Source organism: Sporosarcina sp. BP05 (assembly GCF_014282005.1).
In the GTDB taxonomy this organism is placed as follows: domain Bacteria; phylum Bacillota; class Bacilli; order Bacillales_A; family Planococcaceae; genus Sporosarcina.
This window is the reverse complement of the sequence record NZ_JACFTD010000002.1, coordinates 519,044-576,714: the sequence shown is the minus strand read 5'-3', so window position 1 is coordinate 576,714 and position 57,671 is coordinate 519,044. Positions and strand designations below refer to the sequence as shown.

Sequence of the window (57,671 nt, the reverse complement as noted above, 5' to 3'; positions counted from 1 at the left end):
GGACCGTCACTGCCTGGGATTACTGGAATTCCGGCTTTAACAGCTTGCTCACGTGCTTTCACCTTGTCTCCAAACATATCCAATTGCTTTGAACTTGGACCAATGAAAATGATTCCTTCTTCTTCTAAACGCTTTGCAAATTCTCTGTTTTCAGCAAGAAATCCATAACCAGGATGAATCGCATTCGCGCCAGAGTCTTTCGCTATCGCGATAATCCCCTCAATATCGAGATAAGCATCAATCGGCTTTTTACCTTCTCCGACAAGATAAGACTCATCTGCCTTGTAACGATGGAATGACCCACTATCTTCTGTTGAATAAATACCCACCGTTGGAATATTCAATTCGGTACAAGCGCGAAAAACTCGTATTGCTATTTCTCCACGATTGGCTACAAGGATTTTCTTAATCTGTTCCATCACAAGGCACTTCCTTTTCTAATTGTTTTTTTCATATTTTACGAACATTGAGACATTCGTTAATATTCCTAAAGCTAAAGATAACAGAATAACAGAAGTACCGCCATAGCTAATAAACGGCAACGTAACCCCTGTAAGCGGTATTAACCCAGTCAGGCCGCCCAAATTAACAAATGTTTGAATTCCTATCATACTCCCAATTCCTGCAGCCAGCATGCGCGCATGGGGATCTTTTGCCTGCAATGCAATAGATAAAGCCCTTAAGACGATAAAACCAAGTCCCCCGATTACGATAATAGCACCAAGAAGGCCTAATTCTTCCGAAATTACCGCCATAATGACATCTGTTTGCGGTTCCGGCAAATAGCCCCTTTTTTGAATAGAATTGCCGAGCCCTCGCCCTTGTAAACCACCAGAACCGATGGCAATATAGCCGTTCGCAATCTGATAGCCAGACCCTTGGATATAATCGAATGGATTCAGGAATGACAGTATACGACCCGCCCTACTTGCATTCATAATCGAGTCCCATTTGAAATAAAGGATAAGGGCAGCAAAGACAAGACCCACAGAAATTATTCCGCTAATTTTCATGAAGGTTCTTTTTTTAATACCGCTTGCTGCAAGGACGGATAGGGCAGTAATGATAATAATGAACGAACCTCCGATGTCCGTCTCGAGCATGATAGAACCGACTGCTAATACTAAAATGACCACGGGTGGTAATATTGATTGGTTAATATTGTCAATTGTGCCTGACTCGTATTTTTTTGCAAAAACACCAGAAAAATAGACAATTAGAACCAATTTCGCAACTTCTGAAGGTTGCAGATTCCCAAAAGGTGTTTTTATCCAACTAGTTGCTCCGACATGACCACCTGAACCAATGAAATGAACCAAAAACAATAGAAATAACATACCTATTACTGCAAATATCATCAAATTTTTTCGTTTATAATTTTTGTACGGAAAAAAAGCCGCCAAAAAGAAAGCGGGGATGGCAAGTTTTAAATTTAACAGCTGTTTTTGCAAATAATAATCAGCCGGATAATCATAGCGACCCACCGCTACAACCATACTTGAACTGTAAATCATGACCAACCCGAACAGACAAAGTAACAGGTAAACAAAAAACAGTGGGAAATCAAAGTAGCGAAATAGTTTTCTAGCATAAGTTTTCATAGGGTTACCTCTTTTTCATTAAACAAAAAACTCAAACCATTATGTCAGTTTGAGTCTTTGGCTTATTTTCTCGTATATACTTCGTGTAACACTGTCATTTCTTTCTCAAGTAATGAAAGGATTTCATTGCCTTTCGGACGATCAATCAAACCTAGCTTTACAGCAAAGTCAATTTCACGAGACAAGCCATACATTTGTGTATCCAGCACTTCTTCATAGAGTGGGCACTGAGGCATCGTCAAATGGTCCATCTGTACTTTTATTAGTTGACCAATCTTATCAGCATCGGCTTGAAGCTGCTTCATTGCCTTTTGCTGATATGTTTCCTGCAATTCTATATCCATGAGGACGCCCCCATCAAACTTTTATTTCTTTATGGTTATTATCAATAAATTGTATCTTTCAAAACGAGAAAAAGCAAGCGTTTTCCCTTTGACCTTGTAAGTCAGAAAGCAAAAGCTTTTCCTGAAGACATCAAAGCGTTATACTAGAATCAAAAGATAATTTAATTCAGTAGGGGGATATTCATTTGGAATCAATAATTCCGATTAAAGGAAATGTACGTCATGTCATCACACTAGACCCGACCGTGTGGATTTTCGATGATCGTCGCGTTGATTTGAAAACGTACTTTACAGAAAGCCACATCGAAAAAGATGAACTAGAAGAATATAAAAGAGATATGGGGAAACATTGGTCACGTGAAATAATGGAAGGCGCAACGTTCCCACCTACCCTGGAAACAGAAAAAAAGTTTGAAAAACGAAAAGTACTTACTGGAACATATGGTATTCAATTACGTCATTTTTTAAAAATCGCGGAGCCTGCGGAAAATGCACAAACGCTAGCATTTGAAACGTCAGACGGCGAAAGTCACTCATTCCCACTTACGAAAGTCGATGATATCATTTTCAAATTCAGCGACGAAGGTAAGCCGCTACTTGAGGGTGGTCCGGTTCACGTTGTCTTCAAAGACGGTTCGAACAACGATAATCCGATTCGCAACGTCATTGCGATCCGAGTTGACTGAAGGAGGATTTCCAATGCGTGTAAAATGTGTCATCTGTGACAATGTCGGGCAACTCCCTGACGATTTGCCACTAGCCAAAACACTACGAAATCGCCCTATCCATACCTATATGTGCCAAGAATGCAATGATCGGATTGCCGAAAAAACGATTGCACGGATTGCGACTGGAAACTTTACTTTTCATCGCAGTTCCCACTCCATCGAGAAAGAATTCTGAGAAAAGCGTAAGGTGCCTGAAGCCTAAACACTGTCCCGAGTCTAAAAACTTATACTTCATTTTGGGATGAAAAACTAGGCACTATGTAGATGTTCTTTTGGATTGCTTTGGACTTAACGACTACTACACCATTATCGGGATTTCTAAATGGGTAGGGATGCGACTTTGTCGCATCCCTACCCATTTTTTTCGTTAATCGTATAGCGGCCGTTAGTCCGTCGCCCTCCAAAGATACATGTACACTACTAAATGCTAAAGCTTTTGGGTACGAGTGAATATCCACTCTCCTATCCATAAAGGAGCAGCCAAATATGCAATTTTGGCTACTTAATCCTTCTTTATCGCATTTCCTGTTCGATTTTAAGGAAGTGTCACATTCTATATGGCGTCACACTATTACTTGTATGATCTTTGCAAAATTAACTAGGAAGGCTTCATTAAATGCGATAGGGTGCCCGAAATTTCATCTTCGGGCACTTGCACCCTCTATAGAAAGGTATCTATTCTTGCTTCTTCCAAAGCAGTTGCATTTTCCACTTGAACATCGTAGGTACGCGACGGACAGATAGTCGCAACAGGATTACCGAAAAGCTGTATTGATTATTTTGTCCAAAGCAAGCCGGAAATGTACAAGTACAAATGCAGATTTTCACGCTTTTCTTACAGGTGCACCATTAATTAAAACGGTTAAGAAACAGACGTTTATTTCTTATATTCGCCAAAAAGAAGACCCCATCATATGATGGGGTCTTCTTTTTTTTCTTTATACTCATTCATCCTGCGCACTCGGTAGATGATTAAAATAAGAGCCGCCACGACGAGAGCCTCCACAATCGGGAGGAAAAAGCCAAGAAACGTCAAAATTAGACAGCCGATAAACAGGAATGCATAGATGAAAAAAGTCTGTAAAGGCCTAAGTTTTCTAGCAAATCCCAGTTTATAAACAATTGCCGACATGAGGAAGACGAGGGCAAAAAGTACATAACCGGCAGCCGTATAGGAAGGCATCACTTCGTAAATAAAGCGTGCAATACCCGACATCTTTCCGAATACGAACTCTGTATCGCCAACACTAGCACTCATTCAACACATTCCCTTCTGTAAAGCATTTCTAATAAGTCGCAATAGTAATGATTCCATCACTGTCAAAGGACCTCAGAAAGCCGTGCTGACCTATCAGTCGACAAGACCTGTATGGGTAAGCACTCAATATGCTTTCCTTTATTAAGATCACTTAAGTCTAAACAGTGATTATTTCTTTTTCTGAACACGTTCGCGTTCGTTTTTATCAAGTATCTTCTTGCGGAGCCTGATCGATACTGGCGTCACTTCGCAATACTCGTCATCGTCCAGGTATTGTAACGCTTCTTCAAGCGACATAATACGTGGTTTTTTAGTTGTGACTGTTTGGTCTTTAGAAGCTGAACGAACGTTTGTCGCTTGTTTAGCCTTCGTTAGGTTGATTGTCAAATCGCTTTCGCGCGTATTTTCACCAACAACCATTCCTGCGTAGATATCAGTTCCGGCACCAACAAACATAATACCGCGATCTTCTAGCTGCATGATGCTGTAAGGCGTAGCTGTTCCGTTCTCCATTGAAACGAGAACACCGTTTCTGCGACCTCCGACTTTACCTTTTGCCATAGGCTGGTAAGAATCGAACGTATGATTCATAATTCCATAACCTCTTGTCAATGTTAGGAATTCTGTTGAATAGCCGATTAAGCCACGTGCAGGCACATTGAATATTAGACGAACTTGTCCGTTACCATTGTTGATCATATCAATCATTTCGCCTTTACGTTCACCAATTGACTCGATAATAGAGCCTGTATGCTCTTCAGGAATATCAATTTGTAAACGTTCGATAGGCTCACAACGAACGCCATCTATTTCTCTTACAATTACTGTTGGTTTCGAAACTTGCAATTCAAATCCTTCACGGCGCATGTTTTCAATAAGAATAGACAGGTGAAGCTCACCGCGTCCTGAAACAGTCCATGCATCAGGCGAATCAGTTGGATCTACACGAAGGGATACGTCTGTTTGCAATTGCGATTGAAGGCGTTCGTCGATTTTCCTTGACGTTACCCATTTACCTTCTTTACCTGCAAACGGACTATTGTTTACAAGGAATGTCATTTGTAACGTTGGTTCGTCAATGAACAACTCCGGAAGTGCCTCCAGATGATCTGCCGGACAAATTGTTTCACTAACGTCAATGTTCTCCATTCCAGATACTGCAACAAGATCCCCAGAGAAAGCCTCTTGGATATCAACGCGTTTCAAACCGAGGAATCCGGACAATTTTGTAACACGGTAGTTTTTCACAGTACCATCACGTTTCATAACGGCAACCGACTGCCCGACTTGCATCGTTCCACGGAAAATCCGTCCGATACCGATCCGACCAACATAATCGCTATAGTCAAGAAGGGATACTTGGAACTGTAAAGGCTCGTCGCGATTATCGACTGGAGCAGGAATATGTTCTAGAATCGCGTCATAAAGAACACGCAACGTTTCTTCTTGTGTTGAAACGTCTGGTGATAAGCTTGCAGTACCGTTGAATCCTGATGCATAAATAACTGGGAATTCAAGTTGTTCGTCGTTCGCATCTAGTTCTATGAATAATTCAAGAACTTCATCAACTACTTCTTCAGGGCGTGCAAATTCACGGTCAATTTTATTAACGACAACGATTGGTTTCAAGTTCTGCTCAAGCGCTTTTTTCAGTACGAAACGCGTTTGTGGCATACACCCTTCGTATGAGTCAACAACAAGAATTACACCATCTACCATTTTCAAGATACGTTCCACTTCTCCGCCGAAATCTGCGTGACCTGGTGTATCCAAAATGTTGATTTTTGTATCTTTATATTCAATTGCGGTATTCTTTGCAAGAATCGTAATTCCGCGTTCACGTTCAATTTCATTTGAGTCCATTGCACGGTCATCTACTTGTTCGTTAGAACGGAAGATCCCCGATTGTTTCAAAAGTTGATCGACAAGCGTCGTTTTTCCGTGGTCGACGTGGGCGATAATAGCTATGTTACGTAAGTCATTTCTAAGTTTAGTCATGATTTCACTCCATTATTCTTTTTTCGGTTGATTAACTGTGTTATTATAGCACATGTATTGATAATTCGAAAACATTTAATTGTAGATGGAGGTATTTTTTTGAAAAACATCAAGTGGATTTTCGTTTTTTATGCCATTGCTGCTATCGCTTCTATGTGTGCAATCGGCGTTGCAGTCGGAATGAGCAGCCCCACGATTGCGATTGTAGCAATCGTTGCATTGATTCTAATTATGGGTAACGGATTTAAAACGAAAAAGAAATATAGAGAACAAGGACTACTTTAATAAAATATTTTTCAAATGTGACGTTTCAAGGTAATCGGAGTATCCGGTGCTTGTAACGTCCTTTTTTTATTGTTTTAGGTCGATATAGTTTGTCACTATATCTTGATGCAATCCTGGCCTTGCGACTATAAATGTATCTTGCCCAAGAAGGTGCGGAAAATCCCCTTTCATGTTTGTTGCGACAGCACCGACCTCCTGCGCAATAACAATACCTCCAGCAACATCCCACGGCGACAACCTCATAGACATATATGCATCCAGCCTGCCAGACGAGACATACGCAAGCTCGAGCGCTGCTGAGCCATACGATCTTGTCCCCCTGCATTTTTTAATCAGCTCAATAATTTTTTCGTTATCAACGAAGCGATTCGGAGCCACCCAACTGGCATTAATACCAATAACGGCTTCTGCTAATGGCGTAATCTCTAATTGCGGTAGCCGTTCATCATTGAAATAAGCCCCTTCATCTTTAGCAGCATGATAAAAATCATCGCGCATCACATCATAAATATAACCAAGCATACCGACGCCTTCTGCATATATTCCAAGAGAAATGGCAAAGTTCCGCTTTTGGTGGATGAAATTCATCGTTCCATCAATTGGGTCAAGCATCCAAACAACCCCATCAAGCGTCTGAACAATATCGCCAAACCCTTCTTCACCTAAAATCTTATGGTCAGGGAAATCTCTTTTAATTCTACTGATGAAAAATTGTTCGATTTCTTTATCAATATTCGTCACAAGATCATTCGCACTTGATTTTGAATCGATATCGATTTGATTGAAAAAAGACACACGAATTTTATGACCCGCTTCTTTTATCAACGACTTTGCATATCGATCAATAATTCCCCACTTCATAAAGCCACCCCTTTCATTACCACTACCTATATACACTATATCGAAAAAGGCATCTCATTACACTATCCCTGTTTCTACAGGAAGTGTATGGATGCCTTTCTGGTGCGCCAATCGGAATCATGCGAAGCCATTTAGTATCTCCAGCTCACGGCGAATCTCCATAAGCCTATGTTTGCTTTTCATTTTCTGTTTTGCATCATCTTCTTGTACAGCATCGAAAAGCGTTGCAAGTTCATAATCGAGTTCTAGGTTAAGTAGCTTTACATATTCTTTCTCTACATCGGCTTTGCGGATTACATGGACGACTTGTTTCATAGTTGACACCCCTTTTTCTTCATATAGTCTAAATTTTCTGCTAGTTATAATTAAAATATGCTGCGACTGATGTTTGCTCTAGTTATAAGCCTTGTTACTAAAGATTGTTCCCCGTTTTCTGCTATGATAAACGTGTAAATGTAATCGGGGGTAGTGAATATGCTTGGTCGTTTTTGGGAAAATGATGATTTTGATGTATTTTCAATTGAAGGGCTAGAAAATCGGATGGAAGCATTGCAAAATCGGATCCAGCCAAAGTTCGGAACTTTAGGTACACATTTTGCGGACCGCCTTTCTGCACATGGGACTGATGAATTTTTCCCGCATGTGGCTAAACACGCAAGACGGACAGTAAATCCGCCAAATGACAGTTGGGTCGCATTCGCACCTGCAAAACGAGGCTACAAAGCGTTGCCTCATTTTCAGATTGGCTTATGGGGAACACATTTATTCATTATTTTAGCGGTAATTTATGAGAATCCAGATAAAAAGGGAATTGCCGAGCGTTTAGAACTGAACTTGAGGATTTTAACATCTCTTCCCGGCACTTATATCGTTTCTGGAGATCACATGAAACCCGAAGCCACAACTATAGTACAAGCAGGAGACGATGGCCTCGAACAACTTTTAGAACGGCTACAAACTGTCAAAAAAGCGGAGTTCCTTGTCGGTCGTCATTTGCCACGTGAAGACGCGGTTAAATTTTCTAATGCAGAATTCATGGCATTTGCAGAAGAGACTTTTGACCAACTGCTACCTGTTTATGATGTAGTCATTAATAAAAAATAAAAGGAATGCTCCCGCTTAGCGCGAGGGCATTCCTTTTATTATTTCTTCGCCATTTGAACCTTTTGCCATTTGAACTACACGGTAACAGACGTAACCGCTCGCTTCCTCAAATTCCTTGCACAATGTTTTCTCTTCCGCCATGGAAGGGACCACTTTTTTAAATCCCCGATATGTCTCCATCAGTTTTTCTCCTGCAATACCAGATTCATATGCCTTTTCAACTGCCTCATAAAATGCCGCGACTGCGATAATTTCTACGGTCGACCAGTCATGCCTAATAGGATAATTATAATCCATGCTAATTCGCTCCCTTTACTCTCTTTAGTTCCATCTTTTACGGATTGTTTCCGCTTCATTCACCATACGCTCAACTAATTCTGCAACGGATGGTACATCGTTGATAAGCCCAGCAACCTGACCAGCCCATCCATAACCATTATCAGCATCTCCATCATGAATAAAACGGCGGTTCGCTTCACCGCTGATTAAATCTTTCATCGCTTCATAATCAGCATCTTCGGCTTCCATGTCAATTATTTTCTTCGTCCAACTCCCAGTCAACGCTCGGGCAGGTGCTCCTAGTGTTCTTTTAATGACAGTCGTATCGGTTTCACTACTTGCTAGTAGAAGATTTTTATAAGCTTGAGATGCATGGACACACTCTTTCGTCGCAATAAATCTAGTTCCCATCTCGATTCCCTCGGCGCCTAGTGCCTGAGCAGCCATCCAACCTCGACCATCCCCGATGCCACCGGATGCAATAACTGGGATTGAAACAGCATCGACAACTTGCGGCACAAGCACCATTGTTCCGACATCGTCACGCCCAAGATGTCCCCCACCTTCTTGCCCAACAACCATAACTGCATCAGCTCCAAGTGATTCTGCTTTCTGAGCCTGTCTTTTAGCAGCAACTAGCACGAGCTTTTTAACGTTTGTATTTTCAAGTTGAGCAAAAAACGGCGCGGGATTTCCACCCGTTACAGACATTACTGTAACACCTTCTTCCAAAGCAGCTTCCACCATATGGGCATATGGACGTCCATGTTGTCCAATCGCAAAGTTCACGCCGAACGGTTTATCAGTCAGTGCTTTCACTTTCGTTATCTCTGCGCGTAGTGCATCTGCGGAATCCAAACTCATCGCAGTAATTTGCCCAAGTCCCCCTGCTTCCGAAACGGCTGCTGCCAGTTGCGCATAAGCCAAGTACGCGAGCCCGCCCTGGATGATTGGATAATTGATATCAAGCAGTTCTGTTACTTTTGTTTTCCATTCCATTTGAATTCCCCCCGTTAGTCCCCTGACTCTCTTCTTCATCTGCATCTACTAAACCTGCAACAAAAGGCAAAAGAAGTTGGGTCACACTAACCTAAATACCAGTTTCATAGCCCGATTTAAACTAAAAAACCGTCGATGAGGATAACTTGCTGCCTCATCGACGGTTTTAATCTCGTACTCTAGATACTTATTTCGAAATCATATGAATTGGCTTACCCAAAGCAACTTCCGCCGCTTCCATTGAGATTTCACTCAATGTTGGATGAGCATGAATTGTCATTGCGATATCTTCAAGCGTCATTCCCGCTTCGATTGCAAGAGCAAGTTCAGATATCATATCTGATGCACTTTCACCCACAATTTGCGCCCCAAGTAGAAGTCCGTCTTCTTTACGTGATACAAGTTTGACGAAACCTTCTGAAGCATCAAGCGCAAGCGCCCGTCCATTAGCTGCAAATGGGAATTTCCCTACTACCGTTTCATAACCTTCTTCTTTTGCCTGTTGCTCATTCAAGCCAACAGCTGCAAGTTCAGGATCAGTGAAACAAACGGCAGGAATTGCCAAGTAGTCAACTTCAGACTTCTCACCTGAAATTGCTTCTGCCGCAATTTTAGCTTCATAAGAAGCTTTATGTGCAAGCTGAAGTCCTGGAACAATATCACCAATTGCATAGATATTTGGAATGCTTGTACGGCATTGTTTGTCGACTTGGATAAGACCGCGTTCAAGGAACTTGATACCTATCTCTTCTAATCCGATTTCATCCGTATTCGGACGACGGCCTACTGTAACAAGTACGTAATCAGCTTCGACTTTCTTCTCTTCTCCGCCTACTTCGTATGTTACTGTAACGCCAGTAGCTGTCTCTTCAACACCTTTTGCAGAAGCTTTAACGACAACCTCGACGCCTTTTTTCTTCAAGCCTTTTTTAACGATTTGTGTCATTTGTTTTTCAAAACCTGCAAGAATGTCATTGCCGCCTTCAATAATCGTTACTTCTGATCCAAGGTTTGCATATGAAGATCCTAGCTCAGTACCGATATAACCGCCACCGATAACAACAAGTTTACCCGGTAATTCTGTAAGAGCCAAAGCACCTGTAGAATTAATAACGCGTTTTGTAAACTTGAACGTCGGAATTTCAATCGGACGTGAACCCGTTGCAATGATTGCATTTTTGAATTTATATGTTTGTGCAGAAGTTTCGTCCATCACACGTACTGTGTTGCTATCGACGAAATAAGCTTCACCTTGCACATAATCAATCTTGTTTCCTTTAAGAAGTCCTGCAACTCCACCAGTCAACTTGTTGACTACGCCATCTTTGAACGCTTGCGCTTTAGTGAAATCTAGTTTCACTTCTGTCGCTGTAATCCCCATTGAATCAGAATTTTTAGCATTAGCAAAACGATGTCCAACAGCAATTAGTGCTTTTGAAGGAATACATCCTACGTTCAAGCACACGCCACCAATATCGCCTTTTTCAACAACGATTACTTTTTGGCCCAATTGTGCCGCACGAATTGCTGCGACATATCCTCCTGGTCCAGAACCTACGACAAGTGTATCTACTTCGATTGGAAAGTCTCCTACTACCATTGTTTACGCCTCCATTAATAAAAGTTCCGGATTTGCGAGCAATCTCTTAAGGTGATTCAACGCATGTTGTGCAGTAGCGCCGTCGATCATCCGGTGATCGAATACCAATGACAATGCTAACATAGGTGCCGCTACGATTTCACCATTTTTTACAACTGGCTTTTCTGCGATGCGGCCAATTCCGAGAATTGCAACCTCAGGATGATTAATGATTGGTGTAAACCATTGTCCTCCTGCAGACCCAATATTCGTGATTGAACAAGATGCACCCTTCATTTCAGCAGGTGCTAATTTACCATCGCGTGCTTTTACAGCAAGGCTGTTGATTTCATCAGAAATCGCGAAAATCGATTTGCGGTCCGCATGCTTGATAACAGGGACAAGAAGTCCACGGTCAGTGTCTGCAGCGATACCAATATTATAATAATGCTTCTGAACAATTTCTTGCGTAGCATCATCGAGTGAGCTGTTAAACGCTGGGAATTCACGCAATGTCGAAACGAGTGCTTTTACGACATAAGGCAAGTACGTAAGTTTGATGTCTTTTTCTGCAGCAATGTCTTTGAATTTTTTGCGATGTGCAACGAGTTCTGTAACATCCACTTCGTCAAGCAACGTAACATGCGGAGCAGTATGCTTTGAATTGACCATTGCTTTGGCAATTGCTTTTCGAATTCCAGACATTTTTTCGCGTGTTTCGGGGAAATCGCCTTCAAGATGAACTGGAGCCGGAGCTGAAGTTTCTTGCGCAACATCAATTTCAATTTGAACGTCTTGGTCAACTACTGCTGAAGCTACAGCCTGAGTTTGACCACCATTTTTGAATGATTCAATGTCTTCTTTTAAAACGCGGCCGTTTTTGCCTGATCCTGAAACTTGCTGAATTTCGACACCTTGCTCACGCGCAAATTTACGTACTGAAGGCATTGCAATAATTCGACGATTCGGATCGACATCTGTTTGTGCTTGTACACTTGCAGATGAGGCAGCTACCGTTGCCGCCGGTTGGTCCTTAGGCGCCTCTTCTTTTTCAATCGGTTGACCTGCTTCAGCAGTTGCTTGAACTTGCGCTTCAGTTTCAGCGTTGTCATCCTCTTCAGTTTTCACATTTTCATAACCAGGTGCATCGAAGCGAATTAATACATCCCCCACGATTGCAACTGTGCCTTCGGAAACGACTATTTCTTCTACAGTACCCGTAACCGGTGATGGAATTTCTACAACTGCTTTATCGTTCTGGATTTCAAGAAGTATGTCATCTTCATTGATTTTATCGCCTTTAGCGACGAACCATTTTACGACTTCACCTTCATGGATTCCTTCTCCGATATCTGGTAAACGGAATTCATATGCCACGCGATTCACCCTTTCTTAGTTCAGACTTTAGTTAGAACGTCAATACTTTTTTAGCTGTTTCGATAATATCTTTTGCATTTGGAAGCCAAGCATTTTCGCCTTGTGCAAATGGATAGATAGTATCCGGTGCCGTTACACGAAGAACAGGTGCTTCAAGGCTAAGTATTGCACGTTCTGTAATTTCAGCTACGATGTTCGCAGCAATTCCTGCTTGTTTCTGCGCTTCTTGTACAACCATTGCACGGTTTGTTTTTTCAACAGATGCAATGATTGTTTCGATATCCATCGGTTGAATTGTACGCAAGTCGATAACTTCTACTGAGAAGCCTTCTTTTTCAAGCTCTTCAGCCGCTTTCAAGCTTTCGTGAACCATTGCGCCGTACGTGATAATTGAAAGATCTTTCCCTTCACGTTTCACATCCGCTTTGCCAAGTGGAATCGTGTACTCTTCTTCAGGAACTTCTTGTCTAAATGAACGGTACAGTTTCATATGTTCAAGGAAAATGACCGGATTGTCGTCGCGGATTGCAGATATCAAAAGCCCTTTAGCATCATAAGGCGTTGAAGGAATAACAACTTTCAACCCTGGTTGTGAAGCTACTAGACCTTCAAGGCTGTCAGCGTGCATCTCAGGTGTTGCTACGCCGCCACCGAATGGTGAGCGGATTGTAACAGGTGCATTGAAACGTCCTGCGCTACGGAAACTCATGCGTGCAAGTTGACCGCTAACTGAGTCAATTACTTCATAAAGGAAACCAAAGAACTGGATTTCCATAACTGGACGGAAGCCTGTGAATGCTAAACCAATTGCTAGTCCACCAATACCAGATTCCGCAAGCGGCGTATCGAATACACGCACTTCGCCAAATTCTTTTTGCAAGCCTTCAGTTGCACGGAAGACACCACCGTTATTTCCAACGTCTTCGCCGAAGACGAGGACGTTTTCATCATTTTTCAGCTCCGTACGTAGAGCATCAGTTATTGCTTGAATCATCGTCATTTGTGCCATCGGTTACTTCGACTCCTTCTCTGTGTAAATGGCTAGCTGCTCTTGCAAGTTGTAAGGTAGCTCGCCTTTGTACATGATGTTGATAAAATCGCTCACTTTTTGTTTTGGAGCTGCATCTGCTATTTTGATTGCTTCTTTAATTTCTTCTTTAGCACGTTCAATTACGGCGTTTTCTTTTTCTTCATTCCAAATACCTTTTGCTTCAAGGTATGTACGGAAACGGATTAGCGGATCGCGTTTTTCCCATTCGCTGTCTGTTTCTGAAGTACGGTAACGTGTAGGATCGTCTCCTGCCATCGTATGTGGTCCGTAGCGGTAGCAAAGTGCCTCAATCAATGTTGGTCCATCGCCATTGATTGCGCGCTCGCGTGCGTCGCGTGTAACCGCATACACCGCAAGTGGATCCATACCGTCAACAAGAATACTCGGGATACCTGCTGCAATACCTTTTTGTGCAAGTGTTTTTGCAGCTGTTTGCATTTCACGTGGAGTTGAAATCGCGAATTGGTTGTTTTGAATGATAAAGATTGCTGGAGAACGATATGCTCCCGCAAAGTTAATCCCTTCATAGAAATCACCCTGCGATGTTCCGCCGTCACCTGTGTATGTCATTGCAACTGCTTTCGTTCCGCGTTTTTGGAAGCCAAGTGCAATACCTGCCGCTTGAATATATTGTGCACCGATAATAATTTGTGGTGGGAATACATTGACAGATTCAGGAATAGCGCCACCTTGGAAGTGCCCGCGTGACCATAAAAATGCCGTCGATAAAGGTAATCCGTGGAATAACATTTGTGGAACGTCACGGTAACCTGGAAGGATGAAGTCCTCTTTTTCTAGTGCAAACTGTGAAGCAAGTTGTGATGCTTCTTGTCCTGCTGTCGGTGCGTAGAATCCTAGACGTCCTTGACGGTTCAACGATATTGAACGTTGATCCAAAATACGTGTATATACCATACGTGTCATTAACTCAATGAGTTCTTCATCGGATAAATTCGGATCTGCATCCTTATTAACGATTTCGCCTTCTTCGTTCAAGATCTGGAACATTTCAAACTTTTCTTCAATCGCGTGAAGTGTTTCCACCGGATCGAACTGCTTGTCTTTTTTGGCAGCCATTTCGGCAACTCTCCTTTTTAACTGTATTATGAACCATTACTTTATTGATTGGTACAATCTATTCCATTCACAGTATATCTAATCAGAACTGAATGGTCAAACATAGTAATTACATGTCCCCTTGGAGTTAATAGCTAGTAGAATTGATAGTTAATACCAAACTGTATTAGCACAATAAGCCGTCTGTATTATAATAGAATGTCTTTTTCATAACTTTTAAAATCATAAAAAAAGGCGAAGATTTTACTCCTTCACCTTGTTATTCCTCATTTCCCTATTTGTAAACTAGAAAAAACATCTTCCTTCAATACATTCACTTTGACCGTCGCGTCATTAAAGGAGTTAACCGCTAATTGGACTAACTCATTCTGCTCATTCACTTCCCCAACTTTATCCTTCAGTCCTTTCAGTTCAACTTCTTTAGCAATAAGCATTTCGTATAACTCCTTTTGCAAGCTGGTGAGTTTTTTATACTCAACAACAAAAGCTGAATGGAGCTCATATCGGTTTGTAACCGCTCTTTTTAGTTCTTCTAACCCTTTTCCAATATTTCCATCTACTTGTTCTATGATTGCATCGAGCTCATCCGCGGATTTGCTTGCTTTACTTATGGACTTTTCTTCTCTTTCTATAAGAGTAAGTCGTTGTCCCAGCAATTCTTCAAGTTCAGCTACCTTTATTTCCAGCTCACCCAGTTGTTGTTGCGTCAATTCCATCGCCTGATTAAATAATTCCTGTTCCGATTTTTCAAGCTCCGCCAATTCACCTTGCGCATCTAGATACACTTGTTCAGCATTATTCAATTTTGTTATGGTAGCTGACAGCTTCTTTTCAATCGACGAGTCAGAATTACATCCGGACAGCATCAAAGTTATCGCTAATATGAACCCCATAATCGTTTTTTTCAAATTTGCCAACCTCCAATTCCCCTATCAAATACGCTGACCTACAGGACGTAGGTCATGCAAGCGTTGCCGCAGGACGCGGCGCACTTAGGTTGCCTTCATTCAGCAGGGTTTTGGTCCCCTGCTGAATGAAGTTAAACTATAACGTTTTACATTTCACTAATCAACTTCGCGTTCAATTTCTTTCACCCCTATTCACATTCGTTTATACTATTGAATAGAGTAAATTCGAAAGGAAGATTCAACAATGATTTTAATGGAACATATTGTCAGGGACGGACACCCCGCTCTCCGCACACAAGCTGAAGAATTAAGTTTCCCATTGTCCAACGTTGACCGAGAACTTTGCGACGATTTAATTGGGTACGTTATTAACAGTCAAGATCCCGAACTTAGTGAAAAGTTCGACCTCCGCCCCGGAATCGGCCTGGCCGCACCACAATTAGACAAATCGAAAAGAATATTTGCGCTCCACATTACAGATGATGTTCAACAAACAGTTAGTTTTATTGCTATTAACCCCAAAATCGTCAGTCACTCAATCGAAAAAACCTATCTTCCTTCAGGCGAAGGCTGCCTTTCAGTAGATCGCGATATAGAAGGTTTTGTACCTCGTTATGCACGGATTACGATTAAAGCATACGATCCTGATGGAAACGAATTCAAAAAAAGATTGAAAGGACTTGCCGCTATCGCTTTTCAACATGAACTTGACCATTTGAACGGCGTAATGTTCTATGATCATATTGATAAAGAATCACCTTTTAAGGATATTCCCGGTGCTACTCCACTTGTACGAGATTAAATCCGGCTATCACTAGAATGCGGCAAAGCTAGTTGAATGGAATCTGTATTTTCATGGATGGATCTTTCCGCTATACAGAAATCCCCTCTTGACAAAATGTTCTGACAACGGTATAATGATTTCGAGGAGTGATGTCGCCATGTACAAACGCCTAAAACGTAAATGGTTGAAACGGCTAAATGGCATACTCGGAAAAAAAACTATCGCTTAATTATGTTAAGCCTGCCATCAAATTGGTGGGCTTTTCTTTATTTTAAAGAAGTGTCATGCTAATATAAAGAGAATCAGTTCAATCGAACGTAAAAAGGAGAGCAAACGATGATTTATAAAATTTATTATCAAGAGAACTTGCTTCAAATTCCAGTCCGTGAAAATACAAAAAGCATGTACATCGAAGCGGATTCGGAAAGGTCAGTCCGTGCGAAGTTAAAAGACCGTTCTTTTAATATCGAATATGTCCAACTTCTTGAAGGTGTTCATCTTGAATACGAACAGGCTGCACCCTATTTCGAGCTTGAAGAGGTTTAAACATGAAATCTATTAAAAACAATGAAACTGCTGTTTTCGCTTTAGGCGGACTAGGTGAAATCGGTAAAAACACATATGGTGTACAATTCCAAGATGAAATTATTCTAATTGATGCGGGTATTAAATTCCCCGATGACGCATTACTCGGTATCGACTACGTCATTCCGGATTACACGTATCTTGAACGTAATGTGGACAAGATTAAAGGCCTATTTATTACACATGGTCACGAAGATCACATTGGTGGTATTCCTTATCTTCTTCGTAAAATTAATGTTCCAGTATATGGCGGAAAACTCGCACTTGGACTTTTGCGTAACAAACTGGAAGAGCATGGCCTGTTACGGACTACTAAGTTAATTCCTTTTGGTGAGGATGATGTATTTAAGTTCCGTAAGACAGCAGTATCATTTTTCAGGACAACACACAGTATTCCAGATGCATTCGGTGTTGTAGTTAAAACACCTTCCGGTAATATTGTTCACACGGGTGATTTCAAATTCGACTTCACACCAGTTGGGGAACCAGCAAACTTGACTAAGATGGCGAAAATCGGTAGCGAAGGCGTACTTTGTCTGTTGTCAGATAGTACAAATGCTGAAATCCCTAACTTCACAATGTCTGAACGAAAAGTCGGCGACAGCTTGAATGAAATCTTCAGAAAAGTTGACGGCCGTATTATATTCGCGACATTCGCATCTAATATTCATAGACTACAACAAGTGATTGAGTCTGCTCAGGTATTGGGTCGTAAAATTGCAGTGTTCGGCCGTAGCATGGACAACGCCATTACAATTGGGCGTGAACTTGGTTACATCGATGCACCAAAAGAATTATTTGTTGATACCCAATCATTGAATAAGCTGCCAGCAAACAAAGTATTAATTCTTTGTACAGGTAGTCAAGGTGAACCGATGGCTGCACTATCTCGTATCGCGAACGGTACGCATAGACAAGTTCAAATCCATCCTGGCGATACGGTAATTTTCTCGTCTTCACCGATTCCAGGCAATACACTTAGCATCAATAAAGCTATTAATGCACTATTTCGTGCGGGTGCTGATGTGCTCCATGGTTCTTTAAATAATATCCATACTTCCGGTCATGGTTCGCAGGAAGAACAGAAATTGATGATCAGATTGATTAAACCAAAATTCTTCATGCCTATTCACGGTGAGTATAGAATGTTGAAAATCCATACAGACCTTGCAGTCTCTTGTGATGTTCCTCGAGAGAACACATTCATCATGGGGAATGGCGATGTACTCGCTCTTACACAAGATGAAGCGCACCTTGCAGGCCGGATTCCTTCTGGTGACGTCTATATTGACGGAAGCGGAATCGGAGATATCGGTAGCGTCGTTCTGCGTGATCGTAGAATCTTATCTGAAGATGGTCTTGTAATTGTTGTGGCAACAGTGGACCTAAAACGCAATCGTGTCGTTTCGGGACCAGATATCATTTCCCGTGGATTCGTTTATATGCGTGAATCTGGTGCAATGATTCACGAAGCACAACAGATGTTATCCAAACAGATGCAACGCAAGCTTGCAAGCTCGCCCGCAGATTTCGATGCTCTGAAAAGTGAAATCATTGATGTTCTCGGACCGTATTTATACGATAAGACGAAACGTAAGCCAATGGTGCTTCCTGTGATTATGGAAGTTTAATAAAATAAGAATAGCGGAAGGCGCCTTCTAGACGCGACAGGCATAAGTCGATCCAAGGGAAGGCAGTCTAGGATCGCGACGTCCTGTCGCAACGACCGCATACCTGCATCCTTGCAGGCACGACGTGGCGCTCTTTGCCACATAGCTGGATTGCTTTCAAGGAACCTAGCCTAAGTACGCCGCGTCCTGCGGCAATGGCTACGTGACCCACATCCTGTGTGCCTCCGAGCGCCTGGAGCTAGACACTATTCCAAGTCAAAAAACTTATACTTTCTTACCTTTTTAAAAAACCGTAAACGCTTATATGCGTTTACGGTTTTTTTATTATTCATCAATGCAGTGCTTTCTTTTCAAACTTATGAATCTCCTCGTCCGATCCAATCACAATCAAGATATCTTCAAGTCGGATTTTCTCTATCGCTTGAGGCGATACAAGAATATGTTTACCACGTTTAATTGCAACAATATTGACACCATATTTGGCCCTAATGTCTAAATCTATTAATGTAAATCCTACGAGTTTTTCATTCGCCTTTATCTCCGCAATGGAATACTCATCAGACAACTCAAGATAATCGAGTATATTATTCGATACCATATTATTAGCAATTCTGATGCCCATATCGCGTTCAGGATGTACGACCTGGTCAGCCCCGATTTTACGCAACACTTTTTCATGGGAATCATTTTGCGCTTTCACTGTTATTTTTTTTACACCGATTTCTTTCAACATGAGTGTCGTCAAAATACTTGCTTGGATATTTTCACCAATCGCAACGACTACATGCTCAAAGTTGCGGATGCCAAGTGATCTGAGAACAGACTCATCAGTCGTGTCAGCTGCGACCGCCTGGGTTGCAATATGAGCAAACTCATCCACTCTTTCTGGTGAAATATCAATTGCCATAACATCAGCATCGAGTTCTATTAGCTCTCTTACGATACTCCCCCCGAAACGCCCCAAACCAATCACCGCAAATTCCTTTTTCATAGAGCACCCTCCCCTATCCACTTACTGGATTCGATTAGTGTATCATATTGAATTCGCACTCACAAATTTCCATCGGGGTACTTAATAGACCACGCTTGTTGATTAACCAAATGTAACCCGTGAATAACTTAATGACCTACTGCCCGCTACGTGTATAGTTGACTTTGGATTGCTGTGGATTGAATGACTTCTATACGATTACCGGGATGTCTGGATGTGTAGGGATGCGACTTTGTCGCATCCCTACACCGTTTTCTTGGTAATCTTATGGTGGTTATTCATCCGTCGCGTTCCTAATGCATAAGTAGACGGAGTGCTGAAGTTTTTTGGGACGAAAGAATTGCAAGCTTCTTACCTGGAGTAAAGCCGCCAAAGATGCAATTTTGGCGGCTAAAACTTTCTATATGGTTTTTTATTAAAGAAGCTTTACTTTCTATTAGGTATCACATGATTAGATGCATACTCTTTGTTAAAAATAAGCAAGCAGCACATTGTACAACGTGTAAGAGTGCCCGAAATTGCATCTTCGGGCACTTACACTTTCTTTAGAAAGTCATCTACTCTTTTCTTCCCAAATAACTGCATTTTCCACTTAAATATTGTAGGTACCCAACAGGCGACTATTCACAACAACACACTTGCCCCCGGTAAAACTGTCCTGAATAGTTCGTCGAAAGCGGGCCGGAAATATACCTGTGAAAATGGAGTATCCCAAGCCCATCTCACCAGTAGTTTATACAAATAAATCATTAATTTACAGATGTTTTAATAAACATTAAAAATACCCGACATCGCAAATGCGCAATCGGGCTGATCTTTTACTCTTTTTTCATTTCATCTAGCACGCGGTTAACGCGCTTTTCAAGCATTTTCATGCCTCCGCCGCCTGCTTGGAAGTGACGTAACTGTCCGTCTTTATCAAAGACATAATAAGCCGGAACGTATTGGTTGTCAAATTTATCCGTTAATGTCGCCTCACTATCGACAAAAATCGGTTGAGTAATGTCGTGTTCAGCTGCTACTGATTTAATTTGAACTAGATCTAAATCGTCCTCAGAACGTGGCATATGGACTGCGATAACATTTAAATCTTCTTTGTATTTGTCTCTAAATTCATTGACCTCAGGCATCGCTTCCTTACATAGGTGACAGCTGATAGACCAAAAATGAACCAGTGTGGGTTTTACACCAACCAATTCTTCTTTTGTTCGTTCCCCATTCAACCATGCTGTTGCACCTTCAAGTTCAGGTAATTGATCACGTAATTTCATGCTTTTTCCTCCTTCATTTTCAAAAAAATCCCCACTGCTAATATATGCACGGGGATTTCATTTGGTAAAATTTCAACTGTTACTTATAGTGTCTTCTGACCAGGTCTCCAGTTAGCCGGGCAAAGTCCGCCAGTTTGAAGAGCTTGAAGCACACGCAATGTTTCGTCTACATCACGGCCAATATTGTTGTGGAATACTGTTTGGTATTGAAGTTCACCTTCAGGGTTGATGATGAATAGGCCGCGTAGTGCGATACCTTCTTCTTCAATTAGCACACCATAGTCGCGTGAAACTTGGTGATTTGTATCTGCTGCAAGTGGATATTTCAACTGCTCAAGGCCGTTATCTTTACGGTCTGTGTTAATCCAAGCAAGGTGCGTGTGGATTGTATCCGTAGATAGACCGATAATTTCTGTATCCAAATCTTCGAATTCATCATAACGATCAGACATTGCTGTAATTTCCGTTGGACATACAAATGTGAAGTCCATTGGATAAAAGAATAATACTGTCCATTTATCGTTTTTCATATTTTCTTGAAGGCTTACTTTACCAAAAGACTTATCTGCTAGTACCGCATCCAATGTGAAATCTGGTGCTTGCTTACCTACCATACGGTTAATCATTAAATAACCCCTCCACTAATTCTTTTGTGCCAGGACATTCGCCTGCACAATCCTTTTCAAGACTAACAAAAAAATGGCCCCATTTCAAACGGAGTGCCTTGTCGAAACAGCGCTCCATTTAATATGTGGCAATTTCATGACGTATATACAGTCATTATAATTATCCTTCTCCCACTTGAGGTAAAAAGATTGTAATTGTTAATTACAATTAGACGGTTTCGCAGGTCGCGCTAGGCAATATTCGCAGGTTGGATCACCACAAGAACCCTCACGCCATTCATCGCACGATTGGCAAAATACGGAATCGTGTTCATCATTATAATCTAATTGATCAAGACAGATTTTACAGTGATTGGGCAGTTCTAGTAAATTACGGATTTTTCCGTCTTTCATAAGAAATATGCCTTCTACTTCTTTTTTATCTCCCATTAAACTACCAATTGATTCCCAACTAAGTCCGAGGTCTTCCATTGTCCTTTTACGGTTATCCGGGTCCATATAAAAAACTTTCTTTTTCCCCAATCAAAGCCCCCCTTTATTCGCTATATTATACCACGAATAGCCTAGATTTCCATCACTAAAGCATGAATGAAAATGCAAAATACAATTTTGAATACTGCCCATTCACATATTTCATCCATCGTTCAATTAGATTATGTCAAAAGATGAAATGATGATCACATGAAAAGCTGGTATCCTATTTTACCTGTTTCATAAATAGTTCTTGATTTTCGGGTGAAATTTCGTATAATTAAAAAGGGTTTTCAGTAAACTTGAAGTATACTATAAATAAACTTCATTACGAATGGGGCGGAATGTCCGTGGAGATTGGAAGTAAGATTAAAAGCCTGCGTTTAAAAAAAGGGCTGACACAGGAAGAACTTGGCGAACGGACTGATTTAACAAAAGGCCATATATCGCAGTTAGAACGCAACCTGAACTCTCCTTCTATTGAAACGCTTTTCGCATTATTAGAAGTGCTGGGAACGACACCCAAAGACTTTTTCGATGAACCGAAAAAAAATGTTCAAGTTGTCTACTCAACTGATAATCAGACAATCTATACGGATGATGAGATGAAATATAGCATCCGCTGGTTAGTGCCCAGATCAAATGAGAATGAAATGGAACCTGTCCACATCACATTTCACGCACAGGGCGAATTCAAAAAGTTCGAGCCATCTCTTGCCGAAACGTTTATATACGTCTTAAAAGGAAAAGTCGCTGTGATCATTGGCAATACACAGCACATTGCTTCAAAAGGAGATGCAGTCTACTATGACGCATCCGAGCATCACTGTTTATCAAATGCATTCAACGGAACGAGCGAAATACTGCTCGTCGCGACGGAATCTTACTTATAAAGAAAAGGAGTGTCAGCATGACGACTCAGCCAATTATTCGATTTGAAAATGTTACAAAAAAATATAACCATGATACAACCGTATTGAACAGTGTTTCCTTTGAAATGGAACGTGGGAAGTTTTACACATTACTGGGTCCATCAGGTTGCGGGAAAACGACAATCCTTCGTCTAATCGCAGGTTTTATCGAACCAACAGAAGGCACAATTTTCTTCAACGGAAATAAAATCAATGACGTACCCGCCAATGAACGACAAGTAAACACCGTTTTTCAAGACTATGCGCTGTTTCCACATTTGAATGTTTTTGAAAATGTTGCATTCGGGCTGCGTATTAAGAAAGTAAAACAAGACGAAGTCAAACGCCGTGTTATTGAAGCACTGAAATTCGTCAATCTTGAAGGCTATGAAAATCGGGAAATTGCAGAAATGTCCGGCGGGCAACGTCAACGCGTCGCTATTGCAAGGGCAATCATAAATGATCCAGAAGTTATTTTACTCGATGAACCGCTATCAGCACTCGATTTGAAACTGCGTTCTGAAATGCAATATGAACTCCGGGAATTACAGCAACGTTTAGGTAAAACCTTCGTATTCGTTACACATGACCAGGAAGAGGCACTTGCAATGTCCGATGAAATTTTTGTTTTGGATGCAGGAGAAATCCAGCAATCAGGAACTCCGCTCGATATTTACGATGAACCTATCAACCGTTTTGTGGCTGATTTCATTGGCGAGTCTAATATCGTTCCAGGCAAAATGATTGAAGACTTTGTCGTTCAATTTACCGGGAAAACATTTGAATGTGTAGACAAAGGCCTAAATCCAAATGAGAAAGTAGACATTGTTATCCGCCCGGAAGATTTGGAACTCACTACTGTCGATAAAGGGAAACTAAACGTGACAGTTGATACGCAATTATTCCGTGGTGTTCACTACGAGCTATCCACTTACGATGCTGACGGTAATGAATGGCTTGTGCATTCAACTAAAAAAGCGGAAGTCGGTGTGAAAGTTGGACTCGATTTTGATCCAGAAGACATTCATGTTATGCGCCTAAACGAATCTGAAGAGGAATTTGACGCTAGACTTGAGGCATATGGGGTATCGGATAATGAACAATAAACCGCTACGCCCGCTGTACACAATTCCGTATACAGCTTGGATTCTTCTCTTTGTTATCACGCCGATTGCACTTATCATTTACTATTCGTTTTTTGATTTAGCAGGTCATTTCACTTTTGACAACTATAAAAACTTTTTCTCTTCTGTCTATTTGAAACTGACTATCAGTTCATTCTGGTATGCGTTTCTAATTACATTATTCACGTTACTGTTTGCCTATCCAACCGCTTATTTCCTGACGAAGACGAAGCATAAGCAACTTTGGCTATTGCTCATTATTATTCCGTCTTGGATTAATCTTCTTCTAAAAACATACGCTTTCATTGGACTTTTCGGACTTTATGGTCCAATAAACGCATTGTTAGAAACAGTTGGTATCGGCAATCAGCAAATTTTATTCACCGATTTCAGTTTCGTATTCGTATCCGTTTATATTTTCATCCCGTTCATGATTTTACCGATTTTCAATTCACTTGATAAATTGAATCCTGCGCTTATCGACGCTTCACGTGATCTAGGTGCTAATTCATGGACGACATTCAGGCGCGTCATTTGGCCCCTAACGTTAAATGGTGTTAAATCAGGAATTCAAGTTGTTTTCATCCCCGCCCTGTCGCTGTTCATGATTACTCGACTGATTGCCGGGAACAAAGTCATCACACTTGGAACCGCGATTGAACAACAATTCCTCGTTACACAAAACTGGGGGATGGGTTCAACAATTGCCGTATTCCTAATTTTATTTATGTTTATCATCATGTTGATTACGAGCAGTAGCGATAGGGGGACGACAATCAATGGAAAAATTAAGTAAGCTTCCTAAACTCTATTTGGTAGTCGTGTTCATTATTCTATATACTCCAATTTTTTACTTGATTTTTTACTCGTTCAATTCGGGCGGCGGCATGTCCAATTTCGAATCATTTACGTTTGAACACTACGCAGCAGTATTTGAAGATACACGACTAATTATCATTTTAATCAATACAATTGTCGTTGCCTTGCTGTCTGCGCTCGTCTCGACTGCAATCGGTGTGCTCGGTGCATTGTCTATTGTTTTCATGCGCAATAAAGCGATGCGCAATGCCGTATTGTCACTCAATAACATTTTGATTGTCAGCCCAGACGTTATCATCGGTGCATCTTTCCTTATTTTATTCACCATGATTGGTGTCAAGCTTGGATTTGCTTCCGTACTTATTTCGCATATCGCCTTCAGTATCCCTATTGTTGTCATTATGGTACTCCCTAAACTACAGGAAATGAGTCCAACGCTAATCGATGCTGCACTCGATCTTGGGGCTTCAAAACGCGACGTTTTAACACGGGTTATTATTCCCTTTATTAAACCGGGAATACTTGCGGGTTTCTTCCTCGCATTGACATATTCTCTAGATGATTTTGCCGTAACATTTTTCGTGACTGGAAACGGGTTCTCCACGTTGTCCGTTGAAATCTATTCAATGGCACGCGCTGGAATTACGTTGACAATTAACGCATTATCGGGACTTATCTTCTTAGTGACGGTTGTACTAGTTCTAGGTTATTACGCCGTTAGCCGCAAAACCAAAACACCGCTTTCGGGGGTGAAGAAATGAAAGGTATTTTGCGTGGTGCGGTAGTGATCATTGTTATTTCCGCTATTTTACTGCTCATTAACGGAAAGTTAAATGAAGGCGGAGGAAATGCCAATAAGAATTCAATCACCATCTATAACTGGGGTGAATACATCGACACTGATTTACTCAAACAATTCGAGAAAGAAACTGGCATTAAAGTCACGTACGAAACGTTTGACTCAAATGAAGGTATGATGGGTAAAGTTGAACAAGGTGGCACATCCTATGACATTACGATGCCTTCTGAATACATGATTGAAATGATGAAGGAAAAAGATTTACTGTTGCCACTCGACTACAGTAAAATTCCAAACATCAAAAATATCGATCCCTATTTTCTCGATTTACCTTTTGATCCTGGCAATGAATATTCACTACCCTACTTTTGGGGAACAGTCGGGATTGCATACAATTCTTCACTTTTAGAGGGACAGACGTTTGAAGAGTGGGATGATTTATGGAACCCGACCCTTACGCAACAAGTTATTCTTGTCGATAGCGCACGCGAAACAATCGGAATGGGGCTAAACTCATTAGGCTATTCATTGAACTCCACCAATATGGACGAATTGCGTGAAGCGACAGATAAATTGAAAACACTTAGCCCTAATATCAAAGCTGTCATCGGGGATGAAGTGACGCAACTGATGATTAACGGAGAGGCTGCCATCTCACTTACATGGTCTGGTCAAGCTGCAGATATGATGTATGAGAACGAGGATATCAATTATATTGTTCCTGAAGAAGGTTCAAATCTGTGGTTCGATAATATGGTTATTCCTCGCACATCAAAAAATATCGAAGGTGCGCATGCTTTTATCAACTTCATGCTCGACGCTGAAGTTGCGGCACAAAATGCCGATTACGTCGGCTATTCTACACCTAATTTGGCGGCTCTCGATCTGATGGATCCTGAAGTGACAGAAGATGAACGTTTCTATCCCGATGAAGAAACGCGCAGTCACCTTGAAGTATATAGAAATCTTGGTCTTGAGATGCTGGGCCATTATAATGAATTGTTCCTGGAATTCAAAATGGATATGAAATAAGAATGTGATCTATATAATCAGCACTTAACAAATAGACTGCTCTTCCAACACCGCTTTGTCGCTTGGTGATGGCCTTACGCAATAAGAACGTCAGAAAATCACTGGGGAGGGATTGAACTACATCCCTCCTAGGTCTTATTGCTCCGGCGCCTGCAGGATGCGGGTGTGCAGCCTTTGCCGCAGGACGCGGCGATATTGGGCTGCCTTTCATTAGTGTCGCTCCTTCGCTAGATTTGTTCGTTATACTAGTGAGGTATACCACCTAGTTAATTCTAAATAAATAGTGCCGAATATAAAGACGACTTTCGCACATGCGGAAGTCGTCTTTACTTTTTGTACACAAGTCGCAAACAAGGTAACCACATACAGATTGTGGTACTATACTTTAGTGACACGAAACAGTTTGGAAAGTTGGGATACTTATGGCAGTCAAATCTAACAATTTCGCCTTATACGTTTTAATGTTCAATATGTTCATCGCCATGGCTGGCATCGGTCTTATCATTCCAATTATGCCTGAATACCTGGGCACGTTTGGCGTTGCTGGTCAGGCTCTCGGCTTTCTAATTGCCATGTTCTCATTTGCACAATTTATCTTTTCTCCGATTGCCGGCGATTTATCCGATAAACATGGTCGTAAAAAGTTAATTATTATAGGATTAATCATTTTTGGTCTATCACAACTTGCATTCGGACTATCCACCGAATTATGGATGCTTTATGCCTCACGTTTCTTTTCTGGTCTTGGCTCTGCATTTATCGTACCGCCTATGATGGCATTCGTTGCCGATATTACAACTTATGAAAACAGAGGAAGAGGCATGGGTCTGCTAGGTGCTTCCATGTCCCTAGGATTCATGATTGGACCTGCAATCGGCGGATTCCTTTCAAAAGTTAGCCTACAGTTCCCTTTTTACATTGCAACAATTGCAGCCCTAACGGCAGCGCTTATTTCCATTTTTGCATTACCGAATCCGACACCGCGAAGCACAGGCGAACCTGGGAGTAAGAATAAAAGGGAAAATCTTTTCAAGCAGATGAAACGCTCAGCGACAACTCCTTACTTTGTCATGCTAATTGTTATGTTTGTCTTTTCATTCGGTTTGGCTAATTTCCAATCTACAATTTCTCTTTACGTAGACCATAAATATGGCTATACACCCGCTCAAATCGCTGTCATTATTACAGTTGGAGGATTTGTTGGAGTTATTGCTCAGACATTTGTCATCAACAAATTGTTCAAGCGTTTTGGAGAAATGCGCGTTATTCAGGTGAATCTTGTCATCGCAGCTTTTGCAATGATTGGTATTATATTCGTTAACTCCTTCTTTATGATTCTTTTCGTGGCAACAATCTTCTTCACTGCAACATCCCTTCTGCGACCAGCCGTCAACACACTCGTTTCGAAACTTGCCGGTGAAGAACAAGGTTTTGCAGCAGGCATGATGACTGCCTACATGAGTCTTGGAAATATGATTGGACCGGCACTTGCCGGCATCTTGTTCGATATCAATATCATCTATCCATATATTATTGGTACTGTTATCCTACTCATCTGTTTCACCATTGCATCTTATTGGGCAAAACGGAACGGGGATTTGCTATCAAGTTTATGATGATAATAAAAGCGCTATCACACGGGAAAACTTCCAGTGTGATAGCGCTTTTTCGGATGAAATCTATTAAATCATCGCCTCTTCTTCGCCTTCAATAATTCAGAAATACTTTCCCCCGCTGTCGATGTCTCCTTGACAGCTTGTTCACGTACCAGACGTTTCTTCGTAAGCCCTTTAAACATACCAAAACGGCGCAATGTGATATCGATAAAGAACAAAATCATCGATGCTAAAATTAGCCATTCTGCAATTCGGATCTTTTCGCCACTTTTAAAAGGATGATCGCGGAATGCTTCTGTCGGTGCTTCCAACACTTTTCCACCTGTTCGTTCGGCAATTTTAGTCATCAGTGCTAGGTTCGGAGCTGTCGGTTTATATTCATCGCTATACGGCACCGACAGACCGGCTTCGAACAATCCGCCTTTATCATCCGATACACCGAAAAATACAAGACCCGGTTTGGCATCAACAGTTACACGTACTTTACCGGGAGCAAGTGGCTCTGAGGTAAATGGCACTTCTTTCCCCGCTTCATCGACGACGGCTATGTCGAGGAATGCTGCCTTACGAGAACTGTCTGTCACCGTATAGGTGCCGCCTCTATCGTGCGTGATAATATAAGGGACTTCCTCATAAGACGGCAGTAATCGTGCCACCGCGGTATTCCAAAACGCTGGGTAGCCGCCCCATCTTGCTAAGTCCCCCGTCCATTTCCCTGTTGAATCAGATGTGAATGCAACTGTCCTGCCAAGACCATACATCCATTCAGCAATGACAGGGTCATCTTTATGACTAAGCCCCGCAATCGTTGCTGTAGTCTTCGCAGTCGTCGCAATATAGGCATTCATTTGCGGAACCCCTTCACTAAACAAAGACGTCCATTCAGGAATACCACCCAGCGTCATATAAAACGGATTATCCTCGATATATGTCCGCGTCATCATCGACGTTTCTCTAGCCAGTATTGCAGGTACTGTCGACTCATCGACTACGTCGTAAAACCTTCCGCCACCATTTTCCGCAAGATCTTCTAATAGCGACCAGTCCGCATCTGAACCGATAGCAACCGTCGACATCGTAATATTATTTTTTCGACCTTCCGCAATCACATCTTCATAATCCGAAGGCATCGGTGATTGGCCATCTGTCATCAAAATAATATGCTTCCTTTGCAGTTTCAAATCCGCAAGATCATCATATGCTTTTTGCATGCCTGGAAAAATATCCGTCCCCCCGCCAGCTGGTACAGAGAGGATTTGTTCGACTGCTTCCTTCTTATCTCCAAGCTTACCGATTGGAATGACTTCCCATACTTGATCGTCAAATGCAGTGAAACCAAATGTGTCATCATCACGTAGAAGCTCAACCGAACGGGCAGCCGCTTCTCTTGCCAAGATGATTTTCGAACCAGACATACTTCCCGATCTGTCCATAACAATCATTAGACCGAGCGAAGGGAGCGATTCTTTTCCTTTCACTTCCATCTCGACTGGTAGAAGCCGTTCGATTGGAGACTTGAAATAACCGCCAAGCCCGAAACTTTCATCTCCTCCGACCATCATGAAGCCTGTACCAAAGTTCTTTACTGCCTGTTCAATGATCGTCATCTTATCTTCACCAACCACATGCCCTGGCACATTATCAAAAATGATTGCGCCGTAGCCTAGATAACCCGACAGCGTTTCCGGTAATTGTTCCGCATCGACAACATCTACAGTCATCGCATTTTTATCCAGCAGTGCTGGGATGATTGATGGATTTCGGCTCGTCTGTACAATAAGAACACGTGGGGAACGCTCCATCATCGTGACGGACAGCATTCGGTTGTTTTCTAAAAAGCTATCATCCGATACAAGGAGTTTGGCTTCGTATTTCAGCAGTCCGCTTCCGGTTGCCGATGTACGGAATGAAAAAGTGTTTTTACCAGGCTCAAGTGTCACCGGTTCTTTGATGATTTCCTTATCATTTTGATAAATGAGCAGTTCACCAGTAGTTCGAGTAGATGATTCCACTTCAACTTGTAGCAGCTGCTTCTCTCCTTCATAAGCAGTTAGTGGCGTATCAAAAATCGTAATTGAGGCGTCTGCACTGCCTGGTCGTTCTAGTAAAACAGTGTCAATGATCACACGGTCTTCATTATATTTAGGCAATAACTCTTCGACCTTGCCCACCGTTTCCAAACCATCAGACAGTAACACAATCCGTGTCGCACTATCATTTTTAGCCACTGCAGCAGCAAGGTCAATCGCTTTCGCAATGTCGGTTGCATCTTTCGGTTCCATCTGTCCTATTACCGGAAGTGCTACGTCTGCATCCGTCAGCTGTAAATCTGTTCGGAACGTCTCTGCGAATGAATACAGTCCAACTGACTGATTCTCTTGACGGCCTTTCAAACTTTCTGTAATCCATTTATCCGCCATGTTCCCGGCACTTTCAATAGATACAGAGCGGTCCACGACAAACAATATTTGTTCTTTATCTGCACGCAGCGTCACAAAAGGATTTGCCAGTGCAAAAATGAGAGCAGCAATTGCAGTACATCTCAAGATAAAGAGAATGGTCCCTTTTCCAACAAGCCGCATGCCCGATGATTTCCATGTATACGCCATATAGAGAGCGATTGGGATGAATAATAATAGCCATAATGGCTGATCAATTCGGATATCCACGTCTTCTTTGCACCTCCCATTCAATTAGTAGAAGAAGCAAAAGTGGCACAAGGAATAACCAGCCAATCCTATTTTTCCCCTCTTCATTCCCTTTCCCATTTTCCGTGCGCCCGATTTTATATGATGAACCCTGATCTAGCTCTTTTTCTGACCGCTCAAGCTGAACAGCAAACATCTTTTCGACTCCTCCGTCCAGCGCTTTGTAAATACCCGGACGTGCTGGCGCGATGAAACTCGAACCATCCGCAATTGTCGTTACATATTCATCATCTATCGTATAGATTTCCAGTCCATTCTCTGTTCCACCTGAAAGAACTGCTTTGCGTTCATTAGGCACAAATAACCCTAAAGAATCTGTTTCAGAACGCAATAATTCAGCGGAACTCCAAACAAATAACGGGAAAGACGGATGAAGTGGCCAGTCGGTCAGTTCAATATCAGCAAGTATGACAATGTCGCCACGCTTGGATTTTTGAATGAACGGTTTATCGCCCACAGTCGCGATTGTCGTATACGATTTAAACGGCGGATACAAGGCACTTACGTAGACCTCACTTATATCTGCAATCGTAAACAGTGGATCTGAGGTATTTCTAACAGCGCCTGCAACTGGTTCAGTGGATTTATCATCCCTTCCAATAATCACCACCGGCTTCGTTCCCTTTTTAAGGAATGACACATCGTTTGTCACAATAATGGATCCGTCCTGTGCGGCTAGCATTTCATTCGTGGAACCAGTTGTAACGGTTAATCCCACAGCTTCAAATGCTCTCTTTACCAACTCATGCAATTGCCCGTCGACAACGGCCTCCCCCGTCTCATTACCTAATAAAACGTAGGCCGTATTATCGGCTTCATAGTCGTCCTCTACAACGATTTCGGCACGTAATAATTTACTTTCAGGTAACTCCTTGAACGATAAAAGTACTTCTTCCTTGCCTTCAATAGAAAAGGTTTCGACTTTCAATGAGTTACCGGTTTGTAGATCCTTAATATGTACGGCTCCGATTTTAGCATCAGTGGAATCATTGGTAATCCTGATAATGGCTTCCGTTCCTTCAGGCGTTTTGACAGCACCGAATTGATCGATGGATACATTGACTTTAGGTAATTCATCACCATGAATCGTCCATGCGATGGCGCTTTCTCCTTCAGAAAAAGTTGCTTGGTCTAGTGAATCCGTATAAATATGAATAGCAGCACCATCTGTTGCAGTGATTGACTTTGCGAACTCAATTGCCCGTTCCATATATTCATGTTCATATGTAACGGCTAATTTGTCGATAGCGGCCGTGATTGCATCACCGTCTGTTTCTTCCCGTATAACTATAATGGGCTCTTTCCCAGTTGTCATAATTGTGATTGGTTCTCCCAGGCGACTCGCGACAAGTTCCTTCATCGCTTCCTGATTGCGCGCAAATAATGTAGTTCCTTCATTGCTAGCAAGCATAGTCGCAGACGTGTCCACTATAAGAATAGTATGACCACCGACCGCCTCTTCTTTAGTAAGATAAGGCCCTACTAAAATAAATACAAGTAGCAGAAGTGCCGCCATTTGCAGATAAAACAGGGCATTCCGCTGCAAGTTTTTCAAGTAAGGAGACACCCGTGTTTCCCGCATCGATTGTTCCCAAAATAATGTTGATGATATTGTTGTCGTTTCGTAGCGTTTTCGGAAAAAGTAATAGAGAAGGACGGCCATAGGAAAAACCACCGTCCATCCATTCACTAACTTATCAAATCCCACTTAGCCGCCTCCATCTATCGCACCCATCCTGCGTGCCGCATTTTTTTTGTTACGGTTTCCATGACACCTTCAGCAACTTCTGCACGAATGAGTTGAATACCAAATTTGCGGGCTAGCGCTGTCATTTGTGCTTCATGTATTGATTTCTTTTCCAGGTAATCTTGGACCGCACGCCTCGTCATAGTCACTTCAATTCCGTCACCGCTTTCGATGTCGACAAATCGGATATCTCCCTCGTAATTAGGTTCTTCCTCCGCTTTTGAGTGAATCGTTACAACACGTACGTCACCGCAAATCCCAGGCAGACGGCGAAATAGATGTTCCCACTTTCCGACCTCTTCAAGTCCATCTGTCAGGATGAACAACACCGTTACTGCTTTTGGAATAGACGCAAGTGCTCGGTCAGTGAAATTTTCTGTTGACCCTGGAGCGTCAATCGCCGTGATGAATTTCGTCACAGAAGCACGATGCGCGGTGCCTTTCTTTCTAAAAAAGTAATCCTGCCCATCAGTCCAAGTGGAAAACGACAGGGTATCTCCGCTCTTAAGTGCTAATTGCCCAAGCGCTATTGCCAGTTGACGGGCATAATTCCATTTTCCGTCTGCCCCCATGGACTTCGTCGGGTCCAGTAAAATATGAATGCGCATCTCTTGTTCATCTAGGAACTGCTTAATATAAGGTTTATCTGTTCGGGCATAAACATTCCAATCGATATGGCGCAAATCATCACCCGGATGGTATTCTCTGAAATCGGAGAAATCAAGGGAGGAACCCGTCTTTCTTGAACGATGTGTCCCTTTATGATGCCCGAGACGGCCTGACCGAGATAGAATCGATAATGCGCCAAGCCTCTTCGCTAACCCGTTAGGAAACAGTTCACCGTTCATTGCACCGATGCTCCTTGCCGTACTTCTTCAAGCAACTTAACAATCAAACCATCAACGTCAACGCCCTCTGCTTCCCCTTCATAGTTGATGAGAATGCGATGACGCAGTGCAGGTTTAGCAACTGTTTTAATATCCGCAATGGATACATGATAGCGCCCCGACACAAGCGCACGCGCTTTAGCGAGTCTGATAATAGACTGAAGTCCCCGTGGTCCGCTTCCGTACTGGACATATTTTGTCCAGTCATCCGAAGAACCGCTGTGGTTGTGGGTTGCTGAAACAAGATCGACCGCGTAATTAATCATTTCATCCGCAATAACAACTTCTTTGGCCATTTCTTGCGCCATGACGATTTCTTCTGCATCCATTACTTTTTGAATATCGATATGTTGTGGTCCCGTTGTGCGCAGAATTATTTCCTTCAGTTCAGATTTCGATGGATACGGCAAAATTATTTTACAAAGAAAACGGTCCATCTGCGCTTCTGGCAATGGATAAGTACCTTCCATTTCAATCGGGTTCTGCGTTGCAAGAACGAAAAACGGACGTGCCATTTGTCGTGTCTCCCCTAGTACTGTTACTGTTTTCTCACCCATCGCTTCAAGCAAGGCACTTTGCGTTTTCGGCGTAGCTCGGTTAATTTCATCCGCTAATACCATCTGGCTAAAAATCGGTCCTTCTTTAAAAGTGAAGCGCTGCATCCCTTCTTCATTGCGTTCCAAGATGCTTGTCCCCGTTATGTCAGCAGGCATTAAATCAGGCGTAAATTGAATCCTTGAAAATGACAAATCGAGCACTTCTGAAATCGTTCGAATGAGCATTGTCTTTCCAAGACCGGGCAGCCCTTCCAACAGTGCGTGCCCATCTGCCAATATCGAATAGAGAGAAAACTCGACCGCTTCCTGTTGGCCAACGATAAATTTTCCGATTTCCTCCTTAACTAACCCTAGTTTTCCACTCATTTCTTCAAACTGCTCTGGTGTAAATGGCATATATACACTCCCATTCTGTCTTCATTCGATTGAGGAAAAGTAATCTGAGAGGATGTGCTGCAAATCTGGCGGCAACTTCATCTTATCCGTACTTTTCAAGTAAGAATCTTTATAATCTCCAACAACTTCTTTGTAAGGCCGGATGGTCCCTTTGTCAACGGGACCATTTGTTTCGCGTTCCTCGATGAAATCCCCTTCACCAAGTTCACCACCAACAATCGATGGGGCGTTTTTTTCACCTACACGATTATTCGGGATTGAAAGAAGGCTCCTTCCTCCTTGGCCTTGACCTTGACCTTGGCCTTGGCCTTGACCTTGACCTTGACCTTGGCCTTGGCCTTGGCCTTGGCCTTGACCTAGACCTTGACCTTGACCTTGACCTTGACCTTGACCTTGACCTTGACCTTGACCTTGACCTTGACCTTGACCTTGACCTTGACCTTGGCCTTGACCTTCTCCTTCTCCTTCTCCTTCTCCTTCTCCTTCTCCTTCTCCTTCTCCTTCTCCTTCTCCTTCTCCTTGGTCTTCTCCATTACCGCTGCCTTCACCATTTCCTTCTGATGCACCTGGTTTAGTGTCACTCGATGTTGAAGATGAATTATTCCCTGAACTTGCAAGCGCAGGTAATGCTGGCGCTTTACCAATTTCATTCAACGCGCTATGTGCTTCTCCTGCATTTTGTGCAAGTTTATCCGTAAGTTCCTTAAGCTCGCTAAGTTCCTTTTCTTCCTCATCACTTAACGAATCCGCAGGATCACCAGATGTCTTAGCTATCTCTTTTTTGTCTGCTAGACGTTGTTCTTTCAATCGTAATTCCTTCTGTTTCTTAACAAGTTCCCTCAACGCCTCTTCCGACGTTTCCGCCTTCAAAAGCTTTTCAGCGAGTTCCTGTAATTCCTTTTTCACTTCAGGAAGTTCAGCATTTCCAATCAAATCCTGCACTTCTTTTTTCATCTCTTCAATAATTTCTTTTTCCTTTTCAATCGCTCCCGCTTCCAACTGTGCTTCAGATGGAAACGTGACTAATAGGGCGAGACAAGCAGAGACAATAATAAATCCACCTAGCATTTTTGAATTTACATACCGTTTCTTCCTTTTTTTAAACCGCTCAAATGCATCCGCCACTTTTGACTCGGCTGCAACGATGATAGCAGGAGCAAGATGTGTTTCATTGACCTTGATATCCATCGCTGTAATAAGAAGATTATCTGGCATAAATTCGTCAAGCTGCCTTACCGCATCGTCGTTCTTGTATCTTTTATAGACAATGAAAACGATTGTCGCAACAAGTATCAATACGGTCCCGACAAGCGCGATACGTCCATAATAAGGAAGGACAAATAGTCTAGAAGCAACAACAATAAGTACCGCGAAAAGGGTGGCAGCAAACATTCCCGTTTGCACCGTATAGATCATTTTTTCAAAACGCAGCCGGTACAAAGTAGCCCGTATATATTTTCCCAATAATGATTTCCTTTCCATTTGCCCATCTCCCTATTATTTTGAACGTTTCATATTAACACGCAGCTTCTTTACTGCTATAAATAGTGAAATAACCGTAAGTGACAAATAGAAAATAAGATAGCCAATCCAAATCGGGAATTTCACTTGTGTCATTTCCGAAATACTATCCCCCATTCCCTGCGAAAGTAATGATGCGAAGAGGATTGCTGGATTAATTGAGGCAATAATATGCCCAAGCATTGAAGGTGACGGTGTACCTGTTCCCATGTGATTGAACGCTGTCATTTGCAGTACAATCAAGAATATAAACCCGGTGACAACCGATAGGAACAGCATTGTTCCATACGTGGCTATCATCGAAACAATCGTCCGGCGAATGAGTGTAGAGAACATAACACCCACACTGCCTATTGCAAGAAGCGTAACAAATAAGAAGAAGAACACTTTAACAAAGTCCAGGGGAGAAATACCGCCGAATAAGAATACTAGGCTATAGATCGGTAGTCCCGCCACAATAAGCAGCAACAGGAATGCAATTGATGACGACAACTTTCCTGTAATGATTTGAAATGAACTTTGTGATGTCGTCAATAAAATTGACAGCGTTTGTTTTTCTCTTTCCGAGCTAATTGCTCCAGCCGTCAAACCCGGTGTAATGAATAACACAAGTCCTAATTGGATAAATGCTAACAGTCCGAACAAGATGAAACTTTCACTAGGTCTGAAATAAGACGTCCCTGACATCGTCATTGTCGCAAAGATAAAACCAAAAACAAAAATACACATCGCTATCAAGTAGAATAGGATACCTATGAAACTTTTTGGTGAGCGGAACCTTAATTTTAATTCTTTAAAGAGGACCGGATTATTGAAATTCATCTTCATATTAATCGGCTCCTTTCGTTATTTCCATGAACACATCCTCCAGATTGGTCACATGTTCCATGAATGAGAGGATTGGAATATTATTCATGATAGCTCGCTTCAACAAAATGATTTGGTCTTCTTCTGTTCCTTTATATGAAAATCTGATGCCATCATCAGCATCCAACTTTTCGATATTCAACACGTACGGATCTTCTTCGAAAAATGCGATTGCGCTGTCAAGCTGTCCAACCAATCGGACCGTAATAACCCTTTCTCCTCGCAGTTTATCCTGAATTTCAGCAACAGAGCCATGCGCGATGAGACGACCATTATCTATTACCCCGATTTCATCACACATTTCCGCTAGTTCAGGCAAAATATGCGACGAAATTAAAATTGTCTTGCCCATGTTTTTTAACGTTTTTAGGATGTCTCTCATTTCAACACGTGCACGAGGATCAAGTCCAGATGCAGGTTCGTCAAGAATAAGTACTTTAGGATCATGGATAAGACTGCGCGCCAAGCAAAGTCGCTGCTTCATTCCCCGCGATAAAAGGTCTACGTACGCATGACGCTTATGTGACAGATTCACGAGTTCCAGCAATTGCGGAATAAGCTTTTGCCGCTCTGCTTCTGGAATGCCATAGCTCGCACCGTAAAAGTCTAGATACTCATCCGCCTTCAGCTGATCATAGACGCCAAAAAAGTCTGGCATATAACCAATCATTTTTCGCACGGCTTCCGGATTCTTCCGGATATTCACTCCGTCGATCAAGACATCACCCGCCGTCGGTTGCAATAAGGTCGCAAGAATGAGGAATGTCGTCGATTTCCCAGCTCCGTTCGCACCAACAAATCCGAAAACTGTTCCTTCACTTAACGTCAAATTCAAATTATCAAGCGCTTTGAATTGACCATACTTTTTTGTAAGTCCTTTTATCTCTATCATTGCGACACCTCCCCATTCAGCTTGAGCATAGGAACACGGCCTTGATTGCCATTCTTTTCATCATGAAATTTGATTCGGACAACAACTTTTCCATCAGGTGTTATATAGTCGTTTATATTTTCCGTCTTAACCAATTTCCCTGACTCTGACTGCTCGAATTGGCCAGACCGCACATTTAATAAGCTGACATCATAAAGCTGTTTTTGTATTTTCGAAAGTTCTAGCGAAGTCCATTTCATGTTCCTCCCTATTAATCCCTCTGGTAATTGCCAAGTTTGATTGTACACTGGCTCATTAAAGTAATATTCGTCTGTACCATAACCCTGTGAATCTGGCTGAAACTGTCCGTCCTCTGACAGCATCGACATCTCCATCATCTCAGGTTCAACTGTAAACGCATCGGTCAACGTTACATCTACCACTGCCGGTTGGACGAGTATCGTTAATGCTGACACAGAAGGTTTTACCTTAAGAAGTTCAATAGGAACAATCTGTGTATCCGTATAACCGATTATGGCTGGACTCGAAGTCTTGTTCATATATTCACCGGAAAACGACAGAATGCTATCTTTCCTCATCTTCGTCAGGTCATCCATATTGACTGGTGCAGGATTCATATAGGAATTGAACATCGATTTTCTTGGAAGCAACGTAGAGGTTTTCAACGTTTCATCCACTTGGGCCGTTTCCCCCGGTCCAAGATCTCCGATTGGAATCAGTTTTGTTCCTGACCAAATAGCTACATCCCTCAATGCAAACGGAAATTCATTCGTCACTGAACCCGTCAATTTTTTATCCGTGACATTCAATTGGATGGCGTAATTCCCTTGCTTTTCAATCCTTGTTTCTCCATAAACTGTCCCTACATTCCAATAGCCAATGTTACGAAGATGCATTGTCGTACCTGCTGCATCCTTTTCAACAATCGCCTTTTTATGGATGGTCCCTTGATTGGACGTGAAAGGGTCATTATTCGGCAACGAAGCACCAAGCTTTGTTTCAGCAGGTGCGGAAAATGTAAAGTTCCCAGATTTATTGGTTAGAATTGACTCCGCATAAAACCCTACCAAACTACCATCCTGTTCAACATTTAATATTGCGGAATGTTGAATTTGTGCTCTTCCAATTCGATCTTTCGCTCCGTATGCAAATATAGCAATAGACGCCAGTATCGCTATGGAAGGAATAATCCACCATGCATATTCTCGTTTGTCTTTCCGTTTAAGGATAAAGTAAAGCACTGGTATAATAAGAATAATATAGAAAATAATTATTCCGAAAATTAATGGCGCAGACACTTTGAATGAAGGAAACAATTCGTTGGTACTACCTACCGTCTGGACAATCGCATTACTCGGATTGTCATGAGGATTGTGCCCCCATTGATTTGAATGTCCCGTCTTATCAAATAATGTACCCCAGAATGCAGGCATTCCAACCATTTTAGCTATTGGGTCATCGCCGAACGAGAAAGCCGTCTGGACAATCTTTCCCTGGCCCAAATTGGAATAGGCAACGAGGACATTACCTTCATCTTCAAGTAGGGACAATGCACCCGGATTTAATTCTGATAAATAGGTAGGGATAGTACCTTCGAATCCTTTTGTTCCCGCCCACTTATTGAAAACCTCAGGATTCGCATCGGAACTCCCATTCAACGTCAGGGGTAACCGGTCTGAAAAGACACCCGTCTCCGCTTTCACGTTGTCAGAACCCCCGATTACTAAGATGCCCCCTGAACGAACCCACCCTAACAACGCATTCTGTTTCCTTTCAGATAAATCGGCGAGTGGATATTCATCGATAATGATAAAATCTGCCGCTCCCCATCCTGCCGCTTCTTCAGGAAAATTTGGTTCACCCATTTTCGATGCGCTAATGATTTGGCTAGTCGCAGCATTCAAAACCCGGCTATTTTTCAAAGCGCCTAGACGATCCGGATTATCCGTAAACGTTACGATAAATTTAGAATCGTCATAATACATCGTCGTCGTTAACTTTTGTGAACCTTTATGTACAATTTCCTTCCCTTTTTCCCATCCACCTTCGTATAGGAATATCGTTTTCGTGTTCGCCATTCCCCCATACATATTATTCATATCGGTCATATTCGGGATAACAAGCGAAATCGTTTTGGTCTCCCCAGCACCGACATCTAGGGGGATTGCTTCCCCACTTCCTATCGTGAAATAACTCGGTACATCAATTACAAGATCACCGCTAAATGCAGTTCCACTGTTTTCGATCACAATTATTATAGGTGCACCTTTTCCTTCCTTCGCTTTACCATCGATGCCTGCCGAAACACTTACTTTTAAATCTGGAGCTGCAAGAGCATTGATTTCCGGAATGAAGACAATCAATCCAATTAGCAAAACCAAAAACAGCGCAAACTTTCTCCACATACCATTCTCCTCCTGTCATGTAGACTTATAGTTCTCATCTTATTAGTACGAACGAGACAACCTAAAGTTCCTTTATTTCTCAATAATTGTAATCTTTTTGTAATCTTTCGGCATGACTTTGGACAATTTGTGTGAAGGCATCCACTTGTTTTAGTGCAAATGAAGATTCATATCCGATTAACCAAGTATCTCGTGTCAATTCAAATTCCTCTTCATTGTTTAACAGCGGCATTTTATTGACATCTTCATCACCGGTCAATGTAATTGACGGTAATATCGCATAACCAATCCCATTTAACGCCAATTGCTTACAAGTCTCAATCTGATCGACTGTAATTTGACGGCCCGGATTTTGGTCAAAATGACGCTGCCACCAACGCTGAATTTCCATATGATAATTCGAGTCACTCTTGAACTGAATAAATGGCCGTGTCGTATCTTTCAATTCTTCGATCGACGTAATTTCACGGTCTACTAAATAGAGGTGGTCTCGGAATAGATACGTTTTTTTACTCTTCCAATCTACCTGGCCACGCACAATTCCAACATGAGCTTCTCCTTCATATAATGCTTTTACAATTTCTGAACTCCATCCCGTTATCAGCGAGATTTTGGCATCTGGATACATTTCAACGTACTCTTTCAATACTTGCGGCAACCACGTCTGCCCTACGATGGACGCACATGCAATTTTCAATGTGCCGTGCACTTTATCCGCCATTGATGCAATCATTTCAAACGTTTCTTCACGTTTCAAGATCGCTTCACGTGCATAAGCGATGACTAGTTCTCCCGCCGGCGTTGGCTCAAGCCCTTTCTGCGAGCGGATGAACAATAACGTTCCCCACTCCTTTTCAATTGATTGTAATCGCTGGGAAAGTGCTGGTTGCGATAAAAAAAGGCGCTCTGCAGCTTTTCGCATATTCCCTTCTTCCGCTAACGCTTTAATGATTTCAAGTTCTGTCGTTGTCATTCAAATACCCCTTTCCACGTGGAATTTTTAATATAAGGAGCAAGCTGATAACAGCAAAAATAGCTACAGTAATATATACCCATTGCAACGAGCCATCAAGCGCATTTTGTAACAGCTGTACTTTTGTTACAGGTATCGTTTGTCTCATTTCATCCGTCAGCAGTAAATTGACATCATCTAAACTATAATTCAAATCTTCCTGCCTAAAACGAGTCATTAACATGCCATTTAAAATCGAGCCGAATAATGCCGCCCCTACCGTGTTTCCAAAATTCCGCATGAACATATTGGCAGCCGTCGCGGATCCCCGCGTCTCTCTTGGAACCTCCCCTTGAATTGTAACGGTGAACGAGGTACTTGTCAGCCCCATCCCGATGCCCACAAAAAAGCTTGCCATCGCAGCCCACCACGGATCTGATCCAGCATCCATCATGACAAATAAAGAGGTTCCAAAAACGAGTGAAACCCCACCCGCAAAGGATACAAGAAACGTTCCATGGCGGATTAACAAATGTCCTGCAACAGATGAAGCAATCGGCCAACCAATTGACATTGCAGTCAGTGTGAATCCCGCAATAATCGCTGGCTGTTCCATCACGCCTGTTACGAATGTCGGCAAATATGAGGAAACGCCAATTAATATGACGCCTGTCGTTAACGACACAAGATTCGCATACAAAATAACCGGGTTTTTCCACAGTGCAAACGGCATCACTGGATCTATAGCTTGTCGTTCGACCCTAACAAATAGCGCTATCAATCCAAGCCCTACAATGATAAGGGTGATACCGTAAAACGACATACGACCGAATGCCTGGCCACCCTCGACAAGCCAATATATAATAGTGGATAACGATAGCGTAAGTAAGAAAGCACCTTTATAATCAATCGAAACTTTTTTCTCCCGCTTTGGTTCATGAAGAAACAGATAGATACCAACCATCGCGAGTATTCCAAGCGGCACATTCACCCAGAAAACAAATTTCCAATTCATATAGTGGACAATAAGCCCACCAATAACTGGACCAGATACAGCCGAAATTCCCCAAACACTGGATAAATACCCTTGGACTTTCGCTCGTTCTTCCCTCGTATAGATATCGCCAATAATTGTCGTAGCAATCGGCATTACGGCACCTGCACCTAAGCCTTGAAGTAACCTGAATCCGATTAACTGCTCCATTGAAACGGCAAAACCACATAATATAGATCCAATTAGAAATATCGTCAACCCAATAAATAAAATTGGTTTGCGGCCAAATAAGTCCGCCAATTTACCATAAATGAGTACAGTGACCGTACTCATCAGTAAATACGAAGAAAAAATCCAACTATATCTTGAAAAACCACCAAGGTCCGAAGCTATCGAAGGCATTGCTGTCGTCACAATTGTAGCTTCCACCGCACCGACAAACATTGCCAGCATGACAGAAATAAGCACAAGGGGGCGATTCGTTATTTTATTATTTTTCACTGTCTTCATTCTCCTTTTAAACGAACAAAAGCGAAAGCGCCTGTTCTAAATGAACGCAGCCTCTAGGCGCTTGAGTCTGGACGTGGATTATCGTCTTTCGTAGGTTATCCAAAGGCCGAGAACTTTATAGTTTCCTAAATACAGAAAAAGGCCCCATTTAGGAGCCCATAATTTTACCGTAACAATTATTCAACCGAGTAAATATATCTTTTAAATTGTTTCATTATTACTCTTCGCGTTAATATGCCTGCAAATGTGCCGTCTTCTTCCGTCACACAAAGAAATGTATGGTCAATTAATAAATCGAGCCCTTTTTGGAATCTATCCGTTATTTTTATCGACGGCAAATTGGTTTGCATAATTTCATCAACTTTTAAATCAGCAAGACGTTCATATTCAATACGTTCAAGACCCAAAATAGAATCAGTAATCATCCCCATACTGAGCAACCCTTTTAAACGGTATTTCGCATCAAGGATCGGTATAGCTGAATAACCAGTTTTTGTTAGAACAAGGAGGGCGTGCTCTGCATTATTTCCAACCTGAACATGCGCAACTTTTTCAGACGAAATGATAAAATCCGCTATCGGTGTGAAAAGAAAATCCCTATTGTTTATAGAAATCATGTAAATCTTCTCCTTCTGTAGCTATGCTGTTCACCTTAAAACTACATATCTATCATATCATAAGAAGGACTTTCTATCCGTGAAAACAAAAAAGAAAACCCCTTCTGTTAAGAAGAGGCTGCGTAATAGAAAATAACAATTCCAATGAATAATACAGCAACGAGGACGATCCAAATAATTGGATTCAAGTTAAATGGATGCTCTTCAATTGGACCAGAAATATGATTATCCGGTCCTTCAGCAAGAACACTCGCCTTTCTCCATTTCATCACTGCGATAAAGCCAATTATACTAATGATCAAGGCTACTGTAATTAATGGAACTGTCCATACATCCAAAAATATCCCTCCTTTTGAGGGTAGGATGTGCAAATAGCTCTATTTTATCCTCAAAAAGGAGATTTGTTCAACCATTGCCCGCCGTCTAATGTCACAATTTCTCCATTCATGTAGGACGCCTTATCTGACATAATAAATGCCGCTAGTTCTGCAATCTCTTCCGGCTTTCCAAGACGGCCCAAAGGTATGGATTCAAGTGTGCGCTTAGCCACTTCATCTGACTGCCATAACTTCTCTGCACCGCCTGTACGTTCAATCGGGCCCGGCGCAATACCATTCACACGGATTCCATATTGACTTCCCCACTCAACCGCCAATGTCCGAGTTAACGACATGACACCTGCTTTGGCTGCCGCGGAATGAATGACGCCCGCGCCCGCATCCCATGCATACGTTGCAAGCATATTCAAAATCGATCCTTTTTGTCCTTTTTCAATCCAGTACTTTCCAACAGCACTTGAACAATAAAATGTGCCATTTAGTACAATATCTATAACAGACTTCCAGCCGTTAGGTGATAGATCTTCTGCTTTGACGATGAAGTTTCCTGCCGCATTATTTACCAATCCATCGATTCGGCCAAACTTTTCATCCGTGAAAGCGACAAGCGCTGCAACTGATTCAACATTCCGTACATCCATCTGGAATGGATGTGCGCGATCCCCAATTTCTTCTTGAGCCGCTTTCAATCTATCTATATCTCTACCCGTAATAACTACTTGTGCACCTTCATCAGCAAATTTCTTCGCCATGTATTTCCCCATTCCATTCGATCCACCTGTTACAATTATCACTCTTCCATCAAACACAGCAATTCCCCCTTGTATTATGAATGAATACTCACTCATAATTGTAACATGTTATTTAGTTCATGACGAGAACAAAAGCGCAAGCGCCTGTTCAGGGGCGACAGGCATAAGACGGGCTGGCGAAGCGGCGTTCTTTGCCGCACAGTCGGACCGACAAGTTAAGGAACACAGCCAAAGTACGCCGCGTCCTGCGGCAATGTCTGCGTGACCCACATCTTGTGGGCCTCCGAGCCACTAGGCGTTAGAGTCTAGACGGAAATCTCTATTTTGCAGCTTATCCACAGTACGAGATTTCATAATTTCCTTGAGAACAAAAAACGGACAACGAATTTTCTCCATTGTCCGTTTATACAATTACGCATTGCCTCCTAAATACTTTTCTACAATCTCCTCTACGGGAACTGCCTTACTGTACAAAAAGCCTTGCGCCTTCTGACAATTGGCTTCAAGTAGAATCATTGCTTGTAAATCCTTCTCCACGCCTTCTGCGATGACTTCCATCCCAAGACTATGAGCCAGATTAATAATTGTCTTCGCTATTGCTTTATTTTTCACATCAATTTCAATATCTTTTATAAATGAGCGATCAATTTTAATGATGTCAATTGGATATTGCTTCAAATAACTTAGTGATGAGTAACCCGTTCCAAAATCATCTACAGAGATGAAAATACCGATTTTCTTTAGTTCATTTAACGTTGCTAACGTCTCATCTATTATCGTCAATGCCCCTTCTGTGATTTCCACTTCAAGGGAAGACGGTACGATGCCATAGTAAGAAATTTTCCCTTTCAATTTATTAACAAAGTTCTCCATTCTAAATTGCCTTGGGGATATATTTACAGCTATCCTGACGGCTTTGAACTGCTTATCCTGCCACTCTTTCAACTGTTTACATACTTGGTCTAATACCCAATCACCAATTCCATGTATAAGACCTGACTCCTCAGCAATGGGGATGAATTGCACCGGTGATACAAACCCAAATTTGCCGTTGTTCCATCTAAGTAGCGCTTCGAAACTGCTAATATACCCCGTTTTCAAATCGACTTGCGGTTGATAGTGGATCGTCAATTCATTTAACTCAATCGCCCTGCGTAAATGTGATTCCATCAGTGCTTCATCCGGGAAAGTAGAATTCATCGCTTCTTGATAGAATCGATAATGGGAGCGGCCACGATCTTTTACAAAGGCTAGTGCTTGCTCGGACTTCCTTAGTAAGTCCTCAAGTGTTTTGCCATCTTCAGGATAAACGGCAATTCCGATGGATGCAGAAATGAAATACTCCTGATGATTATGATAAAATGGTTTTCCGAAATCATTCAGTAATTGTTGTGCAAACTTCTCTGTCTTCAGCACAGAATGATTTTGCAATGAGACGATAAATTCATCGCTGCCATTACGATATAATCTGGTGGATGCAGGACAGATTACTTTTAATCGTTCGGCAACCATTTTTAATATTTCGTCCGCGCCATTATGTCCAAGTGATTCATTTATTAATTTGAATCGATCAAGTCCTAAGTGAACGAAAGACAGTCTTTTTTCGCTTTTTAAGGCATAAAGAGAATCCTCTGCAAAGTGTTCTATCATCGCCTGACGATTCCACACACCTGTCAAATGATCATGATAGCTCAGGTAAAGAAGTTTCTCATTATTTTTCTGATGAATTGATGTATCCCGTACAATCAATTGAACTTCTTTCACATTTCCATCAACAAAGACAGGAATTGCCTTCAAGTACGCGGGCAATAAGTGACCCCTTTTATGGAAAAAAGTCGAATCTTCCATATCAATTGATTCCCCTGCAAGAGCGCGGGTTAGGAAGAGCTTGAACTCTTTCATTTTATCTTCCCGGGTAAGATTCAAGATTGAACGACCGGATAGTTCTTTGAATCGATAGCCGAATCCTAAATGAACTGCTCGATTCGAGTAGATCATTTTAAAGTTTTGATCGATGGTTATGATTGGATCCAGATTATGTTCGATGACAGAATTATATTTATGTTGTAACTCCGTCTGAGACTTCCTTTCAGTTTTGGTATCTAGCCGTTCACGCATTTCAATGACGATAATATCTCTTTCATGCTCTTCTGTATGACGTTGAAAATCCAGTTCGAATAATACGCTTGTCGCACCCCGCATCGATTGAATTTCAGTCGTAAAGTTTGATTGATTTTGTAATTTCCGCATCCTGCGTTTGATTGGTATCCACAAATCACAAAAAAAACTAGCAGCTGTTTGTTCGATATCAGCTGAAAAGTATTGCTTAGCCAATGAGTTGGCGTACAGCACATCAAATTTACCTTGCTTATTTTCCTCTACAAATATGGTCATTTTAAACGAATGGTTAAATATATACGATTCTATAACTTTTTCTAAACGTTCTTCAATCTTAACGTTTTCCATGTGTGCCTCCGTCTGTTGTGCATTTATCTAAACTTTCATCGAGTAATCCAGGCCAATGTGTAACAGTCGCCCGATCACTTATAGTCGAATATAAATAGATTGCACTGATATCGAAAAAGTATGTATCAACTAATTAGATGCGTAATTCTTCTATTAGTAGCAAAATGCGCCTTCAGAAAACCCAGTGTTTTCACCAACATTTAAGTCTGAAGTTGTACAATTCTTTCATTCTTGGTATTATATGAAACATATATAATCATTCAATCTTCCAACGAAGGAGGCCTATTTTGAAAAACAAGCATTCCATCCGTCAACTGGCAATTGCCATCTATACTGTAAATCGACATGCAAAAACAGCGCCTGACAATAGACAACTTTACGCTTTAAAAAAGATGGCAATAGACAAACTTCTTAGTTCGGGTACTGCCGAAAAAATCGGATTGCATTTTGTCGACAATCCCAAATTCAGCAAGCAGCATTCCACAGTTCTCGTCCGATGTGACGAATTCCTCTTTCATACAATCCCGGAAAAAGAAGACTTCAATACACTTCCACACCTCGGACAACAAGATCCAACTTCTCGCAACCCACAAGAACGAATGAGCTTGAAAACTGCGCGTGAGCTTCTCTCCAAATATGTGGGACCCATCCATCAGGTCGTACCCGAGAAGAAAAAAACGGTACCAAAAAGGTCTATCCACAGCATTCAGGGTACACAAAGTTTTCGTTCATCTTATTTGGATGGTAAATAGGAAAAGCGCAAGCGCCTTGGTAGACCCGAAAAGCGCTGGAGGGCCTAAAGATAAAGGCGCTCTTTGCCTTTAACTTTAGGACTGAAGCGACTCGAGGGGCTAGGCGCTGGAGTCTAGACAATAAGAAAAGCGCAAGCGTCTTGGTAGACCCGAAAAGCGCTGGCCGACTAAATTCGCCACGTCCTGTGGCAACGTCGGCACTAGTACGTCCTGTACGTCGGATGGCCATAAGATAAAGGCGCTCTTTGCCTTTAACTTATGGACTGAAGCGACTGAGGAAGGCAGCCTAAGATCGCGACATCCTGTCACAACAGCTGCATGACCCACGTCGTGTGGGCCCAGGGGCTAGGCGCTGTAGCTAGACACTATTCCATGTTGAAAAACGTATACTTTCTTATCTTTTTAAAAAGGGGTTATTCCTGCTGGCTACCAGCGAGAATAGCCCCTTTCTCTCTTCTATTACTTAATTTGCTCTGCGATTACTTTTTCAAAGTCAACGAGAAGAATCATTCCATTATCACGCTTGATAACTCCCGAAACAGGTACTTTATTACCCATATACATATCAGAAGCAGGTTCAATTTCTGAAAAATTGATACGCTGGATTTGGGTGACAGCCGTCACATCTAAGACAACTGTTGTCCCGTCGAATTCCGCAACGATATATTTTGATTCATCACTTTCATTGATATCTGTATTTCCTGTTACTTTCTTCAAATCGATGACAGGAAGTACTTCTCCTCGTAATTGAATAATCCCTTCAATATACGGGTGCGCATGTGGCAATACAGTAACTAGGACGGGTTGAATAATTTCACGGACATGTTGAATGCCAAGTCCAAAATTGCTTTTGCCTACTTGAAATTCTACAAATTCAAAGACTTCATATGTTACTGCATCTGATTTAATTGTATTCACCCACTCAGCTCCCGCGTTTTATAATAGTATTATATAGGTATCCAATCGAATCCTCTTCAGCGATAGGGGATGCCTCCCGCCATATGCCAAACAGCCTCGCCGAAAGTCTTAGGGCTTCGGCTCCCCCTTGAAAGGCGCCTTCGTTCAGTTTATTTAGGTATTCACCTGGTCAAATTATTTAGTGCTTAATCAAATTAATTGATCACTTATTTCTATTTTCGGCGTATTTCTATAACTATTTAGGTTTATAAATAACTTTTATATAGAACTTGTGTCCCTTTTTCGCCAAAACCTTTTTCAACAAGCTTTCCATACATTTCATGCGCAAGATTTAATCCAGGAAGTGATAGCTGCATCGCTTTAGCTTCTGTCAGGGCAATGTTTATATCTTTCAAGAAATGCTTAACATAAAATCCTGGTTCAAAATCCTCATCTAACATCCGTGGTGCCAAATTGGACAATGACCATGAGCCCGCTGCTCCTGTTGATATAGACTTCAGCACAGTTTCAGGATCCAGTCCCGCTTTTTCAGCGTACACCAGCGCTTCGCAAACACCGATCATATTGGTTGCAATGGCAATTTGATTGCACATTTTCGCGTGCTGCCCGGAGCCTGCTAGTCCCTGATAAACAATTTGTTTTCCAAATACCGACAAAACCGGTGTGATTGTCTTGAATACTTCTTCTTCGCCGCCACACATAATTGACAACGTCCCATTCTTCGCGCCAATGTCTCCCCCGGAAACAGGTGCATCGATTGCTGCCATCTGCAACGTAGCACCTGCCTTCGCAATCCGTATAGCCAGTGCCGGGCTGGAAGTCGTCATATCAATAAGAATCTGACCTGCCTTACCAGTTGAAAAAATACCACTATCTCCAAAGTAAATTTCTTCGACATCTGCCGGATACCCAACCATTGTGAAGATTAATTGTGCATCCTTCACCGCCTCAGCAATAGTGTCCTCCCAAGCAGCGCCTGCTTCAATTAGAGACCTCGCCCTTTCTTTTGTACGTGTATATATAGCCACTTCATAATTACTGTCTAAGAGGTGCTTAACAACGCTGGCGCCCATAACACCTGTCCCAATAAATGCGATCTTTTTGATTTCCATTTTAATTCCCCCTCTATCAAATGCGCGGACCTACAGGATGTAGGTCATGCAACCGTTGCCGCAGGACGCGGCGTACTTAGGTTGCCTTCCTTTCTTCAATCTGCAGGGGTGACTCCACTGCTGAATGAAGTTAATAGTCGTATTATCTTTTATCCTACCAAAGAATTTGTATTTTTCCATCATTCATTTCTACTTTCATAAAAAAAAGGAGGACGGAACCCTGTAATAGGGATCCGTCCTCAAAAGGGGGAAATGAGAATGTTGCTGTGTTCTAACTTAATTTCCCCGCTTTTCTTGTTTATTAAACATTGTTTACAAAATATTTTTCTAATTTTATCGAGCCCATCTGTAAAGCGACTAACTTCTTCCTAAGACAGGCATACCCCATTACTCCGTTATCAGCCTTTTTTTAGCTCTTCGTATTGATCCATGATATTATCAAGCTTTCTACTGAACTCTACCGTTTCAGCAGCAGTCAGTCCTTTTTTTATCGCTGCGTCCATCATCTTTTCACGTAATGATTCAATTTCTTCTTCTAAATTCCACTCCAAGATAATCCCTCCATGGATTAACACATAGCTAATTTTATATTATACAGGAATACTCTCATTATAAGGGAGTTAGTTAACGACACATTCCGACAACTAAAAACAGCCAGCATTAGAAAAGACTTTACGTTATACTATTTTTAAGGCACACTATAAAAGATTCAAAAAACTAAGGTACTATTAATGAAACATTACGGCGTCTCAGACGTCAAATTTAACCAAGGAGGGGTTTACGATGAAAAGCAGATGGAGTTTTATATACGCAGCAATCGCGACCACTTTATTACTTACCGGTTGTGGAACAAGTCCCGCTAAGGACCAAGAAAGTACTAATGGATCTACTGGAGTTGTTGAAAACGTAGATAAAGGTACAGTTACTGAAGGCAAGGTACCGGATACAGAAGTTGCTGACAGTCAAGGAGACATCATGAAAGATGCGAAACTGAGAGAAAGCGATGAACAAAGTTATGCTATTTCTGTTCTTCCTGACTATTCATTAATAAGTGAAGAACCTGGTAAGGACAGCTTAATTTCAGCAAACAATGAAGCTGTGTTTATGCGCATTGAAACGGTTGCTAAGGAAGACAGCACTTATGATTATTTAGCCGAAAATATGGTTGCTGTACTTGAAGCATCAGGAGACGGTAGCGCGCCAACTGAAGTGCTAGATGAGAAGTCAATCCCAAGTGGTGAAGGTATCGAAAACGCTAAAGTTCTGGCCCTAAAAGCTGAAACTGTATCTATTACGGGAATTATCTTTGAACGTGACAATATGATTGTTAGACTTACAATCTATGATACTCCAGAGGAAGAATATTTTGAGCAATTCCTTCGTATGGCTGAAACGATTGTTACTAAATAATGGACGACTAAAAAGAGTCAAATGGATAACCTTCCATTTGACTCTTTTTTAACTGTTACAAAAACACGTCTGATGATTAACCATTTACTTGCATAAAACACTAGTGAGGAGGCCATGCGTATTATAATTTCCAATACAATAAAAAAAACCCAGCACCCGTTAGACGAGTTGCTGTGTTTTACGATAAGCTCTTGACCGAGAGTCCCAATTTCCGTACCAATTCAATTGCCTGGTCTTGTTCTTCAACAGAGAGAGAAGACATGATGGATTCGATATTATTCGCATGCTCTGGGAAGATAGATGTCATTAAATTGACGCCTTCCTGGGTTATCGACATATATGTCACCCGCTTATCTTCTTCGCAAAAGACGCGTTCCAATAATCCACGCTTTTCAAGCTTATCGACAACGTAAGTCATCGAACCACTTCGAAGTAAAATTTTCTGCCCAATCTTCTGGATTGGCTGTCTGCCCCTGTGATGAAGTAATTCAAGAACAGCGAATTCAGTCGGATTAAGTCCATGCTTTTCACTTGGTTTATGCGCTTCTTCTAAAATCACTTTGCTTGCCCTTGAAAGAACGATAAATAATTTCAGTGCCCGTTCAGTATCTTTTGTCATCATTCAGTGCCCCTTCTATACTCCGCTCAATAGTTGCCCTCATTATAACGACAAACACGTCTTCATGTCAAAAGACCAAGAAGACGTTTCGAACTATTAATTACTGCGAAAGTACTCTTTTTTTAGTTGTCTCTGCCGCTGGTGCATGTCCAATTGCCGTCGGAAATGTTACGATAAAGGTTGTGCCTTCGTCAACTTTACTCTCAACTACAACCGTTCCACCATGATCTTCGATATTTTTCAAAACAAACGGCAGTCCAAGTCCAGATCCATCAGACTTAGTGGTGAAGAATGGCATGAAGACTTGCTTTATTTGATATTTATCCATTCCTTTTCCAGTATCTGAAACACCTAAAACGACTTTTCCAGGAGTATCCAGATTCACAAATATTGAGAGATTCCCTCCAGGCGTCATCGCTTCAATACCATTTTTGAACAAATTTAAAAGGACTTGTTTAATTTTATCTGAATCACCAACAATCAATGAATCTTTAAGTATATTTTCTTTTTGTGTAATTGTAATACCATCCATCAAAGCTTTCGGATAGACAACCTGAATCATGTCTGCCACCAGTACACCCAAAGAGAATGTCGTTTTTTCGTTCAGTCCAGGTTTGGATAGGATTAACATTTCATTTAATATAGACTCCATCCTATCTATTTCTTCATCGATAACGGAAAGATATTTCATAGTATCCACTGTAGCAGAAATCTTAAGTAATTGAACAAAACCTTTCAATGTCGTCATTGGATTTCTAATTTCATGCGCTATACTTGCCGCAAGTTCACCAATCGTTGATAATGAATTTGAATGGGCCAAGCGCTTTTCCATGGCCATTTCTTCTGTTCGATTGTTCATTCTTATCAAATAGGTTTGTGTCTCGCTATCGTATAATGTGGATATTTGATAATAACTTACCTCATCCATATTTCTTACATACCTGGTTGTTATTTCAGCAAACCCATATAGGTTCACGTCCTCAAAATAATTGGTGAGTAATTCAGAATCCTCCGGAAACAAATTAACGATTGCTTCCACTGATTTACCTACAAAATAATCTTTCGGCAGGTTAAAAAAAGATGTATGCAAATCGTTGACATCATAAATTAACCCATCCCGATCAATAACAACCATGAAGCTATCCGAATTACGAAAAGCTTGTCTATAGGTTTTACCCGGGTTGTCCACACTATTTTGTGGAGCATCGAATAACGCAATTACCTGCTGGACATCGTCAAAATACTCAAGTTGCATTTTCACGACACCTACCCTATCTTGGTTCAATCGAATGTTCACATCGAATGTTTTATTCTCGATTTTTTTTATTGAACCCGTAACATCATCCCAAATGTCGGTAGTTGAACTTATGAAAAACTCGTTGATGTTTTCTTTTCCTTCATAAACGAATTCTTTGCGAAACGAGTCGTTCACATATAAAAGCGTACCATCAAGTTCAAAAACGGCACATGGTTTGATTTGATTGTCCAATAGAAAAGTGATATGTTTCAGTACCTTAACATTTTTATATTTCAAGTGTATTCCTCCACATCCCATTTTTAAACAATATGAAAAATAACACTGATTCATGCAGATAGGTCAAGTTTATACAAAACTGCTCTAATTCAGATTATTCCATATTTCAGACATAATGGAAATAAGTCCTATTACCTATATCGCAAACTGAACAACCTATAAAAACAGCTACGAAGAAAAGGAGTTAGGTTATGAACATTGTACTTACAACATTAAATGCGAAATACATCCATACAAATTTAGCCATACGCTGTTTGAAAACATATGCAATGCCCGAGTATAGCCCAATCATTACCGAGTATACAATCAAGGATCCGACTATGAATATCGTATCAGACTTATATCAAAAAATGCCAAATGTTGTCGGCTTTAGTTTGTACATTTGGAACATTGAAGAATCCATAAAAGTGATACGTATGTTAAAGAAAGTTAAGCCCGACGTCAAAATTATCGCCGGCGGACCAGAAGTAACGTACGATTATGATTATTGGCTAGAACGTGTTCCTGAAATTGATGTCATCGTAATTGGTGAAGGGGAAAGAACATTTAAACATCTCTTGGATGTGTATGCTGGGAAAGATGAACTAACAGCTGTCCAAGGAATTGCTTACCGGAATAATGATCAACTAAAAATTACAGCTCCAGGACCCAAATTGGATTTACGAGAACTTCCCTCTCCATTCCAGTTTTCAGAAGATGTCCCGGAACTCGGAAAAAGGGTTACATATATTGAAACAAGCAGAGGTTGTCCTTTTTCATGTCAATTCTGTCTGTCATCCATCGAAGTAGGCGTCCGCTACTTCAACCGGGAGGCTATAAAAGACGATATTAGGTATTTAATGGCGAATGGTGCAAAAACAATCAAGTTTGTGGATCGCACATTCAATATTAGCAGGAGCTATGCAATGGAAATGTTCCAATTTTTGATTGATGAACATATACCAGGCACCGTTTTCCAGTTTGAAATAACGGGAGACATTATGCGTCCCGAAGTCATCCAATTTCTTAATGACAATGCTCCGGCTGGACTATTCAGATTTGAAATTGGCGTTCAATCCACAAACGATTTAACAAATGAATTAGTACAGCGCCGCCAGAACTTCGAAAAACTTTCCCGTACCGTATTGATGGTGAAAGAAGGCGGGAAGATTGACCAGCATTTGGATTTGATTGCAGGGCTACCTGAAGAGGATTATAATTCTTTCCGAAAAACATTCAATGAGGTTTTCGCAATGAGGCCTGAGGAGATGCAGCTAGGATTCCTTAAGTTACTGCGTGGAACTGGCTTGCGTATACAAGCCGAACAATATGGTTATCAGTTTATCGATGAAGCACCTTATGAAATATTTTCAAATAACGTATTAACGTTTGATGATATCCTGCGCATTAAACAGACTGAGGATGTCCTTGAAAAATATTGGAACGACAACCGCTTACCGCGAACGGTGGAATATCTTGTATCAGAAGTCTTTGAAACGCCATTCGATTTCTTCCAACAATTCGGCTCCTATTGGGAGAATCGTGGTTGGTCTAGAATCGGACATCAGTTGGAAGACCTCTTCATACGTTTGAATGTTTTTCTACTAGAAGATGGACGTGCCGATATGGATATCGCACGTAGTCTACTGAAAATCGATTATCTTGCGCATCACAAGTTCCAACCTCGTAAAGTTTGGTGGAGTGAGGATATGCCAGTTGAAGAACGCTCTGCTATCGAGCAGACACTGCTTTCAAATCCTGCATTACTCGGAGAACGATTCAGTTCCTTAGGTCTAACTAATCGAAATATTCGTAAGCAAACGTTCATCACACCGATTGCTGTTCAACCCGAAGATGTGGAAATCGGCATTGTACAAAATGCTGACGGCTATCTTATCACAGTCTTTAGACATGATAATACACCCATCTTTATGTTCCTTGAACAATCTGGAAAAGCGGAAGGCGCCTTCTAGACGCGACAGGCATAAGTCCATCCAGCGACGTGGCGCTCTTTGCCACATAGCTGGATTGCTTATGACCCTAGCGGCTGGCGCCTGGAGCTAGACAATAGGAAAAGCGGAAGGCGCCTTCTGAAGGAACGCAGCCTAAGTTCACCACTTCCTGTGGTAATGGCTGCATGACCTACATCCTGTAGGCCCGCGACAGGCATAAGTTAAAGGAAGGCAGTCTAAGATCGCGACGTCCTGTCGCAACGACCGCATACCTGCATCCTTGCAGGCACGACGTGGCGCTCTTTGCCACATAGCTGGATTGCTTTCAAGGAACCTAGCCTAAGTACGCCGCATCCTGTGGGCCTCCTAGCGGCTGGCGCCTGGAGCTAGACATGATTCTAAGTCAAAAACCGTATACTTATCTATTGAAATTAGGCTGTCCCACAATTATTACGTGGGACAGCCTTTTATTAACCAATAATAACCCGTTCTTTCGGGTAGTGATATTTCAATTTCCTTGTATTTCCTCCTAATGTAAAGAGGAACGAAATAAGTCCGACCCGTCCAATGAACATCAGCAGCATAATGATCACTTTCCCAGCTACAGAAAGATCCGATGTGATTCCAAGTGACATACCGCATGTTCCAAATGCGGAAGTTATTTCAAATAACAGCGCAACAACTGGCACACCCGGTTCAGTAATGAGCATAATGAGCAGTGCCGTCATGACCATCAGCAGCGCCAGTATGATGACAGCATAAGATCGGAACACATCTATCAGTTTTATTTGTCGTTTAAAGACATTAATGACTTGATTACCGCGTGCAAAATTTATAAGAAATAGAACAGCAATCGCAAATGTCGTCGTCCGAATTCCACCGCCTACTGAACTTGGTGATGCGCCTATAAACATTAGTGAACTAATGAAAATATCTGTCGCTTCGCTAAATTCCGTTACATCATGCGTTGTTAAACCTGCCGACCTAGATGACACTGAATGAAATAAAGCAGTAAATAGCTTCTCATGCCATACCATTCCTTTGAAAGAATGCATTGATTCCAAAACAAAGATCATGATTGCACCGAAAACTAGCAGAAATCCGAACGTAGCTGTCGTAATTTTGGTGAATAATGAAAAACGGAAATGAGGTACTTTTTTCGAGAAATAGCTTTTTACTTCGATAAGAACAGGAAAACCGATAGCACCGAGTATGATTAAAATCATCGTCAACGTCTGAACGAAGTAATCATTGAAATACTGAGTGAGTGACGTTCCTGTAATATCAAAGCCTGCGTTAGTTGTTGCAGATACGGACATAAACATCCCGTTAAGTAGTGCTTCACTAAATGAATCATAAAACCGCATAATATATAGTGTAAATAGTAAACCGCCAATAATTTCAATTAAAAATATAATTTTAACGATTTCACGAATTAAATGAACAACCCCGGCGAGACTGTACTGATTATGATCGACCATGATTAGTTGTCTTTCTCGTAAACCAATTCGCTTTTTGACAAGTAGCCAAAAAAACGTACCAATTGACATAATTCCGATTCCACCAATTTGCAACACAAGCATAAGCATGCAAATACCGAAAACCGAATAGGTACTCCCAATGCTAATGGGCGTTAGTCCCGTAACGCTGACGGCACTGACAGCTGTAAACAAACTGTCAATGAAGCTTACCTTTACACCAGGTAGATAAACCCCCGGCAGATTCAACAGTAAAAACGAAAAAGCAATAGCCAAAAAATAATAAAACACAATAACTTGAGCAGGAGTGAACCTGCGTAAATTCTCGCGATTGAATTTCATCGAGTTCACCATTCCTTTCACCACTGATAGGGTGTCGTACCTATTTTAGAGAAGTCCACTTAAAAAGGAAAGGAAGAACTTTGAACTAAATAAAAAACAGCCGTGCAATTACACGGCCACTTTTCATATTATGCTTTCTTTCTGTTATTTCTAACCCCAACCAAATAACCACTTAGTGCAATACCAACAAGAACTATCCAAAATGTTACTTGCCATAAAGTTGAATGTGGGAAGCTTTCATTAAGGATACCCAAGCCTGGATGTGACAGTGTAAGAACAGACAGTTTGACACCGACCCACCCGACAATTAGAAATGCTGCCGTTTCCAACGAGGGAAACTTTTGCAAAAGACCAACGAATTGACGTGCAGCAAAACGCATGATGACTAAGCCAATAATACCACCTAAGAGCATGACCGTGAACTGTCCGCCGTTAATGCCACCTATGTCGAAGTTACCAAGCTTCGGTAACGTTACAGCAAGCGCAACAGCCGCAAGCATGGAATCGAGTGCAAATGCGATATCCGCAAGTTCTACTTTTACAACTGTCATCCAGAAACCGGACTGCTTACGTTTTTTAGCGTCCGGATGTGATTCCTCATTTTTCCGCTGATCCAAAATGCTCTTAATGGAAATGAACAAAAGGTATATTGCACCAATTGCTTGAATTTGCCAAATGTTCACAAGGATTGTTATCATGAACAATGCTGCAAAACGGAAGACAAACGCTCCCAACAATCCGTAAAAAAGCGCTTTCCGCTGTTGTTCACGCGGTAAATGCTTGACCATTACAGCCATGACAACAGCGTTATCTGCTGCCAGTAATCCTTCTAGTACAATAAGTACAACGAGTACCCA

General features: G+C 41.7%; 56 protein-coding genes (2 of these 56 running past the window's edge). 16 read left to right on the top strand and 40 right to left on the bottom strand.

Features of this window, described 5'->3' with window-relative positions:
- The 3 genes from pyc to H2672_RS04565 form a co-directional block, all read right to left on the bottom strand.
- Positions 1-419: the 5' end (the start) of a pyruvate carboxylase gene (gene pyc / locus H2672_RS04575; RefSeq protein ID WP_186669483.1), read on the bottom strand. The gene continues 3,019 nt to the left of window position 1, outside the view; the window shows 419 of its 3,438 coding nt (coding positions 1-419); the start codon lies at positions 417-419; the stop codon falls past the left edge of the window.
- An 18-nt stretch (positions 420-437) separates the two neighbouring features.
- Entirely contained in the window at positions 438-1,601 is a 1,164-nt protein-coding gene (locus H2672_RS04570; protein WP_186669481.1) for an FtsW/RodA/SpoVE family cell cycle protein, read from the bottom strand.
- A gap of 62 nt (positions 1,602-1,663) precedes the next feature.
- Positions 1,664-1,945: an Fpa/YlaN family protein gene (locus H2672_RS04565; RefSeq protein ID WP_186669479.1), complete on the bottom strand. Its 282-nt coding sequence runs from the start codon at positions 1,943-1,945 to the stop codon at positions 1,664-1,666.
- Between the two features lie 185 nt (positions 1,946-2,130).
- Here H2672_RS04565 and H2672_RS04560 point away from each other — a divergent pair, with 185 nt between their 5' ends.
- Positions 2,131-2,631, top strand: a complete 501-nt coding sequence (locus tag H2672_RS04560; protein WP_186669477.1) for a molybdopterin-binding protein — start codon at positions 2,131-2,133, stop codon at positions 2,629-2,631.
- A 13-nt stretch (positions 2,632-2,644) separates the two neighbouring features.
- Positions 2,645-2,848: a YlaI family protein gene (locus H2672_RS04555; RefSeq protein WP_186669475.1), complete on the top strand. Its 204-nt coding sequence runs from the start codon at positions 2,645-2,647 to the stop codon at positions 2,846-2,848.
- A gap of 735 nt (positions 2,849-3,583) precedes the next feature.
- Here the strand turns inward: H2672_RS04555 and H2672_RS04550 are convergent.
- Complete coding sequence (locus tag H2672_RS04550; protein WP_186669473.1) at positions 3,584-3,931, bottom strand: YlaH-like family protein; 348 nt, start codon at positions 3,929-3,931, stop codon at positions 3,584-3,586.
- A gap of 168 nt (positions 3,932-4,099) precedes the next feature.
- Entirely contained in the window at positions 4,100-5,929 is a 1,830-nt protein-coding gene (gene typA / locus H2672_RS04545) for a translational GTPase TypA (RefSeq protein ID WP_186669471.1), read from the bottom strand.
- Between the two features lie 99 nt (positions 5,930-6,028).
- Here typA and H2672_RS04540 point away from each other — a divergent pair, with 99 nt between their 5' ends.
- Positions 6,029-6,214, top strand: coding sequence for a YlaF family protein (locus H2672_RS04540; protein ID WP_186669464.1), 186 nt, complete (start codon positions 6,029-6,031; stop codon positions 6,212-6,214).
- 66 nt (positions 6,215-6,280) lie between these two features.
- Here H2672_RS04540 and H2672_RS04535 read toward each other — a convergent pair whose 3' ends face one another.
- Together H2672_RS04535 and H2672_RS04530 are read right to left on the bottom strand one after the other, a co-directional pair.
- The gene (locus tag H2672_RS04535; protein WP_186669462.1) at positions 6,281-7,075 is read right to left on the bottom strand and encodes an inositol monophosphatase family protein; all 795 of its coding nucleotides are present in this window, start codon (positions 7,073-7,075) and stop codon (positions 6,281-6,283) included.
- Positions 7,076-7,192: 117 nt separating this feature from the next.
- The gene (locus tag H2672_RS04530; protein WP_186669460.1) at positions 7,193-7,390 is read right to left on the bottom strand and encodes a hypothetical protein; all 198 of its coding nucleotides are present in this window, start codon (positions 7,388-7,390) and stop codon (positions 7,193-7,195) included.
- Positions 7,391-7,549: 159 nt separating this feature from the next.
- Here H2672_RS04530 and H2672_RS04525 point away from each other — a divergent pair, with 159 nt between their 5' ends.
- Entirely contained in the window at positions 7,550-8,179 is a 630-nt protein-coding gene (locus tag H2672_RS04525) for a YktB family protein (RefSeq protein ID WP_186669458.1), read from the top strand.
- Positions 8,180-8,194: 15 nt separating this feature from the next.
- Here the strand turns inward: H2672_RS04525 and H2672_RS04520 are convergent, their stop codons facing one another.
- From H2672_RS04520 to H2672_RS04490, 7 genes are all read right to left on the bottom strand, one after another.
- Positions 8,195-8,476, bottom strand: a complete 282-nt coding sequence (locus H2672_RS04520) for a UPF0223 family protein (RefSeq protein ID WP_186669456.1) — start codon at positions 8,474-8,476, stop codon at positions 8,195-8,197.
- 24 nt (positions 8,477-8,500) lie between these two features.
- Entirely contained in the window at positions 8,501-9,457 is a 957-nt protein-coding gene (locus H2672_RS04515) for an NAD(P)H-dependent flavin oxidoreductase (protein ID WP_186669455.1), read from the bottom strand.
- 187 nt (positions 9,458-9,644) lie between these two features.
- Positions 9,645-11,057, bottom strand: coding sequence for a dihydrolipoyl dehydrogenase (gene lpdA, locus H2672_RS04510; protein WP_186669454.1), 1,413 nt, complete (start codon positions 11,055-11,057; stop codon positions 9,645-9,647).
- Between the two features lie 3 nt (positions 11,058-11,060).
- The gene (locus H2672_RS04505; RefSeq protein WP_186669453.1) at positions 11,061-12,413 is read right to left on the bottom strand and encodes a dihydrolipoamide acetyltransferase family protein; all 1,353 of its coding nucleotides are present in this window, start codon (positions 12,411-12,413) and stop codon (positions 11,061-11,063) included.
- Between the two features lie 31 nt (positions 12,414-12,444).
- Entirely contained in the window at positions 12,445-13,422 is a 978-nt protein-coding gene (locus tag H2672_RS04500) for an alpha-ketoacid dehydrogenase subunit beta (protein ID WP_186669452.1), read from the bottom strand.
- Positions 13,423-13,425: 3 nt separating this feature from the next.
- Positions 13,426-14,541 carry a pyruvate dehydrogenase (acetyl-transferring) E1 component subunit alpha gene (gene pdhA / locus H2672_RS04495; RefSeq protein WP_186669451.1) on the bottom strand — a complete coding sequence of 372 codons (1,116 nt, stop codon included), beginning with the start codon at positions 14,539-14,541 and terminating at the stop codon, positions 13,426-13,428.
- Positions 14,542-14,807: 266 nt separating this feature from the next.
- Positions 14,808-15,449: a YkyA family protein gene (locus H2672_RS04490; RefSeq protein ID WP_186669450.1), complete on the bottom strand. Its 642-nt coding sequence runs from the start codon at positions 15,447-15,449 to the stop codon at positions 14,808-14,810.
- Positions 15,450-15,693: 244 nt separating this feature from the next.
- On the opposite strand from H2672_RS04490, the gene def reads away from it, so the two are divergent.
- From def to rnjA, 3 genes are all read left to right on the top strand, one after another.
- On the top strand, positions 15,694-16,251 hold the full coding sequence (gene def / locus H2672_RS04485; protein WP_186669449.1) for a peptide deformylase: 558 nt from the start codon (positions 15,694-15,696) through the stop codon (positions 16,249-16,251).
- Between the two features lie 318 nt (positions 16,252-16,569).
- Positions 16,570-16,779, top strand: coding sequence for a DNA-dependent RNA polymerase subunit epsilon (locus tag H2672_RS04480; protein WP_186669447.1), 210 nt, complete (start codon positions 16,570-16,572; stop codon positions 16,777-16,779).
- A gap of 2 nt (positions 16,780-16,781) precedes the next feature.
- On the top strand, positions 16,782-18,449 hold the full coding sequence (rnjA, locus tag H2672_RS04475) for a ribonuclease J1 (protein WP_186669445.1): 1,668 nt from the start codon (positions 16,782-16,784) through the stop codon (positions 18,447-18,449).
- Positions 18,450-18,780: 331 nt separating this feature from the next.
- On the opposite strand, the gene H2672_RS04470 is transcribed toward rnjA, so the two are convergent.
- The 4 genes from H2672_RS04470 to H2672_RS04455 form a co-directional block, all read right to left on the bottom strand.
- Complete coding sequence (locus H2672_RS04470) at positions 18,781-19,440, bottom strand: potassium channel family protein (RefSeq protein WP_186669442.1); 660 nt, start codon at positions 19,438-19,440, stop codon at positions 18,781-18,783.
- Positions 19,441-20,258: 818 nt separating this feature from the next.
- A complete protein-coding gene (locus H2672_RS04465; protein WP_186669440.1) occupies positions 20,259-20,711 on the bottom strand; it encodes a TlpA family protein disulfide reductase in 453 nt (150 codons plus the stop codon).
- An 83-nt stretch (positions 20,712-20,794) separates the two neighbouring features.
- Complete coding sequence (locus tag H2672_RS04460) at positions 20,795-21,337, bottom strand: peroxiredoxin (protein ID WP_186669438.1); 543 nt, start codon at positions 21,335-21,337, stop codon at positions 20,795-20,797.
- A 198-nt stretch (positions 21,338-21,535) separates the two neighbouring features.
- Positions 21,536-21,859 carry a hypothetical protein gene (locus H2672_RS04455; RefSeq protein ID WP_186669436.1) on the bottom strand — a complete coding sequence of 108 codons (324 nt, stop codon included), beginning with the start codon at positions 21,857-21,859 and terminating at the stop codon, positions 21,536-21,538.
- Positions 21,860-22,158: 299 nt separating this feature from the next.
- Here H2672_RS04455 and H2672_RS04450 point away from each other — a divergent pair, with 299 nt between their 5' ends.
- Genes H2672_RS04450 through H2672_RS04430 form a run of 5 tightly spaced genes read left to right on the top strand, consistent with a single transcriptional unit; the run spans position 22,159 to position 26,493 of the window.
- Positions 22,159-22,701, top strand: a complete 543-nt coding sequence (locus H2672_RS04450; protein WP_186669434.1) for a helix-turn-helix domain-containing protein — start codon at positions 22,159-22,161, stop codon at positions 22,699-22,701.
- Positions 22,702-22,718: 17 nt separating this feature from the next.
- Positions 22,719-23,825 carry an ABC transporter ATP-binding protein gene (locus H2672_RS04445; RefSeq protein ID WP_186669432.1) on the top strand — a complete coding sequence of 369 codons (1,107 nt, stop codon included), beginning with the start codon at positions 22,719-22,721 and terminating at the stop codon, positions 23,823-23,825.
- Positions 23,815-24,639: an ABC transporter permease gene (locus H2672_RS04440; RefSeq protein ID WP_186669430.1), complete on the top strand. Its 825-nt coding sequence runs from the start codon at positions 23,815-23,817 to the stop codon at positions 24,637-24,639. The genes H2672_RS04445 and H2672_RS04440 overlap by 11 nt, the downstream gene beginning before the upstream one ends.
- Entirely contained in the window at positions 24,623-25,423 is an 801-nt protein-coding gene (locus H2672_RS04435) for an ABC transporter permease (RefSeq protein WP_186669428.1), read from the top strand. Before H2672_RS04440 ends, H2672_RS04435 begins: the two co-directional genes overlap by 17 nt.
- Positions 25,420-26,493, top strand: a complete 1,074-nt coding sequence (locus H2672_RS04430; RefSeq protein WP_186669427.1) for an ABC transporter substrate-binding protein — start codon at positions 25,420-25,422, stop codon at positions 26,491-26,493. The genes H2672_RS04435 and H2672_RS04430 overlap by 4 nt, the downstream gene beginning before the upstream one ends.
- Here the strand turns inward: H2672_RS04430 and H2672_RS04425 are convergent.
- Positions 26,474-26,704, bottom strand: a complete 231-nt coding sequence (locus H2672_RS04425) for a hypothetical protein (RefSeq protein ID WP_186669425.1) — start codon at positions 26,702-26,704, stop codon at positions 26,474-26,476. The two genes, H2672_RS04430 and H2672_RS04425, sit on opposite strands and share 20 nt — an antisense overlap.
- Before the next feature lie 211 nt (positions 26,705-26,915).
- On the opposite strand from H2672_RS04425, the gene H2672_RS04420 reads away from it, so the two are divergent.
- The gene (locus H2672_RS04420) at positions 26,916-28,109 is read left to right on the top strand and encodes an MFS transporter (RefSeq protein ID WP_186669423.1); all 1,194 of its coding nucleotides are present in this window, start codon (positions 26,916-26,918) and stop codon (positions 28,107-28,109) included.
- A 71-nt stretch (positions 28,110-28,180) separates the two neighbouring features.
- On the opposite strand, the gene H2672_RS04415 is transcribed toward H2672_RS04420, so the two are convergent.
- The 14 genes from H2672_RS04415 to H2672_RS04350 all read right to left on the bottom strand — a co-directional run bounded on the left by H2672_RS04415 (position 28,181) and on the right by H2672_RS04350 (position 46,718).
- Positions 28,181-30,778, bottom strand: coding sequence for a VWA domain-containing protein (locus H2672_RS04415; protein WP_186669421.1), 2,598 nt, complete (start codon positions 30,776-30,778; stop codon positions 28,181-28,183).
- A complete protein-coding gene (locus H2672_RS04410) occupies positions 30,762-32,525 on the bottom strand; it encodes a vWA domain-containing protein (RefSeq protein WP_186669419.1) in 1,764 nt (587 codons plus the stop codon). The genes H2672_RS04415 and H2672_RS04410 overlap by 17 nt, the downstream gene beginning before the upstream one ends.
- Before the next feature lie 14 nt (positions 32,526-32,539).
- Positions 32,540-33,412 carry a DUF58 domain-containing protein gene (locus H2672_RS04405; protein WP_186669411.1) on the bottom strand — a complete coding sequence of 291 codons (873 nt, stop codon included), beginning with the start codon at positions 33,410-33,412 and terminating at the stop codon, positions 32,540-32,542.
- On the bottom strand, positions 33,409-34,404 hold the full coding sequence (locus H2672_RS04400) for an AAA family ATPase (protein ID WP_186669409.1): 996 nt from the start codon (positions 34,402-34,404) through the stop codon (positions 33,409-33,411). Before H2672_RS04400 ends, H2672_RS04405 begins: the two co-directional genes overlap by 4 nt.
- A gap of 21 nt (positions 34,405-34,425) precedes the next feature.
- Positions 34,426-35,886 carry a hypothetical protein gene (locus H2672_RS04395; protein ID WP_186669407.1) on the bottom strand — a complete coding sequence of 487 codons (1,461 nt, stop codon included), beginning with the start codon at positions 35,884-35,886 and terminating at the stop codon, positions 34,426-34,428.
- A gap of 15 nt (positions 35,887-35,901) precedes the next feature.
- The gene (locus H2672_RS04390) at positions 35,902-36,753 is read right to left on the bottom strand and encodes an ABC transporter permease (protein WP_186669405.1); all 852 of its coding nucleotides are present in this window, start codon (positions 36,751-36,753) and stop codon (positions 35,902-35,904) included.
- Position 36,754: 1 nt separating this feature from the next.
- Complete coding sequence (locus H2672_RS04385) at positions 36,755-37,684, bottom strand: ABC transporter ATP-binding protein (RefSeq protein WP_186669403.1); 930 nt, start codon at positions 37,682-37,684, stop codon at positions 36,755-36,757.
- The gene (locus tag H2672_RS04380; RefSeq protein WP_186669401.1) at positions 37,681-40,089 is read right to left on the bottom strand and encodes a hypothetical protein; all 2,409 of its coding nucleotides are present in this window, start codon (positions 40,087-40,089) and stop codon (positions 37,681-37,683) included. The genes H2672_RS04385 and H2672_RS04380 overlap by 4 nt, the downstream gene beginning before the upstream one ends.
- Positions 40,090-40,168: 79 nt before the next feature.
- A complete protein-coding gene (locus H2672_RS04375) occupies positions 40,169-41,062 on the bottom strand; it encodes a transcriptional regulator CcpC (RefSeq protein WP_186669399.1) in 894 nt (297 codons plus the stop codon).
- Positions 41,043-42,488, bottom strand: a complete 1,446-nt coding sequence (locus H2672_RS04370; RefSeq protein ID WP_255485318.1) for an MDR family MFS transporter — start codon at positions 42,486-42,488, stop codon at positions 41,043-41,045. The genes H2672_RS04375 and H2672_RS04370 overlap by 20 nt, the downstream gene beginning before the upstream one ends.
- A 233-nt stretch (positions 42,489-42,721) precedes the next feature.
- Positions 42,722-43,162, bottom strand: a complete 441-nt coding sequence (cbpB, locus tag H2672_RS04365) for a cyclic-di-AMP-binding protein CbpB (protein WP_186669395.1) — start codon at positions 43,160-43,162, stop codon at positions 42,722-42,724.
- Between the two features lie 107 nt (positions 43,163-43,269).
- A complete protein-coding gene (locus H2672_RS04360) occupies positions 43,270-43,500 on the bottom strand; it encodes a hypothetical protein (RefSeq protein ID WP_186669393.1) in 231 nt (76 codons plus the stop codon).
- A 50-nt stretch (positions 43,501-43,550) separates the two neighbouring features.
- Positions 43,551-44,309: a 2,4-dienoyl-CoA reductase gene (gene fadH / locus H2672_RS04355; protein WP_186669391.1), complete on the bottom strand. Its 759-nt coding sequence runs from the start codon at positions 44,307-44,309 to the stop codon at positions 43,551-43,553.
- Between the two features lie 354 nt (positions 44,310-44,663).
- Positions 44,664-46,718, bottom strand: coding sequence for a putative bifunctional diguanylate cyclase/phosphodiesterase (locus H2672_RS04350; RefSeq protein ID WP_186669389.1), 2,055 nt, complete (start codon positions 46,716-46,718; stop codon positions 44,664-44,666).
- A gap of 287 nt (positions 46,719-47,005) precedes the next feature.
- On the opposite strand from H2672_RS04350, the gene H2672_RS04345 reads away from it, so the two are divergent.
- Positions 47,006-47,470, top strand: a complete 465-nt coding sequence (locus H2672_RS04345) for a YkyB family protein (protein WP_186669387.1) — start codon at positions 47,006-47,008, stop codon at positions 47,468-47,470.
- 459 nt (positions 47,471-47,929) lie between these two features.
- On the opposite strand, the gene H2672_RS04340 is transcribed toward H2672_RS04345, so the two are convergent.
- The 3 genes from H2672_RS04340 to H2672_RS04330 all read right to left on the bottom strand — a co-directional run bounded on the left by H2672_RS04340 (position 47,930) and on the right by H2672_RS04330 (position 50,051).
- Positions 47,930-48,388 carry a chemotaxis protein CheW gene (locus tag H2672_RS04340; protein ID WP_186669385.1) on the bottom strand — a complete coding sequence of 153 codons (459 nt, stop codon included), beginning with the start codon at positions 48,386-48,388 and terminating at the stop codon, positions 47,930-47,932.
- 245 nt (positions 48,389-48,633) lie between these two features.
- Positions 48,634-49,500 (bottom strand): NAD(P)-dependent oxidoreductase, encoded by an 867-nt coding sequence (locus tag H2672_RS04335; RefSeq protein ID WP_186669383.1) that lies wholly within the window; start codon positions 49,498-49,500, stop codon positions 48,634-48,636.
- A gap of 398 nt (positions 49,501-49,898) precedes the next feature.
- On the bottom strand, positions 49,899-50,051 hold the full coding sequence (locus H2672_RS04330) for an aspartyl-phosphate phosphatase Spo0E family protein (protein ID WP_186669381.1): 153 nt from the start codon (positions 50,049-50,051) through the stop codon (positions 49,899-49,901).
- Positions 50,052-50,283: 232 nt separating this feature from the next.
- On the opposite strand from H2672_RS04330, the gene H2672_RS04325 reads away from it, so the two are divergent.
- On the top strand, positions 50,284-50,910 hold the full coding sequence (locus H2672_RS04325) for a hypothetical protein (RefSeq protein ID WP_186669380.1): 627 nt from the start codon (positions 50,284-50,286) through the stop codon (positions 50,908-50,910).
- 178 nt (positions 50,911-51,088) lie between these two features.
- Here the strand turns inward: H2672_RS04325 and H2672_RS04320 are convergent, their stop codons facing one another.
- Together H2672_RS04320 and H2672_RS04315 are read right to left on the bottom strand one after the other, a co-directional pair.
- Positions 51,089-51,532 carry a MarR family winged helix-turn-helix transcriptional regulator gene (locus H2672_RS04320; protein ID WP_186669379.1) on the bottom strand — a complete coding sequence of 148 codons (444 nt, stop codon included), beginning with the start codon at positions 51,530-51,532 and terminating at the stop codon, positions 51,089-51,091.
- A 97-nt stretch (positions 51,533-51,629) separates the two neighbouring features.
- Positions 51,630-53,063, bottom strand: a complete 1,434-nt coding sequence (locus H2672_RS04315) for an ATP-binding protein (protein ID WP_186669378.1) — start codon at positions 53,061-53,063, stop codon at positions 51,630-51,632.
- Between the two features lie 191 nt (positions 53,064-53,254).
- Between H2672_RS04315 and H2672_RS04310 the strand changes: the two genes are divergently transcribed.
- Entirely contained in the window at positions 53,255-55,015 is a 1,761-nt protein-coding gene (locus H2672_RS04310) for a B12-binding domain-containing radical SAM protein (RefSeq protein ID WP_186669375.1), read from the top strand.
- Positions 55,016-55,464: 449 nt separating this feature from the next.
- Here the strand turns inward: H2672_RS04310 and H2672_RS04305 are convergent, their stop codons facing one another.
- Together H2672_RS04305 and H2672_RS04300 are read right to left on the bottom strand one after the other, a co-directional pair.
- Positions 55,465-56,814, bottom strand: coding sequence for a TrkH family potassium uptake protein (locus H2672_RS04305; RefSeq protein WP_186669652.1), 1,350 nt, complete (start codon positions 56,812-56,814; stop codon positions 55,465-55,467).
- A gap of 128 nt (positions 56,815-56,942) precedes the next feature.
- Positions 56,943-57,671, bottom strand: partial view of a TerC family protein gene (locus tag H2672_RS04300; RefSeq protein ID WP_186669373.1) — the 3' portion only. The gene runs 27 nt beyond the window's last position; 729 of the gene's 756 nt are visible here — the last part of the coding sequence; its start codon lies beyond the right edge, outside the window; its stop codon occupies positions 56,943-56,945.

Excerpts from the sequence above, each read along its gene's own strand:
- pdhA (WP_186669451.1), bottom strand. The coding sequence starts at position 14,541 with ATGGCTGCCAAAAAAGACAAGCAGTTCGATCCGGTGGAAACACTTCAC.
- H2672_RS04420 (WP_186669423.1), top strand. The coding sequence starts at position 26,916 with ATGGCAGTCAAATCTAACAATTTCGCCTTATACGTTTTAATGTTCAAT.
- H2672_RS04530 (WP_186669460.1), bottom strand. The coding sequence starts at position 7,390 with ATGAAACAAGTCGTCCATGTAATCCGCAAAGCCGATGTAGAGAAAGAA.
- H2672_RS04470 (WP_186669442.1), bottom strand. The coding sequence starts at position 19,440 with ATGAAAAAGGAATTTGCGGTGATTGGTTTGGGGCGTTTCGGGGGGAGT.
- H2672_RS04320 (WP_186669379.1), bottom strand. The coding sequence starts at position 51,532 with ATGATGACAAAAGATACTGAACGGGCACTGAAATTATTTATCGTTCTT.
- H2672_RS04440 (WP_186669430.1), top strand. The coding sequence starts at position 23,815 with ATGAACAATAAACCGCTACGCCCGCTGTACACAATTCCGTATACAGCT.
- H2672_RS04565 (WP_186669479.1), bottom strand. The coding sequence starts at position 1,945 with ATGGATATAGAATTGCAGGAAACATATCAGCAAAAGGCAATGAAGCAG.
- H2672_RS04430 (WP_186669427.1), top strand. The coding sequence starts at position 25,420 with ATGAAAGGTATTTTGCGTGGTGCGGTAGTGATCATTGTTATTTCCGCT.
- H2672_RS04520 (WP_186669456.1), bottom strand. The coding sequence starts at position 8,476 with ATGGATTATAATTATCCTATTAGGCATGACTGGTCGACCGTAGAAATT.
- typA (WP_186669471.1), bottom strand. The coding sequence starts at position 5,929 with ATGACTAAACTTAGAAATGACTTACGTAACATAGCTATTATCGCCCAC.
- H2672_RS04385 (WP_186669403.1), bottom strand. The coding sequence starts at position 37,684 with ATGATAGAGATAAAAGGACTTACAAAAAAGTATGGTCAATTCAAAGCG.
- H2672_RS04380 (WP_186669401.1), bottom strand. The coding sequence starts at position 40,089 with ATGTGGAGAAAGTTTGCGCTGTTTTTGGTTTTGCTAATTGGATTGATT.
- H2672_RS04310 (WP_186669375.1), top strand. The coding sequence starts at position 53,255 with ATGAACATTGTACTTACAACATTAAATGCGAAATACATCCATACAAAT.
- H2672_RS04465 (WP_186669440.1), bottom strand. The coding sequence starts at position 20,711 with ATGAAATTACGTGATCAATTACCTGAACTTGAAGGTGCAACAGCATGG.
- H2672_RS04335 (WP_186669383.1), bottom strand. The coding sequence starts at position 49,500 with ATGGAAATCAAAAAGATCGCATTTATTGGGACAGGTGTTATGGGCGCC.
- H2672_RS04375 (WP_186669399.1), bottom strand. The coding sequence starts at position 41,062 with ATGACAACGACAGAACTTGAAATCATTAAAGCGTTAGCGGAAGAAGGG.
- lpdA (WP_186669454.1), bottom strand. The coding sequence starts at position 11,057 with ATGGTAGTAGGAGACTTTCCAATCGAAGTAGATACACTTGTCGTAGGT.
- H2672_RS04550 (WP_186669473.1), bottom strand. The coding sequence starts at position 3,931 with ATGAGTGCTAGTGTTGGCGATACAGAGTTCGTATTCGGAAAGATGTCG.
- H2672_RS04370 (WP_255485318.1), bottom strand. The coding sequence starts at position 42,488 with ATGCTGGCAATGTTTGTCGGTGCGGTGGAAGCTACAATTGTGACGACA.
- H2672_RS04350 (WP_186669389.1), bottom strand. The coding sequence starts at position 46,718 with ATGGAAAACGTTAAGATTGAAGAACGTTTAGAAAAAGTTATAGAATCG.
- H2672_RS04515 (WP_186669455.1), bottom strand. The coding sequence starts at position 9,457 with ATGGAATGGAAAACAAAAGTAACAGAACTGCTTGATATCAATTATCCA.
- H2672_RS04480 (WP_186669447.1), top strand. The coding sequence starts at position 16,570 with ATGATTTATAAAATTTATTATCAAGAGAACTTGCTTCAAATTCCAGTC.
- H2672_RS04390 (WP_186669405.1), bottom strand. The coding sequence starts at position 36,753 with ATGAAGATGAATTTCAATAATCCGGTCCTCTTTAAAGAATTAAAATTA.
- H2672_RS04525 (WP_186669458.1), top strand. The coding sequence starts at position 7,550 with ATGCTTGGTCGTTTTTGGGAAAATGATGATTTTGATGTATTTTCAATT.
- H2672_RS04460 (WP_186669438.1), bottom strand. The coding sequence starts at position 21,337 with ATGATTAACCGTATGGTAGGTAAGCAAGCACCAGATTTCACATTGGAT.
- H2672_RS04395 (WP_186669407.1), bottom strand. The coding sequence starts at position 35,886 with ATGGAAAGGAAATCATTATTGGGAAAATATATACGGGCTACTTTGTAC.
- H2672_RS04555 (WP_186669475.1), top strand. The coding sequence starts at position 2,645 with ATGCGTGTAAAATGTGTCATCTGTGACAATGTCGGGCAACTCCCTGAC.
- H2672_RS04435 (WP_186669428.1), top strand. The coding sequence starts at position 24,623 with ATGGAAAAATTAAGTAAGCTTCCTAAACTCTATTTGGTAGTCGTGTTC.
- H2672_RS04405 (WP_186669411.1), bottom strand. The coding sequence starts at position 33,412 with ATGAACGGTGAACTGTTTCCTAACGGGTTAGCGAAGAGGCTTGGCGCA.
- H2672_RS04325 (WP_186669380.1), top strand. The coding sequence starts at position 50,284 with ATGAAAAGCAGATGGAGTTTTATATACGCAGCAATCGCGACCACTTTA.
- H2672_RS04535 (WP_186669462.1), bottom strand. The coding sequence starts at position 7,075 with ATGAAGTGGGGAATTATTGATCGATATGCAAAGTCGTTGATAAAAGAA.
- H2672_RS04445 (WP_186669432.1), top strand. The coding sequence starts at position 22,719 with ATGACGACTCAGCCAATTATTCGATTTGAAAATGTTACAAAAAAATAT.
- cbpB (WP_186669395.1), bottom strand. The coding sequence starts at position 43,162 with ATGATTTCTATAAACAATAGGGATTTTCTTTTCACACCGATAGCGGAT.
- H2672_RS04570 (WP_186669481.1), bottom strand. The coding sequence starts at position 1,601 with ATGAAAACTTATGCTAGAAAACTATTTCGCTACTTTGATTTCCCACTG.
- H2672_RS04500 (WP_186669452.1), bottom strand. The coding sequence starts at position 13,422 with ATGGCACAAATGACGATGATTCAAGCAATAACTGATGCTCTACGTACG.
- H2672_RS04305 (WP_186669652.1), bottom strand. The coding sequence starts at position 56,814 with ATGAAATTCAATCGCGAGAATTTACGCAGGTTCACTCCTGCTCAAGTT.
- H2672_RS04425 (WP_186669425.1), bottom strand. The coding sequence starts at position 26,704 with ATGAAAGGCAGCCCAATATCGCCGCGTCCTGCGGCAAAGGCTGCACAC.
- H2672_RS04400 (WP_186669409.1), bottom strand. The coding sequence starts at position 34,404 with ATGCCATTTACACCAGAGCAGTTTGAAGAAATGAGTGGAAAACTAGGG.
- def (WP_186669449.1), top strand. The coding sequence starts at position 15,694 with ATGATTTTAATGGAACATATTGTCAGGGACGGACACCCCGCTCTCCGC.
- rnjA (WP_186669445.1), top strand. The coding sequence starts at position 16,782 with ATGAAATCTATTAAAAACAATGAAACTGCTGTTTTCGCTTTAGGCGGA.